The sequence below is a fragment of the Streptomyces sp. SID3212 genome (assembly GCF_009865405.1).
In the GTDB taxonomy this organism is placed as follows: domain Bacteria; phylum Actinomycetota; class Actinomycetes; order Streptomycetales; family Streptomycetaceae; genus Streptomyces.
Map to the genome: position 1 here is coordinate 1 of NZ_WWJY01001238.1, position 56,738 is coordinate 56,738.

Genomic DNA, 56,738 nt, shown 5'->3' on the forward strand with positions numbered 1-56,738 from the left:
ACCGCCGCCAAGGCCCCGCACCTCAAGTCCCTGATGGCGAACGGCACGTACGGCACGTCCCTGCTGTACGCCCCTCCGATGGCGGCCACCTCGTCGGGACCCGGCTGGTCGACCGTCTCCACCGGAGTCTGGCCCGACAAGCACGGCGTCAAGGACAACACCTTCACCGGCAAGAACTACGGCACCTACCCGGGCTTCCTGGCCCGCCTGGCCCAGGTGCGCCCCCAGCTCTCCACGTACGCCGCCGTCGACTGGAAGCCCCTGCACGCCCAGGGCACCGTCACTCCCGGCGCCGACGCCACCCTCGTCCTCGACGGTGACGCCGACGGATACCCGGGCCACGACGCCACCATCGCCGCGGAGACCGAGGCGGTCCTGCGGAACCAGAACCCCGACGTCGTCTTCGTCTACTTCGGCAACACCGACATCGTCGCCCACGGCTCCGGCGCCGGCAGTACGGCCTACCTGAACGCGATCGACGTCCAGGACGGCTACGTCGGCCGGCTGCTCGCGGCGGTGAAGGCCCGCCCGGCGTACGCCTCCGAGCGGTGGACCGTCATCGTCACCACCGACCACGGCCACACGGACCCGGGCGGGCACGGCGGCAGCACCATCGAGGAACGGCGTACGTTCGTCCTCGCCCAGGGCCCCGGGATCGCCGCCGGCGTGCGCCCCGTGGACACCCGCCTGGTGGATGTCGCCGCGACCGTGTTCAAGCAGCTGGGCATCGCGCCCGACCCCGCGTGGGGCCTGGACGGCAAGCCCGTACAGGAACGGTCGGGTGATCCCTTCGACACCCTGTACCCCTCCCTCTCCGGGCGGGTCGACGAGACGGGGATTCCGGCCGGGATCATCGGCTTCACCCACACGGCGCCCGGCGGGTGGTCCGTCATCAACACCGCGATGGGCACCGGCGGCATGACCGAGTGGCGCGGCTGGTCGTTCGCCACCGACGAGTTCTGGAGCCGGTCACAGCGTGACCAGTCCCGCGAACTGAACGTGCGCGCGCGGGGCGTATTCGCGGTCGCCGACTCCGACGAGTGGGCCGACAAGTCCTTCTCCGGTACGTACGACTCCACGCTGGTCACCCCGGCGTACGCGGTCGGCGGCAGCGCGACCGTCCGGCTCGACTTCACCACCTTCTACCGCCAGGAGGGCAGCCAGAGCGCGCAGATCCTCGCCTCCTGGAACGGCGGCACCCCCGTCGCCGCCAGGTCGTACACCACGGACGTCATCTCCCAGCCCCAGTCCCTGACCCTGCCCGTCCCGCCCGGAGCGACCAGTGTCAGCTTCCGGTTCCGCTACACGGGGAGCAACAACTGGTACTGGGTGATCGACGGCGTGCGGGTCACGGCCGGCTGAGCGAACGGGCGGGGCGGCGTCAGCCGCCCCGGATCGTCGGCCGGATCGCCGGTCGGGGCGGCGCCACACGGCGCCGCCCCGACACGGCCCGTCCGTACGAGGCGAAACCGGGGAGCCGGCCCTAGAGTCAGGCGCAAAAGCCTCATCAAACACATCTCCCCCAGAAAGGACGGGCCGGCCGTGCAGACACGCCAGATCGGTGACACCGAGGTCAGTGCCGTAGGGCTCGGCGGCATGAACCTGTCGATCGAGGGCCGGCCCGACGAAGCGCGGGCGATCGCCACCATCCACGCGGCGATCGACGCCGGCATGACCCTCATCGACACCGCGGACTCCTACCACCTCGCGGGGCACGACGAGGTCGGGCACAACGAGAGACTGATCGCCAAGGCGCTGGCCTCCCACAGCGGCGGGTCGGACGTGCTCGTCTCCTCCAAGGGCGGTCACACGCGGCCCGACCTCAACCCCGGCCCGTACATCTGGCCGGTCGACGGGCGCCCCGAGCACATCAAAGCCGCCTGCGAGGGCTCACTCGCCCGGCTGGGCGTCGAGGCGATCGACCTGTACTTCCTGCACCAGACGGACCAGGACGTGCCCTACGAGGACTCCGTCGGCGCCCTCCGCGACCTGCTCGACGCCGGCAAGATCCGGATGGCCGGCGTCTCCAACGCCAACACCGCGGAGATCGAACTCGCCCACAGCGTCCTGGACGGACGCCTCGTCGCCGTACAGAACCAGTTCTCCCCCGCGTTCCGCTCCAGCGAAGCCGAACGGGCACTCTGCCACTCCATGGGCATCGCGTTCCTGCCCTGGGGCCCGATGCGCGGCGTCTCCCGCTCCGACGCCGGCACCCCCACCCACGACCGCTTCAACCGCGTCGCCCAGGCACACGGCGTGAGCCCCCAGCAGGTGGTCCTGGCCTGGATGCTCGCCTCGTCCCCCGTCGTCATCCCCATCCCGGGCTCCACCCGCCCCGAGACCGCACGCGACTCGGCGGCGGCGGTCGACCTCACACTCACCGACGGCGAACGCGCGGAGCTCGACACCGTCTGAGCCGGGGGCGATCACGGCCGTACGGCACCAACTCGCCCCGAGGCGGATAAAGTTGCCGCCTGCGCACATGAACGGGGAGGCATGGTGGCGGTCGAGGGAAGTCCCGTCCGGCTGGTGCTCGACACCGGGGACGGTGATCGGGAGTACGCGGAGGAGCAACTCCAGTACCTGTTGGCGGAGTTGAGCCAACTCGACCTCGCGAGCATCGAGCGGGCCCCTTCGCCCCTCCCACCGCCGCCGGGCACCCGCGGCTCCGGCGCCGTGGAGCTGGGCGCGCTGGTCATCGGCCTGGGCGGCGGCGGCGCGCTGCTCCCGGTGCTCGTCGGTCTCGTACAGGACTGGCTGAACCGGCGCCGGTCGGGCACCATCCGCATCAAGATCGGCGACGACGAGATCGAACTGACCGCCACCACCGACGAGATGCGGAAGCGCGCACTGGAGGATTTCCTCCGCCGCCACGGGAAGTGAGCCGCGGTGGCGAGCCGGGCTCTGATCATCGCCAACAGCCGTTACGACGACGAACACTTCGCCCCGCTCCCGGCGGCGGCCGCTGACGCGGCCGAACTGGCGCGGGTGCTCGGTGACGCGGAGATCGGCGGCTTCTCCGTCGAGACACTGGCCGACGTCGGACAGCGCACGGCGATGCGCGCGCTCGAATCCTTCTTCACCCGGGCGAAACCGGACGACCTGCTGCTCCTGCACCTCTCCCTGCACGGCTGGAAGGACATCCGCAACCGCCTGCACTTCGTCATGCGCGACACCGAGCGCGACTACCCCGGCTCCACCGCCGTCTCCGCGGAAACGGTCGCCGGCTGGATGGGCGAGAGCCGCTCCCGGCGCATCGTCGTCCTGCTCGACTGCTGCTACAGCGGGGCGTTCGCCCTGGGCGCGCTGCGCCGGGAAGCGGGCACTCCCACGGTCGACGTCGCCGAGCCCTTCGCGGGCAACGGCCGGGTCGTCCTCACCGCGTCCACCGCCCTCCAGTACGCCCACGAGAACGAGCGGGACGTCCGCTACAGCCGCACCCCCGCGCAGCCGTCCGTCTTCACGTCGGCCGTGGTCAACGGCCTGCGCGACGGCTCGGCCGACCTGGACGGCGACGGGCTCGTGTCGGTCGACGAGCTGTACGACTACGTGCACGAGCAGGTACGGCGGCGCATCGCGGGCCAGACACCGACACTCAGTGTGGACAGCGCCCAGGGCACTATCTACCTGGCCCGCAGCGCCCGCCACGGCGACGTCGACCGGCTCGCCGAGATGCGCGCCGCGGTGGTCGACGTACAGGCCTGGAAGCGGATCGGCGCCCTGCACCTGGTCGCCCACCTCCTGGGCAGCGTCCGCGAACCGACCCGCGACGCGGCCCGGGCGGCCCTCCTGGGCCTGATCGCGGACGAGGATCGTGAAGTCGCACGCCAGGCAAGGGAGTTGTGGCACGGGCGCGGACTCGGCGAGATTCCCACGGCGCGAGCGCCCCGCCCGCCCCGCCCGGCGGAGCGCCGGCCGAACGCGACCGCCTCGCCGTACGTCGGTATCGACTTCGGTACGACCAACTCGGCGATCGGCGTCTTCGAGGGGGAGGACGTCCGGCTGATCCCCAACCCCGAAGGAGCACTCACCACCCCGAGCCTGGTGGCCGTCACCGCCGAGGGCACGATCCTCGTGGGCACGCCCGCCAAGCGGCAGGCCGTCACCAATCCCGATTACACAGTGCGGTCCGCCAAGCTGAAGCTGGGTACGGACTGGGGCATCACCCGCGGCAGCGTACGGCTGACGGCGGAGAAGGTCGCCCAGCTGATCCTCGCCCGCCTGCGCGAGGACGCCGAGGCCTACCTCGGCGGCCCGCTCGGCGGGGCCGTACTGACCGTCCCGGCGAACTTCGGCCTCGACCAGCGGGCGGCGCTGGTCCGGGCCGGCGAGGAGGCGGGGCTCCACATCGTCCGGATGGTCAACGAACCCACCGCCGCCGCGGTGACGTACGGCCTGAGCAAGGAGGCGGACGCCCGTGTCCTCATCTTCGATCTCGGCGGCGGCACTCTGGACGTCTCGCTCATCGAGGTCGGCGACGGCGTCGTCGAGGTCAAGGCGACCGGAGGCGACAACCACCTCGGCGGGGACGACTGGGACCGGCGTGTCGTCCAGCATCTCGTACGGCGGGTGCGGGACCGGTACGGGACGGAAGTGACGCACGACGTACGGGCGATGCAGCGGCTGCAGGAGGCGGCCGAGGCGGCGAAGGTCGAACTGTCGTCGGCGAGGACCGCCACCGTCGTCCTGCCCTACCTCGCGTCCGGTCCGCACGGTCCGCTGCACCTGGAGGAGACCCTGACCCGCGAGGAGTTCGAGACCCTCACGCGGGACCTCCTGGAACGCTGTCGCAGACCCGTCGAACAGGCCGTCCGCGACGCCGGGGTTCCGCTCCACGACATCGACCTGGTGATCCTGACGGGCGGTGCCACCCGGATGCCGGCGGTAGGAGGACTCGTACGGCGGCTCACCGGCGGACGCGAGCCCTATCGCGGGCTCATCCCGGAGGGGATCGTCACCGGCGCCGCACTTCAGGGCGGCGTCCTCTCCGGCCGGGTCAAGGACGTGTTCCTCCTCGACGTCACTTCCTCCTCGATCGGCGTCGAGGTACGGGGGGAGACCGTGGAGAAGCTGATCAGACGGAACACCACACTCCCCGTGAGGGGCAGCGAAACGTTCACCACGAGCGCGGACGACCAGAGCACGGTGGTGTTGCACTTCGTGGAGGGCGAGGAGGACGACCCGGCGGAGAACAGGACCCTCGCGGTGCTGGAGATGGACCGGATTCCGCACGCTCCCCCGAGCGTGTTCCGTATCGAGGTGAGCGCCGACTTCGACGCCAACGGCGTACTGCACGTCAGGGCCAAGGACTTGGGCACCGGCAGAGAGGTGGCCGACACCGTCAGCCACGCCACCATGAGGAAGGCGGCTGCTCTCGTCAGCTCCCCCGACTGGCCCCGCCTGCGAACCCTCGCTCCCACAACCCTCCCGGCCTTCGCACCCCCCATGACACCAAAGCCCGATCCGGCCCCGCCCTCGGACCACTGAGAGAAGGGATCGGTCGGGCGTTCCGCTCGGGGCGGGGAGGCGGGTACCGCCAAAAAGGCGTCCGAGCACCGACGGCAACCTCGATGCACGGAACCTCCTGTCCGGCGAAGCTGGGAGGCAACACCCGCAGCAGCGTCCGCCAGGCGTCGGATGGACAGTCCCTCGGGCCCTGCCGCGGCTTCATCGGCAGGGCCCGAGGGACTGGCGCGTGTCAGGCGGCGGGCACCTGGGACAGGCGCGGGAAGAGTTCGCGAGCGTTCAAGGAGAACATCTGCTCCTTCTGACTCGCAGTCAGTGCTCCGCCCACCTCCAGTGCAAGGGCCTGCGCCGTGACGACGGGGGCGCTGGTGAAGGGGTAGTCGCTGCCGTACAGCAGATGCTGTGAATCGGTGATCTTCAGGAGCGCCGGCACAGCACGGGTGGCGGAGAAGCCTGCGACGTCGTAGTGCAAACGCCGGAAGGCATCCATCACGTTGACGTCCACCTGCCCCTCCAGGGCGAAGGCGGCAATACGGTCGGCCAGGACAGGCAGCGCCGCTCCGGCGTGAGGGATGACGAACCGGATGCCCGGGTACGTGTCCATCACGCCGCGCAGGACGAGCTCGGTGACGGTTCGGGTGGTGTCGAAGAGGAACTCGACCATCGGGCGCGGGCGTCCGAAGCTGGTCTCCTCGAAGCAGGCGGGCGAGGTGGGGTGCAGCAGCACCACCGCCTGGCGCTCGTGGAGTTCGGCCATCAGCGGGTCGAACTGCTCGTCGCTGAGGTAGACGCCGTGGTAGTTGGTTTCCAGGGTGATGCCGTCAGCCTTCAGCTGGTCCAGAGCGTACCGGGCCTCGGCAACAGCGGCCTCGACGTCGGGCAGGGGCAGTGAGGCGAGCAGGCCGAACCGGGTGGGATGGTCGGCGACGATCTGTGCGCCCTCCTCGTTGACCGATCGCGCCAGTCGCCGGTTCTCCGCCGCGTCGCCCAGGGAGACGCCCGGAGACGAGATCGACAGCATGGCATGAGCCACCCCGGTCGTTGTCATCAGTCGCAGAGCTCCTTCCGGACTCCAGTCAGGGATGGAGGACATGCCGTCGGGCCGGCTGTTGCCGGAGTCGAGGAGCGCCTGGCGGTAGGTGGGTGTGAGGTAGTGGGAGTGGACATCCACCTTGGCACCGACGACGGCCGAGTCGGCGGCCTCCTGTTCCGGCTCCGCGGGGTCAGTGGATTGCGCCGAGGCGGGTGCTGTGACTCCGAACAGTCCGGCCGCCAGGGTGGTGCCGAGTCCCAGGAGGGTCCGCCGCCGGGTGGGAGAGGTCATGACTTTCCTGTCATAGGAGCGGTGGGCGGCCCGGTCTCACTTCCAGCCACCCGGATGATGAAGGGATCGTAACTGATCGTTTCATCAATTCCGTTAGGGGGTGCGCCGGTTGACCTGCACGGGGCGCTCGAGGCGGCGCCCCCGCCCTTGAGTATCGGATGCGTCATGGGCACCGGACGACGGCACGGGCGGGGCGGCGCGCGCAGGGTCGGAACCGGTACACGCTGGGCCCTTCCAGGCCGGGCAGGCTTTCGCGCTCGGGGAGGTGTGGACGAACCCGAGGCAGAGGTGATTCCGACCCCGAACCGGGGACGACAAGGAGGCTCAAGGCGCGGACGCGCGAGGGCCGTACGGCCGACCGGAGACGGCCTTGAAGGGGCGCCCGAGGGAAGAGCGGGCGCTGCGTTCGTCGGCGTCAGGCGCCTTCACCGGAGGGCTGGAAGGCCACGTTCTGTCCGTCGAAGCGGGCCTCAAGGCCTTGCTGCCCGGTGGTCAGCGAGGTCAGGTGGAGTCCCGCCGGAAGGTTGCGCAGCGGGACGGGGTGCTCGAAGGCCCCGGCGAGGGTCTCGCGCATGCCGGCGGGAAGCGAGACGCCCGTGATCTTCACGTTCTCGAATGCGATGGCGTTGCCATGGCCGATCTTGACGGTCGCGGTGACCGTTACCGTCTCACCGAAAGGGAGCAGCAGGCTCCCTTGGACCCGGCCAGGGGCGGTTGCGGGGCCCACATCGAGCCCCAAGGTCCGGGACAGGTCCTTGTAGGAGACGTATGCGGTCGCGGACGCCGCGCGTGCGCGGGCGGCCCGCGCGTCGGCGGAGGCGGTCACCCCGTCCATCGCAACGTCCAGTCGACTGATCGGCAGCGGCCTCCGGGAATCGGCGGGGATGCCCTGGGCGGCGATGTCGACCCGGTCGAATCGACCCCGCGCGACCTGCTTCAGCACCGGGAAGCCGTGGACCGTCACGTCGGGCTCCTGCGGGGTGCCGGTGGCCTCCTGGAAGGCTGTCGCGATCTTGCGCTCAGCGTGGCTGGCGACGGCGCTGTCAATCAGGGGAGACGCAAGGGCACCCCCGATGGCGACGGCTGCCGCGAGCACCACGATGCGGCGTCGTAGCAAGTGGCGGGGCGAGGACATGGAACCTCCTGTGGTGCGGCGCCCGCCGGGCGAGCCGACGGATGTGCCGACAGGCGAGCGGAGAGCCTCGATTGATCAGTTCTGAGAATTTCATCATACTGATGGATTGATGACCTCATCAGTTCTGCCGCCGACCACAATCCACTCATGCGACACCCGACCACCCAGCCCGCGAACCGCTTCGAGCGTCGGCGAGCCATGACCCGCCAGGCCCTCATCGGCGCCGCCCGCCAGGTCATGGCCGAGCAAGGCAACACGGACGTCAGCATTCAGCCGATCGCCGACCGCGCGGACGTCGGCTTCGGGACCTTCTACAACCACTTCGAGACCAAGGACGCTCTCTTCGACGCGGCGGTCGCCGATGCCTTGGAGGAGTACGGACAGTTGCTGGACGCCGCAACGGCGGAGATCGAGGACACGGCCGAGACCTTCGCCGCCGGCGTCCGCCTCACGCTGCAACTCGCAGCCAGCCACCCGGAGATCACCGGGATCCTCCGCTTCCGCGGACTCCAGCACGTCCACAGCGGAACCGGCCTCGGCCCTCAGGCCCTGCGCGACCTGGAGGCCGGAAAGGCGTCCGGGCGCTTCGACATCAAGGACACCCAGGTCACTCTCGGAGCCGTAGGCGGCATCGTACTAGCGCTCGTCCAGCTCGGAGCCACCAACGACCTCGAGGCCACAGCGGGAGAAGGGACAGCCGAGCTGGTCCTGCGCATGCTCGGCCTGCCCGCCGAAGAAGTGACGACTGGTCACGGTGACAGCGCTCTGCCCGCCTCCGATCGTCCCCGCACAGGTCACAGGTGATGTCGATCCCTCGTCGAGGGGACAGCCCTTTCGGCCGAAGCTTCCCGGCCTTGCGCGTCCTTGGCCCGTTACCCGCCAAGACACCTGTGACGGCGCGAACCCGTGGAAGGGCATCGACGGAAGTCTGGTGCGCATCGACGCGGGCCTCGCGAACGGGTGTCCGCGCCGGCCGCGTTTCCTTCGCCGCACTCGGTGGGGCACTTGGGCCAGTCGCGGCAGATGCGGTCGTTGCCGTCGTCGCCGTAGAGGGCGTCGCCGAAGTTCCCGCCGGTCAGGGTGCCCTTGCCCGGCCCCGCCGTGGAAGGTGAGCGCGGACCACGACAGCTTCCCGGGGGCGAGGGTGTCGTCGCCCTCGCCGCCCCAGCCGGGGATGCCGCCCAGGTCAGCCTTGATCGTGTCGTTGCCCGCCGCTCCGTACAGGGACACCTTGACCTTTGCTTTGGGGCCGCCCAAGGCGTAGAGGTCGTCGTTGCCGTCCTCCCCGTGGACGGTGAGGATCTTGCCGATGCCGATGTTGACCGTGTCCTCGCCGTTCCCGCCGTAGACCGTCAGCATGTCGCTGTGGACGCCCTTGAGGATGTCCTTGCCCTCGCCGAGACAGATGGCATCGGTACCCCGCCCTGTGGCGTCCCCGGCCGTGAGCTGGATGGTGTCGTCCCCTCCCAGCGCGGCGATCACGTCGTTGCCGGGCGCCGGGCGCAGGGTCTCCCCGGCCTCGGGGCCCACGATCGTGGCGGTCTTCCCGCCACAGATGACCTCAGGCGCCATCGAGACCTCGGCCGACGTCAAGCCGGCCGCGCGCGGATCGAACACTGATCACGTCAACCACCTCACTTCGGGACGCCGGGAAACGGACGGACCGCGCACCAGGGCCACCGTCTGTCCGGCGGCGTCAGCACGGCCCCGCCCCGGCCGACGACGCACCGCGCGGCAGAAGACGGCGAATAACCCGAAAGGCCGGTCAAGCCCTGGGCATCCGAGCTCGCTGGACGCGACGGCGGACGTTGAACAACAAGCTCAGTGCGGGGTGAGGCAGTTGGGGTCGGCGCAGGCGCCGGTCGGTGCGAGGGTGCGGTCCTCGGGCGGGGCGTCCAGCCACTCCGCGCGCATTACCTGGAGCCGGTCGAGGTCGAAAGACAGCTCCGGCACACTCGTCCGCAGCTCGTCGGCATACTGCCGGGTGAGCGCCCGGCCGTTCACGTACAGCTCGCCGCCACGCTGGGCGGGGATGACCATCGCGCCCACCGGTTCGGTGACGTTGCCCTACCGCACCAGCACCGCGCTGGCTGCCGGACCCCGGCTCAGTTTCCCGCCACCGGGTAGTTGTGCCATGCCCCGTAGGAATTGGTGGACGTATTGGGAACGTCCTCTACCACCCTGAGATTACTCATGGGGCTGTCGAAGTAATACGTGGTGCAGTCCACGCCACTGGTGTCCTCTCCGTACTGGACAGAGGCCGTGTAGTACGTGCTTGAGCCGACAAGGTAGAGCCCGGCCCATACTGAGCGGCCATCGTCTTCGCCGTCGCAGATGGTCAGTTCCGTGCCGTCGGGGCTGTGGAAGGCACGATTTTGGCCGAGCGAGGCGTCTTTGGCGTTGGCGGTTCCGGCCGGCAGCAAAGCTATGCCGGCACCCAGAACGAGGGCGGACAGGGCGGTCAGGCTCTTGTGCTTCACGTCGCTTCTCCGTCTTCTTTCGGCCTCACGCGTGGTGAGTGCAGGTCAGGTCTTGTACTCACCACCTTCTTTGTTGCTCCAGCGTCTCCGACCGACCTTGTTGGAACCTTGGGCGTTTCTTGAGCACCTGGTCAGGGGCGGCTGGACGGTCAGGGAGATGCCGCCGCGCCCGTAGGGCGTTCTGGTCAGCGCCGGTACGGGGCGAGGGGGCCGCTGCCGGCGAACGGGTCCAGCACGATCGCGCCGGCGAGTGCGATGCGTACGAGTGGCGTCGTCGATCGCGCGGGAGAATCGAACCCTGTGCGCTGCCCCACCCGAGCCGGGTTCTCCGCACCTGCCGCCCGGTCGGCATCGCCTGAGACGCGAGATGTCGAGGTGGTCCGGTGGGGCTGAGCCAGGTGTTGAAAGACCAGGACGAGTTCGCCGCCGGGGCACAGGTGGGACCGGGGGCGTGAGCGGCCGTTTCGATCAGGACACCTGCCCTGTTCACGGTCGCTGTTCCTACGTGCTTCCATCCCTGCCGGATGTGGTAAACGAACAGAGTGGGATTATCTGTCCGCACTCTGCCGCACACGACCTCGGCTCCCGACCGGGCGGCACACGAGACCATCCACCGCCGCAGGAGCGCACCTACTCCGCGCCCGGCAAAGGCCCGGCCCACGTTGCTCTTCTGCAGGTATCCGGCCGGCACCGCCAGTTGTGACCACTGCCGGCACCCGTGCTCGGCCGAAAAGGATCTCCTCGTGGAGCCCCCCGGCCGGCTCTGGACCAGATCAGGGTCTACGGTGGGCCGTCGACTTCTACATCTCGAGGCACGGCCGCGATGCCCGCCAGGCGCAGCCGCTGACCAGGACATAGATGACTACGGCGAACAGCGTCTCGTCAGGCGTGTCCTGCGTCCCGGCGCCTTCGACCAACGAGCCAACACCACACAGGGCACGATGCAAGCACGTCAGCCCGTGGGGGCGATGTAGGTTTCGCGTCCACGGGCTGACGTGCGCGGCGGTGGAACACGGAGTTCGGCCTCCTCGTACCACAGCCGGAGCTATACGGCGGGTGTGCCGCGAGCCCTCACAGTCGAATTGTCACGCGACCAAGGCGCGGGCGGCGAGTTCCTTCAGGACGGCCTGTGCCGCGGCGGCGGCCGAGGCGGGATTCTGACCGGTCACGAGGTTGCCGTCGACGACCACGTGAGAGGCCCAGGCCTGGCCGGGCACGAAGTCGGCCCCGGCGGCCTTGAGGCGACTGCCGATGAGCCAGGGGGCGTTGGCCGCAAGGCCGGTCTGTGTCTCCTCCTCGTCGGTGAAGGAGGTCAGGCGGCGTCCCTTGAACAGCCACTGCCCCTCGTCGTCGCCGGCGGGCAGGAAGGCCGCCTGGCCGTGGCAGAGCCCGGCGACAACCTTGGACTGGTCGGGGAGCAGGGTTTGCAGGACCCGGGCGACGTCCTCGTTGACGGCGAGGTCCTGCATCGGACCGTGGCCACCGGGGATGAAGACCCCGTCGAACGCAGAGGGATCGACGTCCTCGAGCCGCCCGGGCGCGGCGAGCAGCTTCTTCACGTCCTCCCGCTCCAGGTAGGCGCGGAGTTCAGCGACCTTTTCCTCGTCCCCGTTGTTGGCCTCCACAGTGAGGCTGAGCTCGTCCACGACAGCCGGCCTGCCGCCGGGCGTGACGATGGTCAACTCGACCCCTGCCTCGGTGAACGCCTTGTGCGGCTCGGCGAACTCCTCACTCCAGAACCCGGTGGGACGCTGCGTGCCGTCCTGCTGTGTCCACCTCGTCGCTCCGCTGAGAATCACGAGCAGTGATGACATGACTACCTCCAGATGAATATGTGAGCCCAACGACCCGCCCATCCGGGCTCCGGCGTCGCTACAGCATGACCGTAACACGTTAGAACATGACGTCTAACAGCCACCGGACTACAACATCGCTACCTAATAGCATTCGCACATGACGCATGGTTGGGCGTATCGTGGCTTGCCAGTCAAGGAGAGAGGTACGTGACTCATGCAGCAGACCGGGGCGGAGCAGTGCCCACCATCCACGTGCGACAGTTCCGCCCTGCTCCTCGGATTCGTCAACACCGCGCCCTTGGCAGGGGCCATGGACCGCCTGGCAGGAGCCGAAGACCTGTCCGCCTGGCTGGCCGGCACCAATCTCGCCGACGCCGACACGCCAGTGACCGGCGCGGACGTGGCCGCCGCCCGTGAACTGCGTGACGCCTTCACGATGATCTTCCGAGCGCACTCGGGCTGCGAGGACGGGGAAGCCGCACTGCCCGCCGCCGAGGACTACCTCCAGCGCATGGCCCCTCGCTACCCCCTCGCACCACGGCTCAGCGCCGCCGGCTGCCAACTGGTGCCGGCACAGGACGGGGTCCTCGGCGCTTTCGGCGCGCTCTTCGCCGCAGCTGCGGACCTGTCCGCACGCGGCGGCTGGCCGCGCCTCAAGATGTGCAAGAACCCCACCTGCTATACCGGCTTCTTCGACAAAACACGCAACTCATCAGGCCTCTACTGCAGCACCGCATGCAGCACCCGGATGGCGGCACGCGCCTATCGCAGCCGCGCCAAGACGGCATGAGTCGACAGCACTCGAAGCGCTTGCCACCCTTCCGCCCACTGCGCCCTCTTCAGCAGCCAGGATCAAGCAAGCAGGCCAGCAGTACACCGACTTGCGGACTCCGGCGTCTCAGGCTTCCACCCGGCCGCCGGAACCGTAGAGCGGCACTTCGAAGCGACCGGACAGGACGTCGAAGGCACCGCGTTCGGCGGCGCGCTGCTCTACGAATTCGGGGGTCGCCGTCGGACCGTAGCCGACTTCCGGGTGGGTGCCGTCCAGCATCGGGAACACGCTGTCGCAGAAGTCGTCCGGGAGCGCACCGTGCGCCTGGCCCGAGCCGGCGAGCTCCGTGGCCACCGCCGGGGGAATGAGCTCCACCACGCGGATACGGGTGGCTTTCAGGGCGTGGCGCAGGTTCACGGTGTAGCTGTGCAGCGCAGCCTTGCCGGCACTGTAGAGCGGCGCGAACGGCTGCGGGAAGAAGGCCCCGCCGGATGTGACGTTGACCAGCACCGCAGGACGGCCGTGGGCCAGCATGTGCGGGACGAGCAGCTGCCCGAGGTGGACCGGGGCCGCGAGGAGGATGTCGATCTCGTTCTGTGCCTCGGCCCAGGGTGATCGGTCCGAGGCGATGCCGACGCGTCGCTGGATACCGGCGTTGTTGATCAGTACGTCCAGCTCCGGCAGCGTCCGCCGGACGTGGTCGGCCAGCTGTTCCCGCCCTGCAGGAGTGGCGACGTCGTTGGTGAAGGTCAGAATGCCGGGGTGGCGGTCAGCCACTGCGGCGAGCCGGGCGGAGCCGCGGCCGGTAATCATGACGCGGTGTCCGGCGGCAAGATACCGTTCGGCCAGGCCGAGACCGATGCCTGAGCCGCCGCCGGTGATAAGAACTGTTCGCTCCGTTTGAGCGGTCACGTAAACCATGATGAATCGCTTCCGTTGGTCCAGGAATTGTCGTCCAGCGTCTCGACGCCGCCGGCGAGGGTCCTCTCCTGGAGCGCGTCCGACCGCGCGGATCATCAGCGCTGCGGCTCCGGGTCAAAGTCCTGCAGCCCTACGACCGAGAGCAATTCAAGCTGTTCCGCGGATTCACTGCCGGGCGACGCGGTGAACCACAGCAGCCGCTGCTGACCGTCCTCGCTCTCCAGCCTCAGGCAATTCAGGTCGAGGACGCCGAGTTGTGCCTGCACGATGCGCTTGCGATCTTGTCGCCGTACAGCGACATCCTGCTGCTGCCACAGGCGTGTGAATTCCTCGCTGTAGTGCAGGAGATTGTCTACGATCTCGGCGACGTCCGTCTCTTTGCCTCGGCGACCGACGACGGCACGCAAGTCCGCGACGAAGGCATCCGAGTGATGGTCGTGCTCGTCCTCGGGATAGACCCTACGACTGTCCGGTTCGGTGAACCACCGGTAGAGAAAGCTTGCCCGCAGCCCGGTGGCCTGCGGCGAAGGGCCGAGCAGTGCTCGCGCGAGGGGATTCTGCACGAGGGTGACGTGCAGATCAGTGATGATCATCGCCGGTGTGTTCCCCAGCCGTTCGAGCAGATCCAGCATTCCGGGCTGCACGTGCGCGGCCGGTCCGCCGCCGGAAGGCCTGAGCCGTCCGGCGACGCGGAAGAGGTAGTCGCGCTCGTCGGTGCTGAGCCGCAGGGCGCGCGCGAGGACGGCAAGCATCTGCTCCGAGGGCTGGGCCGAGCCCCGTTCGAGCTGGGTGTAGTAGTCCGTCGATGCCCCCGCCAGGTAAGCCACCTCATCGCGGCGCAGACCCGGCACCCGGCGTCGGGGCCCCGTTGCCAGACCGACGTCTCCGGGTCGCACTCGGTCACGCCGGGTGCGGAGGAAGGTAGCCATGGCGTTGAGATCCATACATCCCAGTATGGCGACCGACCGGCGATGAAGAAGGGGCTGTCATCCCCTGGGTAAACGCCCCCTCCCTCACGTGGCGGAATGCGACCAGCGTCGCAGTCGAGCGAGGCGCCGTCACCGGCGTTCCATCCACGTGAAGGAGCACATGCCATGTCTACGACCACTCCGCGCATCGCGCTGGTCACCGGTGGAAACCGCGGCCTGGGCCGCGCCACCGTCGAAGCGCTGGCCCATGACGGCGTCGATGTGGTTTTCACCTACAACTCCCACAAGGAGGAGGCCCAGGGGGTGGTCGATGCCGTGACCGCCCTCGGCCGCAAGGCCGAAGCGGTACAGCTCGACTCCACGCGGACCGCGTCCTTCGCATCCTTCGCCGGCACTCTGCGTGCGACGCTGGGCCTCTGGGATCGTCAGACCTTCGACGTCCTGGTGAACAACGCGGGCTTCGCGGGAAGCACCGCCCTCGGCTCGACGAACGAAGAGACGATCGACCAGCTGTACACGGTTCACTTCAAGGGCGTCTATCTCCTCACCCAGGCACTCGCCACCGCGGCAGAGGGTTCCGCTCCTCTGCTCGCCGACGGCGGTCGGGTGGTCAACATCTCCACCGGTTTGGCTCGGTTCGTCGACGCGCCGTACGCCGTCTACGCGTCCATGAAGGGCGCGGTCGAGGTGCTGACCCGTTACTGGGCCGTCGAACTCGGCGAGCGCGGGATCAGTGTCAACACGCTTGCTCCCGGCCCGGTCGCGACCGACTTCGCGGGCGGCTACCTGCGCGCCAGCCAGGAAGTCCAGGAAGCCTCCACCGGGTTGACCGCACTCGGTCGGATCGCCGACACCGCCGACATCGGGTCGGCCGTCGCCGCGATCGTGCGCGACGGCACGGGCTGGATCACCGGGCAGCGCATCGAGGCAAGCGGCGGCTTCCGTTTCTGACACTCCGCCTCCTCCGTGCCCCGCGAGCCAGGCATCTGCCTGGCTCGCGTCGACCGTGTTCCCGGGACGGACGAAGGCCTGGGCACGGAGACGACACCGCGGAACACCAGGTCAGCGCACTCGTCCGCGTGGTTTCAGGGCTACCGGCGGGAGTTCCGGGGCGGGGAGGCGGCTGCCGTCGTACCCCTTCACCTCGCCGAAGCGGGGACCCTCCGTCCAGTCCTTGCGCGCCGCCTCGATTTCGTCGTGTGAACGCCCGATGAAGTTCCAGAACTTGACTTGTTTTGCACCTCACTCCTGACCTGCGGAAACCCTCAACTCCGGGGCCCGTGCTTGCCGACCACCTTCACGGCACGGGTCCTGGGGCACCACTTCAAATCATTACCAATCCGTACATATGGGAGGAAGGGTGTTCGTTCGGGATTTATTGGCCATGAAGCGACAGGGCCTGACGTTGATCGTTGGAGACAACCACCCGCTCAGGGAGATGCGCGGATACGAGGTTCATTACAACTCGCGTCGGCAAGGTGATTGCGCACCGTGGTGGATCGACATGGCCGGAATAGGAATCACTCGCGTTCCTACTCAGTACGTCAGTTGGCGGTAGCTAGCAGTGCTGCCTTAATAGAGGATGCTCAATCCAAAGCCAATGCTTAACAACCGAATAGGGGGAGACTACCGGCAACTCCCTGGGCGCCCAGGGTTGAGGTTCGATTCCTCTAAGTCTCACTAGGGCGCGGCAAAATCCCCCTCACGGACTAGCCGCGCCCTTTCATATGCCCAGACAGAAAGGGTATTGATGTCCCGATGGAATGAAGTAATTTCAAATCCCGATGGCGTGCATGTCGGGATGGGAGCGGCAAAGCGCTTGAAAGCCATCAAGCGCACCGAAGCGGTAGGACGTGCTGCCGCGGTCCGACACTACCGTCAGCGGGCGCACAGGCTCGGGAAGTGCACGTGCCCGGCCCCTGAGGAACCGTCATACGGCATGGATCCGCCGGCATACAGCCGCGGTGGTTGGCTGTCCACGGGCAACGTCTAGTGGAGTTCACGTTCACTCAGCATGCGCTGTCTCGCGCTATCGATATGGCGCTGGACACGGATGAGATCGCGCTGTGTTTGAGGTCTCCGGAGATAACCACTCCAGACGATAAAGGTACGTGCGTCTATTACGTACGTGATCGCATTACCTGCGTTGTGGACTTCAAGACGAAAGAAGTCGTCACGATCGTGTGGCGACGGGACGACATGATTCATAAAGGATTCGGGCCGCGCACAGAGCGGTTCGTTCGACAAGAGGAGAATCACCATGAGTAGCGTTCCCGGTGGCCTCAAGGCCGTTCGCGACTTCTTCGGCTTCAAGCTCGCCGACATGAAGAAGGAGTGGACGAACGGCGGCCTCACCGACAAGGACAAGGAGGAGCTGCTGTCCGGTCTCCTGCCGAACGACAAGGGTGTTGTCACCCTCACCTACTGAGGTGATACGTCCCCCACGTATCACCTTTCGCCCCTGAGCAGCCGGGCGACAGTCCGGTTCTCCAAGCGCGCCTAATCGTCGCGCGTTCAGGGAAAGACGATTGCGGGCGGGTAAGGACTGAGGAGACTTACCCGCCCTCTTGCCGCGTTAGCTCAGTGGTAGAGCGCCGCTCCTACAAAGCGGATGCCGGGGGTTCGAATCCCTCACGCGGTACTTACTCCGTTAGCTCAGTTGGTAGAGCAAAGGACTTTTAATCCTTCGGTCGCTGGTTCGAGTCCAGCACGGAGTACCGGGCGCTGCCGGCCATGCACGATGGGCTGACAACTCCCCTGCTAGTAGGGCATGATGGCCGAACGCACACCACAGAGGGAGTGTCAACTATGGGAGCAGAGGAGCTGATCAGGAGCTTACGGGCTGCTGACCAGCGCGGGACCGGTCGGGTAGAGACCGTAGAGGGTGGCTTGACCAACATCGATCGCTTGTCCGCCCTGGATCAAGCGGCCTTGACTGTGCGTACGTGGGACAGCACGGTCATCCCTGGCAATCTTCAAATCATGCGTTACTCGGAGCGCATCATCAAAGCCGCGCATCCGCGGATGGCGTCGATCGAGCTTCGGCGCCGGGTGCTGCTCAAGGATCGGCGCTCAAAGGAATTCCTCCGTCGTTGCCTGACGGACGAATTTGAAGCCGCATACTTTGTGATAGGCGAACGTGCTATCACGAGTGGACTCAGCGACGGGGCCGACGCACACGTTGTCCAACTGATGCACATCCTCGAATTGTCCAAGCATGACAAGATCTCGATTCAGGTCTTGCCGGACATCGAGGTGGTGCCCCACCTCGCCAGTAGCTTCATGATGTATGGCTTCGGCGGCAAGGATCGTGTAGGGTACGTCGAAACGATCATGGGGAGTTACTACTCCAGTCGTTTGGAGGCAATGGCCGGACTGCATAGCGCTTTCAGCGATATTGTCAGCGTGTCCATGTCTCAGTCCCATACTCGTGACTTCATCAAAGAGGCGCTGACATCGTGGCAGACAGCAAGAAAGCAGTCACTCGAACACACGAGGGGCAGTCGTTCGCGTTCTCCTCATACTCCACTGCGGGAGACAACTGCGTGGGGTTGGCGCGATCGGCCAGAGCTGTAGCCGTTCTGGATTCTAAGGACGAATACGGCCCGCTCATCGAAGTACCGACGTCGGCTTGGACAAAGTTCGTGAGGTCCATCAAGGCGTAGTCTGCGTAAAACAGAGCGCCCCCGTTCATGCATGATGGGGGCGCTCTGTCATGTTTGCCGCTACGATGGATCGCATGACTCCTAGTAGTGGGATGGATGAAGACGGGTTTCGAGAATCGATCGCTGACTTGGTCGCCGGACTGGATTTTCTAAGCGAGATTACCCGTAAGTATCTTGCGGATCCGAACACGCCAGACAACGAGTTAACTGCTAAGCTTCGCGATAGCCTGCAACGGAACAGCGAGACGCGGCAGCTAGCTTTGGATGCCGAAGCGTACCTAACCGAAGAAGCCAATGGGGGCGGACAGTGACGCAGCAGTTGGGTAGCGGAAGAACCACCGGGGCAGAAAGCATCTGGTACCTGCTTGGGTGCATTGCCTTGGGGGCAGCGTACTTCGCGAAGGTGCCGGCGAAGAAAGCCCTCAGTGAGTACGGTCTCGTGACGCTGACCGGGGCGGAGAAGTTCTGGTATCTAGTGATGAACATCGGATTCGGATCCGGCTACCTCGTAAAGGTCATCACAAAGAAGGCGCTGTCCGAAGTCTCGCAGACAAGGCATCCCCTTGGGTAAGACGGCATATACTGCCAACTTGGGTTCGGTTGAACCCGGAGTGAGTCGAGCAACCGGCAACCCAGACACGGTAGTTGTTACGCAGTATGTCAACGAGAGCAAGGATCGCAACCGGCCGATCCTGCTTGAGTTGACCGGTGAAGGCGCATTGAGATTGGCCGAAAGGCTGATCCAAGCGGCCAAAGAACTTCCCCCTGCCTGACGGTAGTTGGCGGGGTGGAGATGATAAACAACTAAATAGATTCCCCTATAGCTCAACGGATAGAGCGGTCTCATACGGTGGGGCGCGTTGCGGGTTCGAATCCCGCTAGGGGAGCAAACCCAGTGATAGGGTGTGAAAAAGAACAAGGGAGAGCACGTGGCTACCAAGGCAACACAGACGACCAAGGAAGACTTCGAGAAGGACCCTGAGAACGTACAGGAGGTGATGGCGAACGTTCCGGGAGTCGGCGAGGTGGCTACCTACTTCCGTACGGAGTACGTCGATGACCTCACTGGCAAGCCGGCTGAGGATATCGAGACGATTCGATTCGCCGCCCCCTCAAAGGCCGAAGACGAGGACTCAGGCGAAACCTACATCGGTCTCGATCACTACGAAATCGATCTCGCGTCGGCGTCGTTTGACAAGCTGGTGAAGGCGCTCACCCCCTACGTCAGCGTGGCGCGCAAGACAGTACCGCGCGCCAACCATCAGCTTGCGATCAAGGGACCCAATCCGGCGCTGACTGAATGGAACCGTCGCGCCAAGGAGTGGGCACGCAAGCACGGTCATGAGGTTGCGGACCGCGGTCGACTCAGTCCGAAGATCGCAGACCTGTACGCGCGCAACAACCCGGACGACCCGCGCCCCGCATAGTTCCGACACACCTAAGCCCCCGTTTGGCGTATCACTGCCAGCGGGGGCTTAGTCATGCCCGAAAGACTTCCCTACCTAAATGGCAGGGGGGCGGTGTTCCGACCACCGTGAATAACTGAATAGCGAGAGAAGGGGGCATGGGTTGACGCCATTTCCGCCCCCTTCTCTGCACTCTGGTATAGCTCAGTTGGTAGAGCAGTCGCGAACTATTGAACGCGCGATGTTGCCGCAGGTTCGATCCCTGCTACCGGAACGGGGAGGCATCGGATTCAGTTGCTTCCCCTCCGATGCCTCCCACTTCACAGCCATCGGAGGGAATACCCAATGATTTACATGGTCACCTGGACCGACCCCATTACCAAAGAAGTGGGGGGCGTATCCGCCGGCACAGAGTTCGAGGCAGAAACCGTCTATCACGCCTTGGTGCGCATCGGTATCCGTGAGGTTGCCCTGTGGACTCCTCGACAGGTTGCGGTCATGGTCAACGATGCGCCAGCGGGTCTCATAAGGAAGACGATTCCCGCGGTGCAGCAGCGCGTCGACAAGGGTTGCACCCACCCGGTTGAGGAACCGTGCCTCGGCAAGCCGCGCCTCGAAGTGCCGGGCGCCGGCCCAGAGTACGACGGGCGCGAGGGTTTGGCGTGACCCAAAAGCGGATCCAAAAGACGCGTCAGCGCCAGCGTACGCGCCGCGATGAAACCCCTCAGGACTCCGACTCGCCAACCGAGTCGAGGCGCGTCAGTCGAGCACGCAAGGCGTCCGCGTCCGCGGCGCGCTTCCTCAAAAGAATGGCGGAGTGATGGTTGATCTTTGGGGCCCGGAGTCGGATGGCAAGTCGACTCCTCCGGACACTCAGACCATGGGTATCCCGGGGATGATCGCGTTCCTTGCGTTCATGGGAACGATCTGCTTTTGCTTTTGGGTAGCGTTCAATTGAGAGATCTTATGCTGCATCCCAAAGTGCTGGAATGCTTCGGCGCCGAAAAGGAACCGGACAACTTCGGCCTTACCGACGTTCGCTTCCCTTCGATGCTCAAGGCCGCCCAGTGGGTCGAACTCTGGGCGCAAGAGTCCGGCAAGGAACCCAACGTCAGTCTCATGTCTTACGGGCCCAGTCTCAGGAGGTCCGTAATCCTCACAGTAAGAGGTACATGAAATGGAACTGGTAGTCATATGCGTAGTTGTATGGCTGTTCGCCTACAGCTCCGGCCGCAGGTCGAAGCAGCGCGAGTTTAACGCTATCGGCGGCATGCTCCGCAAGATGCTTTCGGGGAAGGACTAATCCTCGTGGCGGAAGAGATCAATCGAGAGCTCCTTGCCGAACTCTTCGAACAGAAGCGCAAGGCTGGGGAAAACAAAAATCAGTGGTTGCGTTACGAGAAGCAGACCACAGCAAAGATACTCGGCATGCTCGGTTACGAGCGCGACCCCAAAACTCGCCCCGCTGACACTGTCATTAAGGGTGTGTTGCGCGTAGAGGTCAAGCCCATCACTCGTATGGACCTGGATTACTTGAGGGAGAACTACCCTCAGATTGCCGCCGAGTGTGAGCGCACGAGTTACACGACGTACATTCGTCCGCCTGAGTAGGTGCGAAGTGTGCAGAGGCATCGAAGGGGCGGAGCATCTGTGGAATTCATCCATAGGCGTTCCGCCCCGCGTCATTGTCTGCGATTGGTGCGTAGGTTGCGGGATCGTGCGCCCAGGGTTTATCGACCCGCGGGAAAGGAAGTGGGATGGCGACCCCCCTACCAGGAATGCCAAAGCTGAAAGTCTGCGTCGATTGCCTGCCTGGATCGAAGCGGCCGGCCCCAAATCCGGGGCCACGATGCGCAACCCATTGGCGCGAAGCAAAGAAAGCTCAGAAGCAGCGCGCGCATACCGCGGCGGTGAACAAGACCTATTCGTTCGCCGATGCCGATCACTACGACCGCCTGTACAAACTACAGGATGGCAAGTGCGCCATATGTCGGCGTGCTACTGGCAAGACGAAACGTCTAGCGGTTGACCACGATCACCAAACAGAGGAAGTCCGGGGATTGCTGTGCTCTACGTGCAACCGGATCCTCGGACACTTCCGCGATGACCCTAACGCCTTTGGTCGCGCTATTGCTTACCTAAATGATCCACCTTATCGCACCCTATTGAGAGAGTATGCAAGGGAGCTACTAGACGATGGCTAACGAGGTGGTGAAATATCGCTGCCCTAAATGCTTGGAGTCGGTGTCAGTTACCGCCAATCTGAAATGGCGTCAGCATGGACCTAAGGATAACCGCTGTTTCAATTCTGGTGAGCATGTTCCTATGAAATTGATTATGGAAGGGCCCGACTCTAAGAGCGATGAACCCGTCAAGGGTCGCGACTATGATCAGTGCCCGTTGTGTGAACGCCTCCCGCGGCTTGACGAAAACCGCGCTTTCAAGGAGCACCTTTCCGAGAAAGGAGGCACAGAGATCTGCGCGTTCTCCGGGCGCTTGAAGAATGGCAAGTCTCCCGAGACTCCGGTACTCCTTGGCGCTACGGAATATGCCAAGGAGCTAGCCAAAGCAACCGAACCTCTGACCGCACCCTGCCCCCAAGAGGGATGCGGCCGAAGTCCTCAGGTTATGAACGGAATGTTCGGCCCGCACATGGGAGAGAAGTGGGGCGAGACTGTATGTCCGATGTCAGGCAAGTCTGTTACCGACACCCCGATGCAGATACCGGATCGGGATTCTGTGAGTCCTGCCGTGAATCCGGTTACCGAACCGCTCTTCCCATCGGAAGTCTTGAGCGGGGAGGAAGCTACCGCAAACCCCCTGCCTCCCCCACCGCCGAAGCGGGTAGAGACGCTAAGTCCTTCTGTGGGCGAACAGTCGGGCGTGTCCGCCCCGGCGGCAGGTGGTGTTGTGAACTCCATGGAGCGCGCGCGGCAAGCGTCGGAAAGTCTCCCTGCGGAAAGCCCTCAGGGGTCGACTGTTCAGCCGGCGACTGGTGTTGCGAACTCAGTGGAGATCGCGCGGCAGGCGTCGGAGGTGATGGCGGCGCGACTGGAGTTCGAGGCACTGGCGCGGACGTTCCCGCAGACTGTCCCCACCCGGGACAGCACGCCAACGGGAGCTGCTCTCCCGCCGGTTGCGGGTGCCCTGGATACGCCGGCGACCGTGCCGACCGTAAGCGGGACGACTCTGGGGGATGCCTCCCCGGATGTCCCGAGCGATGCTCCTATCCCGACTGCGCAACGGACTGATGACTACGAATTCAAGTCCTGTTCGTGCGGCAAGCCAAAAGGCGCTGGTCATGGAATCGGGAACTGTCGTCTGACGCTCGATCTCAAGCCGTCTGTCTTTACGGACGTCAGGGGCGACAGCGCATCGGGTGAGTTCTGTCAGTACTGCAACACCGAACTCCGCGGCCGGCACACGTGCTATCCCAGGTTCGTCAATGCAGATCCGCATCCCGACGACGCGCCATCCAAGGTGCGGCAGTTCCTTAACCAGTTCGCCAAGGCCGATGAACAGCCGGCCGCGCTTAAGACGATCGGCATGGATGAGAAGTCGCTAGAGATAGCGGCACAGATGAAAGAGATCTTCTTCGCCTATGTCAATCGTACGGAACGCAGTACTCAGACTACTTTGGGGCCTTCTGAAATCGGAACCCCTTGTGACAGGCGTTTGGCAATGTCGGTCATGCACGTGGCTCCTGTCAATCCAGGCATGGACGGATGGGCAAGTTTTGTGGGTACATGCATCCATGCCGGACTCGCAGAAATGTTCCAATGGGCAGATGCTAATACCGGGCGGTTTGCGGTAGAGGTTCCGCTCACGTTTCCGTCAGAAGTAGTCCCCAAGGGAACGTCTGATCTGCTTGACCGCGTGGTTTGCATGGTCGATGACCACAAGGCTATGGGTCGCTTCTCATTGGACAAGCTGCGGACTCAGGGAATCTCTCCGCTGTATCGGACGCAGCTCAATGTGTACGGATACGGGCAGCGACTCAAAGGCGAGAAGGTTACGCACATTGCTTTGATTGCGTGGCCGCGGGAACAGAACTCCCTTGCCGACCTGTACGTAGTGGTCGAGCCGTACGATCCCGATATAGCGCATACGGCTATCCGGCGCGCTGAGCAGATCGCACAGCAAACCGGGGTTCTCAAGCAGCAGGGACTTACACAGTTGCAGGCAGCTAAGACGTTCGAGGTTGCCGACGATTGCACGTTCTGCCCGTTCTTCGCCAAGCAGGATCCGCATATGGAAAGGGGCTGCAATGGCAGAGCGTAGCTGTACATGTCCACCTGTTCATGCCGACGTCCCGGGCGGGCATATACGGGGCTGTCCGTTGTTCAAGTTCAAGGTAGGGACTCGCGTCTATTACGACGACGCCCCGGGAACCATCCTGCATGCCAATAACTTTCAGGCGGAAGTTCAATGGGGAGAGGATGGAATTACGATCGAAAAACTGTCGGACCTGTTGACTGAGGCAGAATGGCACGCCACCAAGAAAGAAGATGAACCCCCTTACGCTGAACTCATCTCGACACCGAGCCCTATCGTTGAACTCCATGCCGGCGACAAAGTGTTGCTGTGCTTCGGGGTTGACTTCGGTAACGGATCCTACGCCGAAGACATTCGTGAAAACCTTACCGAAAGGATGCCCGGCATTGCCTTCGGCTTGGTCGCCGGCGTAACCGGCGTCCTGATTCAGAGGAAAGAAGAGGGATGAGAAAGAAGCCACCGCTTCTGTCAAAGGTGATGCTCTATATATCCGCCATGGCTGGCGGATGGACTATCGCCCAGGATGATCCCAGTTACCTGGGCGTAGTAGCTGCCTGGGTATGCCCGGTGGCATGGTTCTTTACCGACTATGCGGTAACCATCGGATGGCGTGAACGTCTGGAAAGGGAAGCTAATGCCCAAGCCGCTGAGCGCACTCCGTAGGTTCGCCTGGGAGTACCGCGTCATCAAGGATGACCGGGGCAACGACATTGGGTATGCCATCCCTCCCGAGTCGGATTCCCGTACGCCCAGAAAGCAGCAGTGTGGCCGCGACACCGCAGGTTTTGTGGTTGCGCACACCGGTCGGAACCGTGAGCGTCGGCGTGAGCTTGGCCGGCAGTACGGTATGCGGATCCTCCCCGCAACCAACGTTCCGCACGTCGGGAAGATCCGACTCGGAGAGATCGAGGTTCAGGCCGTTGTCGACTGACCGATCCGGCGTTCCTTTGGTCGTGGATACCGAACCTAGTGGCGATGCCATCTATATCTGGTACGGTCAAGAGGCGAGCGATCTCACCAATGCCGAATGGCGAGATGAGCTAATCGCGCGCTTTGACCAGCAGGAGTACATCAAGAATTGGCTTATCGCCAACGGCATTGAGTCTAACCTGGTGTCGGTCGATGAAGACATCTATATCGACAGCGGCAAGGTCTTCTATACCGAACATAAGATCAACGCGGAGGGTCATAAGTACGTAGACCCCGCTACGGATGAAGTAGCGCAACACAACACATGGCGAGTCGTCACAGTACCTTTCGGAAAGTGAGACATGAGCACTCCTAACCCGTTCGTTCGCGCATCATCGAACGAGATTTTCTCTCCGTCCAAGCATCCCGAATGGCATAACAAACTGTTCATCATTCGGCCGAACTACGTAGAGATGGTGACCTTCAAGCCTGAGGAAGGCCCGAAGAAAATCGTAAACTCCCACGTGGTGATTCTTGACCTTATCGCCCCGGACGGATTGCCTACCGTAATCAGCGGCGCGGCAATCGGCGGTGCCGGTATCGTTCCTCAGATCGAGAACCACCTCGGCGAAGCGGTGTTGGGTCGCCTCGGTATGGGTCAACCTCAGCCGGGAAAGAATCCCGCTTTCAAGCTGGAAACCAACTTCTCCGATGCGGATGCCGAGCTCGCCGGCCGCTATATTCAGCAGTTCCCCTTGCCTCCGGTCCCGACTCCGCCCCCGCCGGCGCCCGTACAGGCTCCGCAGGCGCCCTTTGGCGGGCCCGCCGCACCCGCGGCCGGACAGTGGGGACAGGCCCCGCAGGCGCCCGCTCAGCAGCAGTTCAGCCCGCCCCCGGCGGACGTGTGGGGAGGCGTCAACGCAGCTCCCGCACCGCAGGCCGCGGCGTCGGCATGGGGTCAGGCGCCCGCTCAGCAGCCTCCCGCCGCGGCCCCGGCGCAGTGGCAGGCACCCGCTCCCGCAGCCCCGCCCGCGCCCGCTCAGCAGCAGTGGGGACAGGCTCCGCCGGCGCCCGACCCTATGGCGGGTGCGCAGCAGTGGGGCAATACCAATCAGCCCGCCCCGGCTGTGGCGCAGGACCCGCAGCTTGTCGCTTTCCTCCAGAGCCGACAGATTGACGTGGCGCCCAATGGTGTGCCGATGTCCAATGAGCAGATGCGTATGATCGCGTCCACTATCCCTCAGTAATCCGCACTGAGGATCCGTTGCTATTCCAGAGGAGATATGCCTACTATGGCAGCACGTAGGACCCGCAATACCGCCCCTGCCGAAACGGTAGAGGTACAGGCACCGGAAGTCGTTGAGGCTCCGGAAGTTACTAACGAGGATGTTCCCATGTCGGATGACGTTGTTGAGGTAGAGACCCCTGAGAGCGATGCCCCCCGCTCCAAGCCGGGCCGTAAGGTTGACCCGGTGAACGCCGCGATCGCGCGCGTCAAGGAAGCGAAGACCGATGTCGAGCTGGCGCGCAAGGCCAAGCCCCTCGCTGAGGCCGAAGCTGAGTACGCCGCGGCGAAGGCTGAGCTGACCTCCCTCCTGTAGTTCTTTGATTGACTAACTCAAAGCCGGGCATTCCCGATCATGGGGGGGTGCCCGGCTTTTGCGTGGGAGGAAGACAGATGGAATCAGATAGTGAACTTCTTTGCGTGGGGAAAAAGCAGATGGATTCAGATAGCGAACTTCACAGTGCCAGGCTGAAAGCGGAGATAGAGGCGACCAATGCGCAAGCACTGCTGTGCTGTGCGCAGGCAGTCAATCTCCTGATCAACAACGGACTCAGCCTCACGTACGCGCTCGAACAGTGCGGGTTCCCTCCGCAGACTGAAAGCTGATCCAACCCTCTAAAGGCAGGCATCCCGATACGTGGGGTGCCTGCCTTTTTTGGTACCTACTATCAAAGGTTTCCGATGCGTAAAGTAATCGCAGTTTCCATGCTCGCACTTGGCTTCATGATTGCCGGGACCATTCCGGCTGACGCCGCCACGCCCAAGCAGAACGCCCTTACGTACGCCAGGAAACAAATGGGTGACCGCTACTCGCAGGTCAATCCTCAGGGCCCGAATCACTGGGATTGCTCAGGCTTGATGCAGGCGGCATACAAGTCGGCCGGCAAGTCACTTCCTCGCGTTGCCCAGGCGCAGTACAACGCGACAAAGCACATAGCCCTCTCCGCGGCGCAGCCGGGAGACCTTCTGTTCTTCGGACGCGACTCGAAGCACATCACGCACGTAGGGATCTTTACCGGTTACAAGAACGGTAAGGGCTACATGGTGAACGCGAATACCGGATCGTACCGCGGGCGCAAAGTGGTAGAGGCGCCTACGTCGGAGTATCGCATCGGCGGCAACAAGGAATTCGCAGGAGTGGTGAAGTAGTGGACATGTACCTCAAGCTGCGTAACGCAGTGGTGGCGACGATGAACGACTCGGAGCGAGCGGATTGGGACGTGGTTGCCGATCTGCCGGCAGAGGCTCAACTAGAGCTTCTGATCTCATTCGTTGAGCACATGGGACACGCGGCGCATCCGGCCCAAACGCTCGACTTGATGGCCACCCATCAACACGAAATGAAAGAGGCTTGGGTGCGCGCCGGCTTCACCGAAGAACAGTCGATGCGCCTGCTGGAAATCCAGGTACGCGCCGCCACGCACCACGCGCGCTAGTGGACTGGGACAAACACAACTGCGAACGGAAGCGGCGGTATGCCAAGCAGGGCACCGCCGCTTCCGCACGCAAGAGGATGATTAAAAGGGATCCGCGCGTGACCGCAGCGATCCAGACTTACCAATGCAAGGTATGCAATGGGTTTCACATAGGCAATCCCCCCAAAGGTGGTGGCAGTGAATCTCCTCGGTGATGCCATCCGGGCCGCGCAACGAGGATGGCATATCTTCCCGGTGCAACCCGGAGGGAAGACTCCACACCTAATCCAACCCGATAAGCCTTATCAAATCCGATGGAGTCAGGAAGCTACCACTGATGTGGCGAAGATTCTTTCTTATTGGCAGTGGTCGCCACAGGCGAACATTGGCATCGCGTGTGCGCCATCACGTCTGTTCGTGGTGGACTGCGACCTGCCCAAAACGGAATACCAGCTCAAAGGAACCCTATTCGCCGGTCTACATGAAACGTGGGGACCTCTTGTTGACGGCACCGATGTTTACCGCGCGCTATGCGAGCGACTCGGTATCGGATGGGATACGGCTAACGACACCTACCGTGTCTGCACAGGGTCGATGGGATGCCACTATTATTACCGTTGGCCGGACGGAATCAAGGCTAGTCAAGCTTCGATAATCAAGGGGCTTGTCGACGTCCGCGGAAACGGGGGCGAGCGAGGGGGCTACGTCCTGGGCGCCCAGTCTCTCACCGATAAGGGTCCGTATATCGCAGAGAACGACTTGCCGGTAGCGGACTGTCCTCCCGCTTTGGTCCAGTACCTCACCGACGGAGCGCGAGACATCACGCCGGCATCCCTCAGCGACTTCGTACAGCCTTCCGGCACGGGCACTATCACAGGGCTTGAAGCGTCGGTCCTGAATGCTCCTGAGGGCAACCGAAATAACGTCCTGCTGTGGGCGGCACGCGCCGCGGCCAACGACTCAATGCCCATGCAAGAGGTGATCGATGTGCTAGGCGAGGCGTACCGCATGAACGGTGGTGATGGTGGCTACCGCCAGGCAGAACAGACGATTCGTTCCGCGTACCGCCTACAGTCCGCTAAGGTGAGCAGATGAGCGCTGGAGAGACACGCGTCGTAATTGAGCGTTGCGAACTAGATATCCTTGTTGCTGTGGCGCGGCTCTACCTCAACGCCTTCGGTGATGATGAACCTATGAGCTATACGGATGCATGGGGGTATCAGGACGTGGCGGAGATTGTCAAAAAGTACAGCCAACCTGACAGCAACCCGGTAAGGTGAGCAGATGAGTGCCGGCGACTGTCAAGTTTATTGCAGTGATTGCGGTTGCGGGTGTTCGTGTATCACGTACTGCATGGAGTGCGGCTGTCGATGCAAGGAGCGAAGATCAGCGGTGAGTAGCGAAGAGATCCACATCGTGGATCATGACAATGGGAATCCCGATGCACCGGAGTGTGTTGAGGACTGCCCCACCTGCAATGAGATCCGCGATCTCAGGGAGAACGGCCCATCCCTTACCAAAGAACAAAGGGGTAGGCTCAACTCACTTCTCACTCACACAAAAGGGCGGGGCATGCCTGAGGAGCTGGCTCGGGAGTTTGGATACCTGCTGATTGGCGAGAATGAACTCCACATGGTGGAGCGCTTCGCCGATCTGTCAGAGGTTGTCGAGTGGATCTCGACTTGGCTCGGATACGATCTATCGGCAGAAACCATCGAAGAAGTCCGCCACGTGACAGACGCCGGCGGCGCCTCGAACATTCGGATCACGTCTGGTCTTGCGGTGTGGGAGGTTATCGTCGTCAAGCCCAAGCAGGTGCAGTAGTAAGACCAGCAAGACAAACGCCCCCGGCATTGCGTCGGGGGCGTTTTGCTGTGCGCTTACTTCACTGTGGTGATCGATTGTAGGTTCCTGTACGGCACGAACGCTACGAACGCGATTGGCTCTTGCTGATGCTTGGCCCTTTTGAACATCACGCCAGGCTCATTGAAGTCCAGAACCTTTGCCTCGATCACTTGCTCTGATCCGTCCGTGAACTTCACCAAGTACTTTTCCATGCCTGACAGTGTATCAGTCTGAGCTAGCGGAGGAGTCAAGCTCTTGAGCATTTGGCCAAGCATTGATGGTGTCCGCGCCGGACAAAGGCTATCGAGACGTTAGACAGGAAGTCATGATCACATTCACTTTGAGCATTCCACATCGACTCAAACTAAGGGTGCCGACAGCGCCGGGGGTTATGGATGATCCCGCGCTGCTCAAGGCAACGATACTCAAATCAAAGATCGACTTTCTGAACATGGTTGCACAGAACATAACAATAGAAGCGGAGGACAACGGTGACTGGGTGGACATGGCTGTGGATAGCGTGGATCGGGATGTTTCTCGCGATCGAAATACCAGGACTTTTGAACAAGAGACCGGGTGACACTCTCAGCGAGCACGTGTGGTCATGGTTCGCTATCGACAAGGCCAAGACAAAGAAGAGTCAAGTAGCGGGGCAGGCGCGACGCTTTGTGCTGCTTGCCTTCATGGCGTGGCTCACTGCGCACTTCCTGAGCGGGGGACGGTTCTAGTGAAGCGATGGCTCGTAATCACCTTGGTTATCGAAGTGCTGATAGCAAGCGTATTGATCGGCCTCTATGTAGGATCGCGATTCTGATGAAGTGTCGTTGCGGCAAGTCGCTCGGTGATTTCCATGAAGCATTCCTTCGAGGGTTGTGTACCGAATGCTATGTCAGCACTTCCCTCCCGCTGAATGTATCCAAGTCCAGCATCACGCTCCCGGTCACCGCCGAGCAACTGATAGATGCCGGACATCCCGCGCCGCCCGGCTACGTGCCGCCTCCCGCGATTGTGTTTACGCGGTGGCAGTCAGCGCTTCTGTGGTGGCACTCCTTGGTGTACGACACCCGGCGCCGGCTTGGATTCTGGATCGCGGGAGAGACCCCAGAGGACGACTGATGAAGCGAATCATTCTCGCCGACACACCAGAGATGGGCGACCTATACCGCAAGCACCGGACATGGTGGTCGCGAGACCTGCCGTCCGAGGCGGACTGGAAAGCCGCCGGCGTGTTCGGCCCCAACCAAGCAGACATGGCGCTCAACGGCACACAGGGCACCGACTCCTGCCTATATCGGGTGACCGTGCCCTTCGCCCACTCCAACCGCCTGCAAGCGGTGGTCGACACCGCTATCAAGGAAGGTCTCCCGGTGGTCTTCGATACCTGCGAGCGGTGGGCAGCAAGAACATGGCCGGCTGCGTGATCGAGCCAACAACGGCGGAGGTGTTCGCAAAGATCATGGCTGGCTACTCACCGAAAGGCCCATCGACTCCGGGCATTCCACCTACGGGGCCGGCGGGGGCAAGCCGCCCATTGTGCGCCGATGAGCTTAAAGAACACTACCGACTGAACGCGCACAGAACCACGATGATCCTGCCTCAGGATGCGACGTTCACTCCCATCGGGGATGGGGCGTACACCTTCGACGTCGACATGATCGAGCACGGGGGGCCGTGCAAGCCATGGCGCCGGCCGCTTCGCCGAGACGCGTCGACAGGGCTCCGCTTCCGCTACCGCAAGTGCGGACACGTCTGGGTGTGGGACCGCGGTGAGTGGCGGCGCGTTCTCTCAGCTACCGCGGTGGGGCGGCTTGAGCGTGAGCTTGGGCTTGCCCGTACCCCTGAACTTCCGGTGGGCAAAGACCGTGCCCTCAGCACAGAGGAATGGCTAAAGGGGTTCGAAGGATGGGACTGAGGTACGTACGCAAGGCTGACGGAGTTGTAATGGAAGCGATGACTCACCTTATCCGTACGTGGTCATCGTCAAGCCTATGGGTGACCTGTGAAATAGCGGCGCGCTCATATTTGATAGATGGCAAGGCCGTGCCGGCAGAGGAGTTCGAGGCAGCGTTGCGTAAGGACGGAGCGATAAAGAAATGAAGGATCCCAGCGACGATCATTACGGCATTGATGCCGACCGCTCCTGCCGGTCGGCATGTATCTACGATCACGAAGACTGGCCGTGCAAGACCGTACGCAAGTGGCGGAGGAGTAAGGGTTTCCAGATCGTTGAGCTTCGCAAGATATGCGACGCCTTGATCGTCAGCAATGCCGCTCTCAACGAACGGCTTACCAAGCTTGAGGGAATACTGTGAGCACGCCTATCGAAGAGATCGACACAATGCGCTACCTGGGCGCAATCATCACCCAGGGTGCGAACCACTGGACTGCGTACAACTACGCGGTCGAACAGGCCACCAACGCGGGCGACCAAATACCTGCCGCACAAACGGCGCTGCTGGCGTTTGACTCAGGCATCCGTACCGCGGAAGCCGCGCTACATACCGCACTCGTGGCGGTACCCATGGACCTCCCGACAGTGTTCGCCGCGGCGCAGTCGCTTGATGTGGTGTTCGCCGAAGTGCGGCCGTTCTTCGAGGCGTTCACCGGACTGTCTCTCTACGCCCAGGAACAGAGCACAGAGGCAGCTAACAGGGCGACTGCGATAGCGGACCTGCTGCCTGAGATCCGTCAAGCAATCCGCAACGCTTACGCGGCGCTTCCGCCTGAGGAATAGACGATGCCGCTGCCGGCAAACGTTCAGCACGCGCGTGCTCGTAAGCCTCGCCACTACTGCCCGCGGTGCGGAATGGTGGCGGGTCAGTACGACGGGGCTGCTATCCCCTGTACGTACGACGTTGTTCCGCCGCACCCGATGTTTCAGTTCAGCGGCTTTAACAATCCGGGGATGCCGGACGATCAATGTCCCGGCGGCCTCTTTGATCCAGTGAGAGACAGGGCGCCTTAATGTCCTTCAAGGTAGAGATCGTGATTCATCACATAGATGAGATTGACATCACCACTGTGAATGATCAGGGCAGAGAGATCCTGCCTGCCCAACCGCGGGAGATCGCGCGCCTGACCGTGCACGGACCACGAGCCTTTGTCAAGGATGTAATCAGCGGCGCAAGTATGGCCATGGACGAGATAGAGGCGTTCTGATGCAGCCTGGGACCATGACCACGGAACGCAAGCCTGACTCGATATGCACGGGGTGCGGGGAACGGGTCTTTTGGGCAGTGGCCGGATACTGGGTTCACCTTACCGTCCCGATCATTGCCCATGACCCCGAACTTAACGAGGAGTAATTAGTTGCAAGACATCTGCCTGTACTGCCATGAACCAATAAAGCTCGGCAAGTACTTTCCCGATAGCAGTACCGACAGCTGGTTTCATAGCAAGACAAAGCAATTCACCTGTGACGCTGTTCCCATATGGTATCGCGGGAGGGGTTGGCCTATCGCTCACCCCTATGAGGTGAGGAGACTAAAGCAGAATGCATACCTCCGTATGCCTTAGCAGTAAGAACGGTGTCGAGAACTGGTCCTGCCCTCAGTGCGGGCGAACCTTGGTTATCCAATGGCCATTGGATGGCAAGCGATTCGAAGCAGCTGTCATGGTGCCCGGAGATTCCACTATCACACACCGGAGGGACTAGATATGGAAAGCCTTACCGAGGAACACGCAAGGCGCGCTGAACTGCTCACCAGAATGCAGACCGACGCTCAGAACGTCCGGGGGGTCGCGCTGATGGCCGCGGCATCGTACTGCGGTGGCATCGCAGTCGCGCGCGGCGTGGGCGCCGCAGATGTCATCGAGCTTGCGCGTGAGTGGGAAGGCTACATCCGCAATGGCTGAGCTATGGGAGCACGCCGGCGCGGCGTACGCGTGGATCCGACGCAGCGATCGTGCGCGCCGCGGAGATCAGGCGAGGCCCCACGCGGAACGTCTGGAGTCGATGAGGGCCGATCGACACCTGCGGTTGCTCAAGGTCTCCGAGGAGCTTGGGGAAGCCACCCAGGCTGCTATCGGGGTGGAAGGGCAGAACCCGAGAAAAGGCGTGACGCACTCCAACTCGGATGTCGCGACGGAACTGTGCGACGTCATCCTGTCAACAATGGTTGCGATGCACGACTACACGCATGACCCTGAGGCGTTCATGGATGAGTACTTCGAGGCGCGGTCGGATCGGATCAAGGAATGGTCTGGCGAATAAAGTGCTGGCTTTACGCTGAGGGCTTTCGCTACTACTGCCATCGATGCGACAGGGTCTATTGGTTCGGACAGAAATGCGCACACAAGCCTAGATGGTGGCGCGGATGATATCCGAATGGCTAGCAGTCTATTGGCCGTTCATTAGTTTCTTGGCTTTGTGGGGTGCCGTAATCGGATGGGTTGCGGCACCCCCGCCACGAAAGAGAGGTAAGCATGTCGCTGAGCGGCATTGAGTGGGGATACTGCGGAGCTTGCGGCAAAGAGGTCCCTACCGTCATGGCGAAAGGCGAGCGCCTGCTTGAGGACCACTTCGAGGCGGGCGGCTTCAACGTCCAGAATAGTGAACACGACGCGGTGCGCGTCAGTCACGGTCCGAAGTGCGAAGGGTCGTGGAAATGGCCTTCACTCCCGCCCGAGAATGGTGATGACGAAACTCACCGGTTTCAGGACATCAAAGCCCCTGTTACCTCCGACGATGACGGGCTCATCATTCAGAGGAATGACAATAGCATCACCGACGCTGCTGTCCGGAGCGTACAGCGGGACATCCTCTCGACATACTTCCCGGAGGAGACTGAGCGAAGTCGACGCTGGCGCCGAGCACTCGGCGACGACCCGCATCAGCGGATAGGGAGCATCCGCGGCATCAACGTCCGGACAGACTCCGCGCTTCCCCCGGGATCCGTCACCGTGGACGGAGTCGACGTCTCGCAGCACATCACTGGGATTACTGTCTCGAATGACATGTATGACGACTTGATGCAGGCATCCCTAAGTCGAGGGTCCTGGGGGCGATTTCTAGAGGCTATGCGTGGGCTTGGCGCAGCGTCCGCGCAAGCCAACTTCACGCTCTCCGATGCTGCGGTCGAAGTGCCGCCAAGCAGGGAGAGTGCTGTCAACGACCTGCGCGAAATGTTCGAGAGTTTGGGCAATGCGCCGGCGCCCATACCAGGGGGCGAACGGGTGCGGGGGCTGCGGGCGGATCGCGTGGCCGTTTATGACATGCCGCGCTGGTTCTATTCCTCTACCCGTAATGAAGCGCTTGAGCGAGAGCGGTCAGAGGTGGCAGCGCTCGATGAGCGAAGCGACCCGGACGTCACCTGGGAAGCCACGCCGGCGGAAGGCGGGCGGGAGCTTATCCGTTTGGGATTCGACCCAGATGCGCCGTTCACGTTGGGGTGCCAGCCTCAGTCTCCGGACCGGCCGGAAATGGATTTCTGTGGGGGCGCTTTCCGTAACCGTTACACGCTCGCGCAAGGCGACGCGCTCGAAGACGTCACGGACTGGATGAGTCGCTATCACCCGATCTTCGCACCTGGGGGAATCCTCACTGAGATAGCAGTGCAACGCGCTGGAATGAGTCAAGCAACCCTAACGCGTATCCAGAGAGGAGAGACCGGCAATGAAGATCATTGACAGGCACATCATGGCGCATGCGGTTGCATCTGGATTTGCGCCGACCCTCATCAGGATAGACCTGCGCTACAACGCATCTGACCCGTACGTAGTGGAGATGATAGCTACCGAAGGGGAAGCTGAGAGCGTCTGGGAACTCTCCCGGGACTCTCTTGTTCAGGGGATCGCTCTTGGGCACGCGGGGCAGGGTGACGTTGTGGTGTCCACCAACATGGACTGCACCCGCCTGCAACTCACGTCCGATGAGCCAAGCGAGGGGCGGACTGTGGCAACGGTGGTATTGCCCACTCAATGGGTAAAGGAGTTCCTTCACGACACATGCAAGATGGTTCAACTGGGCGGTGAGTCACGCATTATGCAGCCTGTCATCGATCAAGCGATTGAGGAGATCTTGAGTGGCGCATAACAAGACTCGCGATCTCCTTTACGCGCGAGGCAAGAGGTTGACCGTACCGGTAAGGGTCGCCCAGGGTATTGTTATCGGCCTCAAGATGGACGGCATGACCAATGAGCAAATAGCTCTTGAGGCCGCTATCAGCATGGGCACAGTCTCCGACATTGCGCGAGGATACCGTCTCGCCGCCTCTCAGTCTCCTATGAGAGTGCACGTGAATACGGTGCACCGACTCAGCAAGGTACGGCCACCCAAAGTGCCTGAACGGCCCCGCGGTGGCGCCCTGCCGGCCGTGGGTTCGCTTCGACGGATCGATGCCCTTTGCCTTCAAGGCTATCCCCTCAAGTGGATATTTCATCGGATCACGGGTCACACCGGAGGGTATGACACCTTCATGCATAGGCGGCGCACTGAATACAAAGCGACGCGCGAGGCCACCTTGAGGACATATCAAGAACTGTCCGTCAAGAGCCCCGACGACTTCGGTATTCCCGCGGCATCGCAGTCAAGGGCTATCACCTATGCGCGGAAGCGAGGCGCCGCCGCCGGCCATTGCTGGGATGACGCTACCTGGAACGATGCCGATGCCATCCCAGAATGGACAGGTCGCTGTGGTACGACCGACGGATATCAGATCCACAGGCGAGAGCAGGATCTATTTTGGAAATGGACCACCCGGGATCGCACGAAAGGCACCTGGGTAGTAGGGTGCGAGCCATGCAGGAAGGCCCATAGTGAAGCGAAGCACTCTTGATGGCGAGAGTGGGTATGTATTGATGAGCGTCGCTAAGCCGATCTTGTTCTCATTTGATGAGGACGAGCTACGCCTAGCGGCGCTTACTCATGCGCCCCCTCACGAACGGTCGATGTGGAACAGAACTGGCAAGCTGCTCATAAGGGAAGGATGGAAATGGAAATGGACCGGCATTGAGGTCCTAAGCGTATCTGTGATAGGCGAGTAGCTACATGGAGTTTGTTAGGGCCGATCCCGCCGGCGACGACGAACCGGTGGGAAGTATTGTTACTGAACTGATTGAGGAAGAAAAGCTAACCCGCCTCACTGAGGTGGAGCAGCTTAAAGCCCTAGCGCGCGACAAGGCCAACAAGGCCATTGACAAGATGAATGAAGATACGCGCTCCGTCGTGGCTCAGCGCGCTTCCTCATTCGTCATGAAAAGAACCCACTGGCTGTGGACCGACCGAATCCCCATGGGGGAGGTCACCCTCATAGCCGGCCGCGGTGGTACAGGCAAGAGCACAATGCTCTCAAGGCTAACCGGAGACATCACCACAGGGACGCTCCCAGGGGAGTTCAGGGGGCGCCCTCGTGCCGTCCTGTACGTCGTCAACGAGGACTCGATCGAGAGAACCGTCAACCCCCGCATGGTGGCCGCTGGCGCGGACCTGGAACTCATCTTCTATCTGGCGGTCCCGGACGGGGCGCTTGTGCTCCCTCGCGACTGCCAGAGGATCCAGGAACGGGCGCTTGAGGTAAACGCTGCCTGCATCATGCTCGATCCTCTGAGCGCGAACCTGGGCGCTAAGAAGAATGATCAGGATCAGATGCGGACCGACATGCAAGCCATCAGGCGTATGTGTGAAGCCGTGAACATATCCGCTATCGGCCTCGCTCACACCAAGAAAGCGATGACCAACAACCTCATGGATGCCATCTTGGGATCTACGGAGTTGGGTAACGTCTGTAGATCGGCCATGGGCGTTATGGCTGACGAATCGCAACCAGGGACCTATATCCTTTCTCAGGAAAAGTCGAACCTAGGGCGATTGGATATCGCGTCGTATCGCTACGAAATAAAGGGATTCAACATCCCCTTCGAAGGTGAGGTTATCTCTACATCCAAGATTCAGATCATTGAGGAGTCCGACGTCAAGGTCTCCGACATGCTGGCAGACAACATGGATACCGGGAACTCCGGGAAGCTTGGAGATGCTCAGGAAGCGCTGAGAGAATACCTTGAGCAGAGTGGCGAGTCGATGAAGACCGAAGTCGTCAAGTGGATGCAGAAAGAGAACTACCCGCCCAGGACGGTTGAGCGTGCCGCGGCGAAGCTCAAGGTCGTCTCGAAGACCACAGGATTCGGAAAGGATAGGAAGACGACTTGGTCCCTGCCAGAGCCTCTACCGCCTATTGGACCGCCGGCGATTACCGCGTAATCACTTTCGAGGCTCCTCGAAGGTGATCATGGTCATCGTATGCGTCGACCTGACGATAAGAAAGATCACCTTGCCAGTCAGAGTGACGATAAGTGTTCGCTCAGGGTAAGGACGCTTACCGTGTGTCGATATGGCTTTCTCCATGCTCGCCAAGCATCCGCCCAGGTCAACGCCATTCTCGCCATGCTCGCCAAAAAGAGGGCTTTCATAGCCCGCCAAAGGTAGAACGCTTGGCGAGCTGGCGAGCATGGCGAGCATGGCGAGCATGAGGAGAGAGAGAAGAAGATCTATATATATATAACTGTCTGTCACCTTCCTCGCCATGCTCGCCAATGCCCGCCAAGCTCCCTGTCTGGCGACCATGCGGCGAGCATGCCTGGGCGTACACACAGAGTGACAGGCACTTGGATCACGAAGGAAACCTAAAGGTGATTCCGAATTGAAATCATCAACCCCCAAGCTAGGTCAATGCGCTCGCTGCAAAGCCTATGTATTCACTGCATGGGTCAATGGCCTAATAACCACAGTCGACAGTACCCCCCTGGGCGTAGAAGCCTACAGGGATGCAGTGATACAGAAGCGATTCACATTTGACTTCAAGGTTGACTCTCAAGGCAAGCCGGTTTCTCTGATCCAACGAGGACAGTTCAGTTCGTGGGGCAAGCACCCTGTATTGGCTCAGCATCCGTGCGAGTTGGTGACTGTGAATGTGATCGAAGTTGAGGCCCCAAAAGTACCGGACCCTGCGAGCTTTTCATCAGTAAAGAAGGCTTTTGTTCCAGACTATTCGAGGGCGAGACAGGTACCAGTTGCGGATCGTGTGATCCATGCCCCTATTGACAGATGGCGTCCTGCTCTCTGTTGTGTCTGTCGCACCTTCTTTACCGATGAGGAGAAGGATCAGGGCTTGTGGGCCGGCTACTACGTCAGCAGCTCGCAATGGTGGGCAGTGCACTCCGAAGAGTGTCCAAGACCTCCCGCAGTGCGGGGAGGTATCAAGGTGGGTCGCAAATTCCGATTGGATGGTATGGCATGAGTTCAGGGATCTACTCGTTCGAAGACGTGCACGGCAATGTGTTTACTGTTGAGCGCACGCAGTCCGGTGACGGATTCTGCGTTGAATCTTTCAGTACCAACACCGGTCAGGGAGTGATCGTGACAATGCCTGAGGACGAGATATTCAGCATGCTTAATACTTTGATAGAGGCCGTTGGATGATCGAAGCTATCTATAGGCTCCTAGGTTGGGACATCAAGCGTGAAATGGTACGAGCAAGAAAGGCAGAATCGCAGGATCGCGTTAACCGTCGCCGAGCGTCGAAACGGCAATGAACTCCACGAGCGGGCAATCAAGCTACGCGAAGAGTTCGAGGATATGAGCATCACGCAATCAGTGCACTTGGCTGCAATTCAAATGGGTCTTGTTGATGTGGAGATGGATGATGGTTCACAGGATGATGAAGTTCATGACTGAGCAACTGCATTACGAGAGGCATCCTGCCGTAAGACTTGCTAGGTGTCCGTTTCACGACACGGCGCACTTCCTTGCTACTGCGACCCTGTTTATCCCCCAGGCGGAGCGCGAGGAAGAGAAGGCGCTTAGGGAGATGACCGGTGAATACACCCTATCTATGCGTTCTGCTGTACGAGACATTTTGTCTAACGCCACAACAGATAGTGGACAGAGCAATGATCTGTAAGCCGTGCGCCGAGGCCGCGGATCGTTGGATGGCTCACACAGACGAGACGTGCGCCGGCGGATGCGACTGCCAGCATCGAACCAGAAAGGGCTCCATTGACACTGCCAGTGGTAACGATGCATCGACTGCAAACGCAGTTGGAACAAGGCTGGGAGGAGACAATCACGTGGACCGATCCTGAGGGAACGGTTCATCACGAGAAGATCTTCCAGGCTTCTATCTTGAGTCAGTTGCAGGCAGAGATTGTTGAGCCTCGCGCCATGACGTCCTCTGAAAACAAGAACGCGAACAAAGCTGGTTCCAGGGCGCCCGGCAATGCCGATGCACTGCATCTGCGCGAGGAGTGCGTTGCGGCGCTTAAAGAGGCACGCAGAGTCTTGCAGAACGCAACAGGGCTAGGCACACCCTCCCTGGGCGTACAGATCGGTTATCTTGAGAAGCATGGCTCTAGGCGAGCAGATAATGACGAAGACATCGCCCAACTGATAAAAGGTATCCTGAGCGATCTATCGTCCAAGGTTCGATCCGCTCGTATCATCCTTGGTTACGACATGCCTAAGGTTGCATTGCCCGATACTCCGTGTGATCAATGCGGAGGCATTTTGGTCGTAGCGCAGGACGCATCGTCGGACGTGACATGCGTTGGCGTTGAGGGAATGGCTTCATGCGGAAAGAGGTATAGGCGAAGGGAATGGGTATCTCTGCTAGAGAAGATCACTAGCAGGATCAGCACCGAGGCCGCGTGCGCCTACACAGGGCGTTCGGTCCCCACCCTGTACAGGTGGGCCGCTGAGGGGCGCGTACACAGGCAGGTGGACCCCCGGACAGGTCGCTCGACCTGGGACGCCAGCAAGCTACCTCAGGCCGTACCAGGGCACCCTCCCCCGCCGGCGCCGGCGCTACCTACTGCGCGCACGCCCGCGGATACCGCAGCAGAGGGGTAGCTGTCAAGGTGAACCCTTGACTTCCAATAGAGGGTCGCTGAGAATAGGGCTACCACACGCATGCCCATACAGGGGCTCACCTCTTACAGGTGGGCCCCTTCTCTATGCCCAGGCGCCTTACTTGATGGGGCCACCCGTCAGGGTAGGGATAGGGATACCTCGGATAGGGATACCCCACCTTGGGGCAGTGGGCAATGCATCAGGGATCAGCCATCAGGGATACGGGATGGGGCACGCTGATACTCGCTACTACACACTACACAGGTAGGTATCCCATGGCATTGACTGATGATATGGACTATCGGCGTGGTCGTGGTGGTAGGCCACTCAATCGAGCTAAAGCTTTGCTCAAGACTGAGGGCTCCAACGTATGCTGGATATGTGGCGCACCCATAGACCTAGTGCTATCGGCACGTGATCCTAACCATGCAATGGCATGGACACTGGACCATGCAATACCACTGAGCATCCGACCTGATCTATCCCTTGAACCTAGTAACCATCGCGAAGCGCATCGGAAGTGTAATAGCTCCAAAGGCAATCGCGTGAGGAAGATCGCTCGTAATGCCTCGCGCGCATGGTGAGTGATCTTTGCTATAGGCAATGATCCAACATTAGGGAATGCAAAGAGATCATTCACTATAGGCAACTGATCAGGTCTAGGGGAGACAACTACCGATTGGGTAATACGGCACCATATCGGACATAGGGGGGTGGGGGGTGCGAGTATCAAGATCTTTAGGTTGACCCCGCGCCCATCGGAACCTTTTTTCTCCCTATTGACCTGCGGGTTTCCAGGCGATCATGAAGCTCTATTGGATCACCAATCACTTAATGCGGCCCATTAGTTTGCTCGACTGCAAACTCAATCCGTAATCCGCTTTACTGCAAACACTTTTGAGGAGCAAGCAAATGGCAGAGATGTGGTTGCCAGGCGCGACTAGGTACAACATCGGAAATACCGGGACGATGAATGGCGGGCCGGCGCGAGTGACGCACCACGCCACATCCAATACAACGGATTGGACGTTTAAGAACGAGTCTGCTTACTTCAACGGCGGTGGCCGCGGTGTCGCACCGCACCTTGTTGCCGATCCTTTCACGGGGCAGATCGCACAGTACTTCCCTGCCAACTCGCGGGCTCTTGCATTGCAGAACGCGAACGATGTGCGTACCAATAGGACCGGCAAATACAACATTCAGATTGAATGGGTATTCACCAAGGGTGAAGTAGTCAACGGAAAGAAGTACACCAACCTCGCCGATACTCCGATGAAGGCTTGGCCTACCATTCGCGCATGGCTTAAGTCTCTGGGTATCGCTGAGACTTTCCCGGGCGGCGCCCCTCAGTCCTGGGCACGCGACACGGTGTCCCTGGATATGTGGCTCAAGCAGGGTGGGCACTATACGCACGCGCAGGTTCCCGGTAATTCCCATGTCGATCCGGGTCCGCTGGGCAACCTCTTTGGCGGATCCACGCCGAAACCTCCGGTGACCGTTCCTACGTACGAGCCATTTCCGGGGGCTGGTTGGTTCTCGATGGGCCGGCGTTCTCCAATCGTTGCGGCTATGCATGATCGGCTTGTCGCAGAGGGTTGTGGCAAGTACAAGTCATCGCTTGATAAGGACGTCATTGGTTCCGGCGACAAGGCTTCTTATGAAGCGTGGCAGCGCAAGTGCGGATATACGGGCGCCGCGGCCCAGTGGCCTCCCGGTAAAACTACCTGGGATCGACTTAAGGTCCCGAACGTTTAGGAATTCGCATGGCAACCACAGGCAAAATAACCAAAGCTCAGAGAGAGAAAAAAGAACGAGACGATTTGGTCACTGTAGGCATCCGCGCCCAGGTGGCTCAGACGTTTCCAGGCAAGTGGGCATCCGCAGTTGGCTACGGTCCCGCCTGTTGCTGTGGATTGAGAACCAAGTGGAGAGCGGCCGGGGGAGGAATTCCCTCTGGTATCTGCCATCGCCATCCCTGGGCGCATATGTTTGTTAGGGCTGATCCAGTTGCCTGATATTCCTGACGTGCTTATAGGCGTTCTCAAAGAGAACGATTATCTTGAATCATTGAAAGCCATTCGCAACCGTCTTGCCGAAGAGTTGTCTGCTGGCGGGTGCGATCACTGCGGACGCGAGGGGCCGCGCGACTCCAAAGACGTGGCGGCGATCACGCTTCGACTCGTTGACGTCCTCGGGAAGATCGAGGCGTACGAGAACCCTCAGGGTGGCGCACGCGCCCCGGAGGGTGGCGAGCCTAAGCCGGACAACGTCTTCGACTTGAACCGCGCCCAGGCGCGTGTAGCGGAGCAACAGGGCCGGCGTACGGGGCACGGCACGCAGACCACGTCCGCCCCTCAGTCCGTTGCGAAACGACAGGACGGGTACGGCAGGCGCCCCGGTGCCGGCCGCAAACCGAAAGAGGGTTGATGAGTGGCAACCCTCGAAATGGTGCGACCGCGGATCCTTTGCCGACCCGCTAGCTATATAGACGTCGGCATCGGCAGGGATGCTGTCCAGCTTGCGGAGTTCGCCGGTCTTAAGCTATTCGACTGGGAAGCGTACATCCTTGAACAATCTCTTGGAATCAGGGATGACAATAAGTGGGCAGCATTCGAAATTGGCCTTATAGTTTCTAGGCAGAATGGGAAAGGCAGTATCCTTGAGGCCCGCGAACTTGCGGGCCTTTTTCTTTTGGGTGAACGGCTAATCATTCACAGCGCTCACCAGTTTGATACATCTATTGAAGCCTTCATGCGCGTCAGTCAGTTGATTAAAGACACGCCTGATCTCAACGACCAAGTGGCCCGCATGCCCAACTCGCACGGCTCCGAAGGTGTCGAGTTGAAGAATGGGCAGCGTCTCAAGTTCCGTACGCGAACTAAGGGGGGTGGCCGCGGGTTCACTGCCGACTGTTTGATCCTTGATGAGGGAATGTATCTGGGATCAGCAATGGTGTCCGCTTTGATGCCCACGCTGTCCGCGCGACCCAATTCGCAAATCTGGGTTACAGCATCCGCTGGCGACAAAGAGTCAACGCAGCTCGGCTTGATGCGCCGGCGTGCCATCAAGGGCGATGACCCATCCCTGTTCTTTGCCGAGTATTCCATTGAGGGCTGCACCGACTTTTGCGATCCAGACGTTCGAGACTTCAAGTGTCCTGAACATCTGGCAGTAAATAGTCCGGAAGCTTGGCGGCTTGCCAACCCGAGTATGGGTATCACCATTACCGAGGAAGCGATTGCGCGCGAGTATCGCGCAATGGACTTGGCGTCCTTCAAGCAGGAGCGACTTGGAATTGGTGACTATCCAACAGGGAATGACGCATGGAATCTGATAAGCAAGAACGCATGGTTTGCTCGCACGACAACCACTATGGCGCCACGAACAGGAGTGGTATTCGTGGTGGACGTAAACCCTGAGCGCTCCTATGCATGCATCATGGCAGTTGGCGGCGATGATGATGGGCAGATAGTTGGAGAGATAACCAGTGATAGGTCTGGTGAGCTAGATTATCGCCCTGGAACCAATTGGGTGATGCCGCGTTTGTTGGAGCTGCATAGGAGGCATCGCCCGAATGGGATAGTTATGGACTTGGCGGGTAACGCCGCGGAGTTCAAACCGAAGCTTGAGAACGCCAAGATCAAGGTCATTGCGCCCACCACTCGGGAGTATGCACAAGCTTGCGGGAAAATGTATACATCCATTGTTCCCGGAAGGAACAACAAGCCCAATGTTTGGCATCGCGATCAAGAGGACTTGACTAACGCCGTACGCGGTGCCGGCAAGCGGAACCTTGCAGGACTCTGGGCGCTGACTCGGCAGAATGCCGCAACGGACATTAGTCCGATTGTTTGCCTGACGCTCGGAATTTGGGGACATGAAAAACTCATTCTCGAAAAGAAATCCAGTCTCGATGTCGCTTGGGGGTGAGGCTCTGTGGCATTCCGCGAGAAAGTGGCCGCTTATGTAAAGGAGATGTTTACATTCCGGACTAAGGCGTTCACCGAGCCTCGTTTCTGGGATACCGACCTAATGAACCTCCCATTTGTTGCGGGAGGCATTTCCGATCAAGAGAAAATCGAGAACGATTTCGAGGGTTATGTATCCTCGATGTACAAGGCTAACGGCCCTGTCTTCGCTTGCATAGACGCGAGAATGAAAGTGTTCTCCGAGGGTGAGTTTATTTTTCGCGACAGGAAGAATAAAGGGAACTATTTCGGGGGTACTGGCCTAGGTGTACTTGAAACACCTTGGCCCGGTGGCACCACGGGAGAGCTATTGGCGAGAATGGAGCAGGATGCATCTCTTGCCGGTAACTCTTACTGGGCCATGTGCGATGACTCGGGGCGTATAGGTAAAGCAGCGGCCGGCAAAGGCTTGAGGCTCACGCGTCTTAGGCCTGACTGGATAACTATAGTCATTAGTAGCAGCGATGCGAGTAATAATGATCCTTTCGCTGCGGACTGCAAGGTCATTGGCTATTTGTATTCCACGCAGCTTTCTGGCATGGCGCACAGTAATGGCTTTGGTCAGGCCAACGATATTCTATTGCTGCCTGATGAAGTTTGTCATTACTCGCCAATTCCCGATCCGGTGGCAAGGTTCCGCGGAATGTCATGGCTTACCCCCGTACTGAGGGAAGTGTCGGCAGATAGCAAGTCCACTATTCATAAGGAGTCATTCCTTAAGAACGCAGCAGTCCCTAACATGGCAATTAAGTTCTCGCCGGAAACATCTAAAGATGATTTCGATGAGTTCGTTGCCAAGTTCAAGGGAAGCCATCAAGGTGCGTGGAATGCCTATAAGACGTTGTTCCTCTTGGGTGGCGCTGACGTAACCCCCCTCTCAATGGATTTCCGGCAGCTTGAGTTCTCTCAGACAGTAGGTAAGGGGGAGTCGCGTATCGCAGCGGCGGCCGGCGTTCCTCCGTCCTGGGTCGGTCTCTCAGAGGGGCTCCAAGGCTCGGGGCTTAACCAGTCCATGTATGCGGCGGCACGTCGGCGTTTCGCCGATGGAACGATTCGCCCTCTGTGGCGTATTGCCGCGGCGAGTATGCAGAATATCGTCATTACTCCCAATGATCAATCTCAGCTCTGGTACGACGATTCGCAGGTGGCGTTTCTGCGAGAAGACCAGACAGACCTTGCCGAGATTAATCGCATTCAGGCTAATGCGATTGACTCTTTCATAAAGTCTGGGTTCAAGCCGGACGCTGCCGTTCAAGCAGTTCTTACGCGCGACTTGCGCGTATTGACCGGACAGCATACCGGATTGGTGTCTGTGCAGATGCAGCCACCTGTTGACCCCAACGCGCCTAAGGCCATTGCGCCACCGCCCGCGAATCCTGGTTCCGGACCGAATGGAAACTAACCATGCCCCGTAAGGGTTTTCAGTCGAGCGTGAAAGTAAAGGATGCCGTTAAGGGGGAAGTCTCCGCGGTGTTTTCCACTTTCGACGTTATCGATAAAGACAATGAAGTAACAATGTCTGACGCCATCAAGGATGGCGAAGAGTTTGTTGTCAGCGCCTATGGTCACACATCGTGGGCTGGCGAGCTTCCCGTAGGCAAGGGAAAGATACGCACCACTAAGTCCGAAGCTATTGCCGATATGCAGTTCTTCATGGATACCACCCAGGGACGAGATACCTTTAACGCCGTTGCCGAACTTGCTAAGTCAGGCCTGGGCGAATGGTCGTACGGATTCGATGTCTTGGATGCACAGCCTGGTGTATTTGACGGTAAGGATGTTCGCGTCCTTACTGGCCTCAAAGTTTTTGAGGTATCACCCGTCTTGGTAGGCGCCGGCGTCAACACTCGAACTCTTTCCGTGAAGTCGGCTTCCGGTAAGTCCGATGCGGGGCGAGCGGCGTACAACGCTGCTATCCGTCCCCATACCACTGCAACGGACAACGGGGATTGGAACGCAACTAAGGTCAAGTCCGCAATCCCTGGCAACGCTTCTATTGCGGACCTCAGAAGCGTCTATGCCTGGCATTCTCCAGACGGAGATCCCGAGGCAAAATCGAGTTACAAGTTTGCCCACCATGATGGTGTCGATGGGGCAGCGAATATCCGAGCATGCATTACGGGTATTGCAATCCTTAACGGCGCCATCGGTGGGACTGGCATTCCGGATGCTGACAGACGTGGTGTTTATAACCATCTCGCCAGCCATCTTGAAGATGCCAAGCGCGCGGTTCCTGAACTGCGGGCAGACCTTTCCCCTAGCTCATTGAAATTTGCAGACGAATGTGCCGCTGTCTTGGCGTCGGTTTCTAGTCTGCGTGAGCGCGCAGAGGAAGTACATACCCTCCGCGCTTCTAAGGGTCGCACGATGTCCAGCGCTTCCGTAGAAATGCTGGAATGGCTTGACGGAGAACTCCGCCGGCTTAAGGCCCTTATTGACACTCCGCAGGAAGACATGGCGCGTGAATATATGCGCTTCACTCTTACAAATATGATTGGAAACCGGAATGCCTAGTGACATTGCTTTCCCCGCCCTCAAGGATGTTACGGGGAAGATGGATGAGCTGCGACAGAAGGTCGCAACTGTGTTTGCGGAAGCTGGCACGGAAATGGACTTCTCTAAGGTGAAGTCCATTTCCGGCAACACGTTCGAGAAGTCCGCTACGGTTCGTGCGTGGAACGACGAACTGAATGACCTCGGCAAGAAACACGATGACATGCAGTCGGTCCTTAAGGCCGCTCAGCGCGCGCAGGTTTCGCCGGACGCGCGCGAGGGCGAGAAGGGCAGTCAGCATGAAATGAAGACCCAGGGACGTAAGTCCTTCGGTCAGCACTTTGTCGAGTCGCAGGCCTACAAGGCGAAGAACGGACACATCGGTCCCGAGGCTACGCTTGACGTGGACCTTAAGTCGATCCTGACTAAAGATCTGATGGAGACGACCGATGGTTGGGCGCCTGAGACTACGCGCACCGGTCGGGTAGTGGATTACGTGACACGGCCGATTCAGGTTATCGACCTGATTCCGCAGAACGTTACCAATCAGTCCGCGGTCGTTTACATGGAAGAGACTACGTTCACGAATCCGGCTGCTGAGGTTGCGGAGGGTGGCGCCTATCCCGAGGCTGAGTTGAACCTCACGGAGCAGAACTCTCCGGTGCGGAAGATCTCTGTATTCCTTCCGATCACCGATGAGCAGCTTGAGGATGTCGGTCAGGTCCGCGGTTACATCGACAACCGCCTGCCGTTTATGATTCGGCAGCGGCTCGACCTTCAAATCCTTTCGGGTGACGGCATCGCCCCCAACCTTGAGGGTCTGCTCACCAAGTCTGGTGTTCAGTCGATTGCCAAGGGATTGGACGCGACGCCGGACGCCATTTACAAGGCTATGGTTGCGGTTCGCGTCACCGGGCAGGGTATGCCGAACGCCGCGGTGTTCCACCCGCTTGACTGGCAGGACATCCGGCTTCTCCGCACCGCAGACGGCATCTACATCTGGGGCAACCCGAGTGACGCCGGCGTGTCTCGCATCTGGGGTTTGCAGGTAACCGAGGCCCAGGCGCTCACTCAGAACACCGCGCTCGTTGGCGACTTCGCGAACTACTGCGAGCTTGCTGTCCGCCGCGGGATCAACACTCAGGTTTCCAACTCTCACGATGACTACTTCGTCAAGGGCAAGCAGGCGATGCGTGCGGACATGCGCGCGGCGTTCGTGGTCTACCGGCCCGCTGCTTTCTGCAAGGTAACTGGCGTCTAATTTTTCGCCTATCGATTCGAACTGTTGTGCTATATGGGGAGTAATCGTTCATTCGGTTACTCCCCTTTTTCTTTGGAGAAAGCATGCCTCTCATTGAGGGAACTACAGGCGTAAAGACGCTAGTAGCTGAATACGATTTCGCCGTTGATGGCGGGACCGTCGGATCAAAGACCCTCCGCGGTATTGCCGGTAACGGCAACTCTATTCCCGCCGGATCCACCGTTATCGGCGGTTATCTCGAAGTGCTGACTGCGTTCACTTCCGCCAGCACAAATACAGGCACAGTGGCACTGACTCTTGAGGGTGCTGGAGATCTAGTTGTCGGTACCTCGCAGCCTGTGTCCGGAGCACCCCTATCTACCACGGGCCGTAAGGATATCCTCCCCGATTCCACGGGGGATACGTCGATCCGCACTACAACCGCCCGCTCCGTTGTGGCCACGCTTGCGATTGCTGCTATTACCGCCGGCAAGCTGCGCGTTCACCTGCGCTACGTGTAAGGGGATTGCAATCAATGAAGATTGATACAGACATCCTCCGCAACGCGGAAGGCGAGTTGGTTTGGGCTGACGATAATCCGTCCGGCTATGGCGTTATCGTGTACGGCGCTGGCAAAGAGGTATCGGATAAGTGGCTTGCTGATAACGGTCTCGTATCCGAAGATGAGCCTGAGCCTGAACCCGTAAAGGAAGCCGCCAAGAAAGCACCGGTAAAGAAGGTTGCGCCCAAGCCGACAGACAAGCAGGTTTCGGGCCCGACCAATAACAAGTGAGGCTGCGTCATGACCCTGGGCGCAAACTTCATCACGGCTGTAGAGCTCAAGCGGTATATGGGACTTCAACCAGATACCTACATGGAGCACGTACAAGATGCCGTCGATTCCATTACGGGCGACATTATCCGGTGGTGTCACAGGGACTTCAATGATGCGGGCGCGGTGACTACGCGTGTGTATAAACCAATCCTGCATTCTGATGACGGACCAATGATTATCACCGACGATTTCAGCACTGTTGAAAACTTGATAGTGGAGTCGAACGGAACCACATTCAATAACTCTGACCTTGAACTACTGCCGCTTAACGGCGTCATGCAGGGGTTCACGGGGTGGCCTTATTGGCAAATCCTGGGAAACTTTAGCATTGGTCAGAAAGTGAGTGTGTCAGCGCAGTGGGGATGGGCTCAGGTGCCTAAGCCTGTTAGGCAGGCGGCCTTTCTTCTCGGCTCCGACACATTCCAATTGAAAGATCAGCGATTGGGTATAGCGGGATCGGATCAGTTCGGATCCATCGTCACTGTCAAAGACAGTAGAGCTGCTCAGTCAAAGTTGAAGCCTTTTCGCAGGGACTCAATATTGGTGGCTGGCTAATGGCATCACTTAAAGAGATTCGTCTCGCGATCGGAAAGACCGTGCTTGACGTTCTTTCCGAGATGAACGTATATGCCAATGTCCCCGATGTTGTCAATGTTCCCGCAATGGTAGTTGGTCCTCCTAGGGCCGATTACGCGAAAGCCTTTAATCGCGGATTCGATGAATGGGAATTCGAGATTTACTTGCTTGTGGGGATTCCTGAAATCACGCAGTCGCAAGACAATCTCGATATGTATGTTACCGGGTCCGGACCAAAAAGTATTCGCGAGATCATCGCTAGCAACCCCTCGCTGGGGGATGTCGTTTCCGATTCCATGGTCATGACTATGGATCAGTACGGCGGGAGTTATGCGAATTGCGGACTCCCTCACGTGGGCGCCCGTCTGACACTCAAGGTTTTGACTTAGGGATAAGCCATGGCGACACTTACTACACAGAATATTGTTAATGCTGGAACTAAGCCCACACTGACCGCAGCTGCATCTAGTGATACCGCCGAGATCGGCAGCGGTCACAATACGTTTGTGGTTTACAAGAACACAGACTCTAACGCGAAGACGGTAACCGTAACCGCTCCGGGAAATACGGAGTATGGACAGCCCTATCCGGATCCCGCTATTGCGCTCGCTCTTACAAATGGCGAGATATGGATTCCGCTTCGCAAGGAATATGACGACGGTACGGGGCGCGCGACGCTATCCGTTACCGGAACGGGTGGAGTCACGGGAGTAACCGTAGCGGTTGTGAGGATGTCATGAGCCCCCGCAAGGCGCTACCTCCTTCCCCTGAGTCCTACAGGCAGCGCGCGGAGAATCGCGCCAATCGCCGTAGGGCTGTGCCGGGAGATAAGCCGGCCCGCGGCATTAGCGAAGTGACCAAAACATACAAGGTCGTTGGACGTCGTCGTGTCGCTGGTCACGCACCTGGGGAAACGTTTCAGCTCACGATGACCCAGGGTGAAATCGACGCACTTATTGAGGCGGGTCACATCGAGGAAATCGAGCCATCCGCGCCGGAAAAGGCAAAACCCGTTTCGGGGACGGCAACAGTAAAGAAGGAGTCCGGCAATGGCTAGGCAGATTCTCCGTAATTGCTACATCGAAGTCAACTCGGTTGACTTCTCCGACCACGTCAGTTCCGTTGAGGTCAACGTATCCAAGGATGACATCGACGTAACCAATTTCGGCGGGGACGGACGTGAGCACGCGCACGGTCTCCAAGACAATAACTTTGTGATCAACTTCCAGCAGGATTTCGCCGCTGCGGAAGTCGACGCAACTCTGTTTCCTCTTTGGTTTAATGAAACTGAATTCTCCGTGGTTATCCGTCCTACAAGCTCCGCTGTTGGCACAACCAATCCGGAGTTCTCTGGCGAATGCATCATGTTGGAATACAAGCCGCTCTCTGGTTCGGTTGGGGAGCTTTCGGAGACGTCTGTCACGTTCGTGGTTCAGCGTGACAGTTTCAACCGCGCTACCTCTTAATGGCTAGAAATACAACGTCGATCAATGTGCGCGTATTGCCGGGGTCGGAGATAAAGAAAATCTCTGATCAATTGCGAGAAATCGATCGCACACTGCCGGCAAAGTTTCGTAAGGACCTTAAGGCCGCCGCTAAGCCACTCGTTGTTCAGGCCAAGGCTGCGGCTAAAGAGATCCCTATCACGAGACCTGATAGACGTCGGTTGCGGAAGAAGATTGCAACCGGCATTGCCTTGCAGGTATCTACCGGCAAACGCGCCCGCATTCGCGTAGTAACGCGCATGCCGGATTCTAAGACTGCAATTATACCTCGTGGTCTTGGCAGTCCAGCCGGTTTTCGACATCCCGTGTTCGGCGATGCTAACCAATGGGTTGTTCAGCATGCCGCTAATCCTGCAAACAACTGGTTCATGAATTCGATGCAGAACGGGCATGCCGACGCGGAAGCTCGCATCAAGGAAACCCTTAGAGAGGCTAGGCGCGATATTGTGCGCGCCGGCCGCAGGCATTAACCATTGACCGGAGTGGCGAGACAGGGGTTGCCTGTGCCCTAGCGGATGCCTCGCCACTCCACCTAATCCGCTTAGGAAAACATCATGGCACTGCTCAATAAGGACGCAATCCTCAAGGCTGACGACATGGTATTTGAGGACATCCCTGTTCCCGAATGGGGAGGGGACATTCGACTCAAAACTATGACCGGAACTCAGCGAGACGCTTTCGAAGACAAGTCGATGGATCAGCGCGGCAAGGATCCCAAGATGAATCTCACGAACTTTCGCGCTCGCCTTCTCGCTCTTTGCATCGTCAATGAGGACGGCCGGCGAGTCTTCTCCGATGGAGAGATAACGCTCCTCGGTCAGAAGAGCGCCAACGTTCTTGAGCGTCTTTTCAATAAGGCGCGTGAGATGAATGGCATGGATGACAAGGATGTCGAGGAGCTTACAAAGGGTTTCAGCGACGTCCCGAAAGAGGTCTCTACTTCCGACTAGCTCTCAGACTGGGCATGCCAGTTCGTGACGTTCTCGCTATTCATAGCTCCCGTGAACTTGCGGAATGGATGGCTTACGAGAAGGCATACGGTCCCATTGATAATGAGTGGCGTGATAATACCTTGGCTGAGATACATGAACTTTTGCAAGGAATTCTGCACATAACCGCTAGCGCCAACAGCGAGAACGGGACCAGTCAGGAGACTAAGCCTAAGACTCTCGTAAGGCCGCATCAACTATGGGATGAATACAAAAAGCAAATTGAGAGAGGGGCTATCTAGGTGAGTACCGTCACCTCTCTCGGATTCTCCATCTATAGCCGCTACAACGCATCTGGCACTAGGGATGCACGTCGGGACCTTGATCGCTTTAAGACGTCTGTACTTGGCGCAAGTAAGAAGATAGCAACCCTGGGCGCCATGGCCCCCATGGGGGTTGCTGCGATTGCGAGCCTGGTTGCAGTAGCCGGCGCAGGGGCCGCGGCGTTTTCAGCGGCCGGCGCGGCTGCTATAGCTTTTGGGCTAGCAGTTAAACCACAATTCAAGGCGATAACGGAGGCATCCGCAAAGTATACGGTTGCGCAAGAGGCAGCGGCAAAAGCAGACGTTGCCAATGCTCACGCTAAATCTCTTGCGTCAAAAGGTGGAGACGAATACAAGAAAGCCCTAGCCCAGGCGAAGACTGCCACCGATGCAGCACGCAGGGCGCAGGGTCTTTACTCGCAGGATCTCGCGGCTATGCCGCCGGCCACGCGCGCCACCGCAGATGCGCTACAGAATCTCAAGGACAAACAGAAGGCTTGGAGCGATAGTCTCGCCCCCAAGACGATGCCGCTATTCACGCAAGGATTGAACGTAGCTGCATCCCTTCTCCCTAAGTTGACCCCGCTCGTTCTAGTTGCGGCAGATGCTTTCGGTGGTTTGGCGGATCGAATATCCAAGGGGGTTTCCGGTCCTGGGTTTGAGAAATTTATCGGTGAACTTGTCGCCTCTGCAAAGATAGTCCTACCTTCTTTTATTATCGCAATAGGTAATGTCGCCCAAGGTTTGGGTAATCTCATTCGAGCGTTCCTTCCATATTCCGGGAAGTTCGCTAATGGGCTTGAAGAGATTAGTAAGAAGTTTCTCGACTGGACCACCAACCTTGGTTCGTCTGACTCGTTCCAGAAGTTTATAGATTTCGTTCAGGAGAACGGGCCAGTACTCCTCAAGATTCTTGGGGACATTGTTTCCATGTTGGGTACCAGCACGGAGGCTATTGCGCCGATGGCTGGGGCAAGTGCAATGCTGGCGTCTGCCTTTACGGGAATCCTGTCACACATTCCCACCAAAGCACTTGAGGTTTTCTATCAGGTAGCAGTAGCCGTGTGTGTTGTGATGCAGCTATACGCATTCTGGACCGCGGCTTGCGCCGGCGCTGTAACCACCCTAGGTGTTGCGCAATGGTGGCTGAACGATGCGTGCGTGGGAACACGCATCGGCCTCGCTGCTCTTTGGGTGCAGGAGAAGGCAATAGCCATTTGGGCCGCCATTACCACGGGGGCGACCTACGCATGGGCGACTGCTCAGCGCGCATTGAACTACGCGTTTATCAGCAATCCTATCGTTGGCATTATCGCAGTAATTATCCTACTCGGCATTGCGGTAGTTGTCGCATATAAGAAGTCCGACAAGTTCCGCTCAATTGTACAGGCTGCATGGCGTGGGATAAAGATCGCTGCTGGCGCCACTTGGGATTTCATGAAGATGGTTTTCGCCGGATTCATGACTGGAGTCCATGCCGTTGGCGATGCTGCTGTCTGGTTCTATAAGAGCGCCATAGTCCCCGCCTGGGAAGGGATTAAGACAGCCTCTCAGGCGGTATTTACTTACTTCCTACATCCGATATTTACCGCGTTTATGGCAACGATGCGGGCGGTTGGCGCAACTGCTACGTGGCTTTACAAGAACATCATCGCGCCAATGTGGTCGGCGATTATGTTTGTTATCAAGATCAATTGGTGGGTTATACGCGTAATCTTCGCATTGATCAATGCCGCCCTAATGGGTCTTGGCTGGTGTTTCCAGTGGCTTTACAATAATGCCGTAAAGCCGGTAATGGGCTGGATAGCAACAAAGGTCAAAGAAGCTTTCGCTGTAGTCGAGATCGCGATAGCCGTTGGCATATCAGCTCTCAAGGCTATAGGTAACTGGTTTAAGTGGCTTTGGGAAACAGTAAGTCGCCCGGTAATTAATGCCATCAAGACAGGCATCCGCATACTGGTAAATGAGTTTAAGACTCAGGTTGCCATTTGGACCAGCGCCCTCAAGGCTGCGGGTAATTGGATTAAGTGGCTTTGGAATACAGTAAGTCGCCCGGTATGGAATGCCATGAAGGCCGCTCTACGACTCGTTAGCGATGCCTTTAGTGCGGCTTACAATAAGGGGATAAAGCCGGCTTGGAATGCTATAGGTAGTCTGATTTCTAAGATCTGGAAGTCGACAATTAGTAAGTCGTTTACTTCCATGAAGTCCGGTGCTGGATCCGTGAAGGATGCATTCGTTACTGCGAAGGACGGAATTAAAGCAGCCTGGCAGAAATTGGATGCTGCCTTGAAGGCCCCTGTTAAGTTCTTTGTTGAGACAGTATATAACAATGGACTACGGTCCGCCTGGAATAAAACAGCGGGCAAGATTCCCGGCGTTCCCGACATGGAGAAGGCTAGCCTTCCCCGCGGATTCGCAAAGGGCGGATACCTTGGGACAGGCACTAAAGGCCCAATGGACAAGGTCCCGATCCTGGCGCAAGCCGGCGAGTACGTCATTCGCGCAAAGCGCGTTAGGGAGATCGGGCGTAGTGCGCTCGACTGGTTGAACTCTGGTAGCGGCGCACAGGCTTCACCCAACAAGGGTTCTGCGATGCCTGGATATGCTCTGGGTGGGATTATTGGAGATGCGGTAGGCAAGGTAACCGACATAGCCAAGGGTGGCTTTGACTGGGGCGAGGGCATTCTAAAGTCGGGTGCCGCCAAGGTGCTCAGCACTCTCTTCAAGCCTATCCGCTCTTTGACCAACAGCGTTGTTGATAAGTTCCCGCAAGCAGGAGTAATGGGAACGTTTATCAAGCAGTTCGCTAACCAGGGCTATGACAAGCTGATCTCTTACGTCAAGGGAAAGGCCGTTGACGGGGAGGGTGGTAACGGCAGGGGTGGAACTAAGGCTGCACAGGCACTCGCCTGGGCGCGAACTCAGAATGGCAAGAAATATCAATGGGGAGGAAATGGGAATCCCTCGTGGGATTGCTCAGGCTTCACTTCTGCCATTGAGTCTGTGATTCGAGGACAGAAGCCGCATCGTCGTTGGTCTACTCACGCGTTTAGTGGGAGGACAGCTCCTTCCGGATGGACTCAGGGACTCAGGTCCGCGTATCAGGTCGGCATTACGGCGGCCGGCGTAGGGCACACTGCGGGCACGCTGAGTGGCGTGAATGTGGAGTCCCGCGGTGGACGTGGCGTCATTGTCGGCAAGGGCGCCCGCGGTGCGCATGACAGCCTGTTTACTTCCGTCTATGGATACGACACATTGAAGTATGCGCGCGGCGGAATGATTCCTACTCAGCGAATGGATTCGGGAGGTACCGTTCCTCGCGGCCTATCGCTGATCAATAACACCACCGGTGCCCCCGAGCGTCTTGATCGCGTTCGCGGGGGTGGTGGCGGAGACACTTACGTCATAAACATCGGAGAGAATGGCACCTTCATCGGGGGCGCCGGCGCAAAGAAGGCATTTGAAGATCTAACCGTAGAGGCATTGCGGCGCGCCCAGGATAAGGGACGAGTAAAGAAGGGAACCGTTAATCGATGACAGCTAAGGCCACTTATGAAATCTGGATTGATTGGGATGGCGATGGTGGTCTTTTTGCTGGAAACTTTGAGGGCACGCTAGATGGATGGCAGGCGGAGGGTACTACGGTGCCAGCCCTAGAACTCTCCGCCGCTTTCTCTCACATCAGCGGTCGCTCAATGGAGATCACCTGGACTCCCTACGTGCCGGGCGCGACAGGGGACACGGGAACTGAGGTCAAGTTCGATGCGGTCGGTCGAGGATTCGATCAAGGGCGCTTCGGCGGTGCAACCTCTACTGATGTCCTCCCGCCTATAGTCACCAAGGGATATTCAAATCTGATCCCCGGCAGGCAGTACAGCTTTACGGCTTGGGTGTATGTGCCCACAGGTGGAGAGCATGTACGAATAGGCGTCGACAGCATTTCAATCTCGCCGGCAAGTTCCGTCTTGAATGGATGGCAGCAGCTCACGTGTGTCTTTGTGGCGGTTGCGAGTCAGCATACGCTTCGCATTACAGCCGCTGCGAACACCGCTGGCGGCGAGTTGACTTACATAGATGAAATCATGGTTACGGGACCGGGTGAGAATGTAACTCAGCGCGTGCTTGGTCTTCGCACACCGCTGGACATTTCATACGGAAGAGATCAGTCCCGTTCCCTGAGTTCGGTACAGCCTGGCGAGACTACGCTTGAGATTGACAATAGATCGCGCGACTACTCGCCCGATAATCCTGGATCGGTAATTGCTGGGTTCCTGAGTTCGGGTAAACAGGTTCTTATCAAGGCAACGTATCAAGAGGTCAGCCATGTAATGTTTAGTGGCTATTTGCAAGACTATGGTATTAACCCTGACAAGAACTCACGATCGGTGACTTTCTCTTGTTAT

The 56,738-nt window shown here is 60.1% G+C and carries 65 protein-coding genes, 4 tRNA genes and 2 pseudogenes (1 of these 71 running past the window's edge); 61 read left to right on the forward strand and 10 right to left on the reverse strand.

The features are described from left to right. The 4 genes from GT042_RS36665 to GT042_RS36680 form a co-directional block, all read left to right on the forward strand. Positions 1-1,362 (forward strand): alkaline phosphatase family protein (locus GT042_RS36665; RefSeq protein ID WP_161312985.1); only part of this gene is annotated, 1,362 nt, incomplete at its 5' end. Positions 1,363-1,542: 180 nt separating this feature from the next. Continuing rightward, positions 1,543-2,415 (forward strand): aldo/keto reductase, encoded by an 873-nt coding sequence (locus tag GT042_RS36670; RefSeq protein WP_161312986.1) that lies wholly within the window; start codon positions 1,543-1,545, stop codon positions 2,413-2,415. A gap of 81 nt (positions 2,416-2,496) precedes the next feature. After that, positions 2,497-2,883, forward strand: a complete 387-nt coding sequence (locus GT042_RS36675) for a hypothetical protein (protein WP_161312987.1) — start codon at positions 2,497-2,499, stop codon at positions 2,881-2,883. A gap of 6 nt (positions 2,884-2,889) precedes the next feature. Continuing rightward, positions 2,890-5,487 carry an Hsp70 family protein gene (locus GT042_RS36680; RefSeq protein ID WP_345944057.1) on the forward strand — a complete coding sequence of 866 codons (2,598 nt, stop codon included), beginning with the start codon at positions 2,890-2,892 and terminating at the stop codon, positions 5,485-5,487. Positions 5,488-5,698: 211 nt separating this feature from the next. Here GT042_RS36680 and GT042_RS36685 read toward each other — a convergent pair whose 3' ends face one another. Beyond that, on the reverse strand, positions 5,699-6,790 hold the full coding sequence (locus tag GT042_RS36685; protein WP_161312988.1) for an amidohydrolase family protein: 1,092 nt from the start codon (positions 6,788-6,790) through the stop codon (positions 5,699-5,701). 415 nt (positions 6,791-7,205) lie between these two features. Continuing rightward, a complete protein-coding gene (locus GT042_RS36690) occupies positions 7,206-7,925 on the reverse strand; it encodes a DUF2993 domain-containing protein (RefSeq protein WP_161312989.1) in 720 nt (239 codons plus the stop codon). A gap of 147 nt (positions 7,926-8,072) precedes the next feature. Between GT042_RS36690 and GT042_RS36695 the strand changes: the two genes are divergently transcribed. Further along, complete coding sequence (locus GT042_RS36695; protein WP_161312990.1) at positions 8,073-8,729, forward strand: TetR/AcrR family transcriptional regulator; 657 nt, start codon at positions 8,073-8,075, stop codon at positions 8,727-8,729. A 1,017-nt stretch (positions 8,730-9,746) separates the two neighbouring features. Here GT042_RS36695 and GT042_RS36700 read toward each other — a convergent pair. The 4 genes and pseudogenes from GT042_RS36700 to GT042_RS36710 all read right to left on the reverse strand — a co-directional run bounded on the left by GT042_RS36700 (position 9,747) and on the right by GT042_RS36710 (position 12,219). Next, a complete protein-coding gene (locus tag GT042_RS36700; RefSeq protein WP_237531558.1) occupies positions 9,747-9,965 on the reverse strand; it encodes a hypothetical protein in 219 nt (72 codons plus the stop codon). A gap of 65 nt (positions 9,966-10,030) precedes the next feature. Beyond that, positions 10,031-10,405 (reverse strand): hypothetical protein, encoded by a 375-nt coding sequence (locus GT042_RS36705; RefSeq protein ID WP_161312991.1) that lies wholly within the window; start codon positions 10,403-10,405, stop codon positions 10,031-10,033. Positions 10,406-11,136: 731 nt separating this feature from the next. Then, a pseudogene (locus GT042_RS38525) lies at positions 11,137-11,316 on the reverse strand (IS5/IS1182 family transposase); the annotation flags it as partial. 174 nt (positions 11,317-11,490) lie between these two features. Continuing rightward, positions 11,491-12,219: a type 1 glutamine amidotransferase domain-containing protein gene (locus GT042_RS36710; RefSeq protein ID WP_161312992.1), complete on the reverse strand. Its 729-nt coding sequence runs from the start codon at positions 12,217-12,219 to the stop codon at positions 11,491-11,493. Positions 12,220-12,415: 196 nt separating this feature from the next. On the opposite strand from GT042_RS36710, the gene GT042_RS36715 reads away from it, so the two are divergent. Further along, positions 12,416-12,991 carry a CGNR zinc finger domain-containing protein gene (locus tag GT042_RS36715; protein WP_161312993.1) on the forward strand — a complete coding sequence of 192 codons (576 nt, stop codon included), beginning with the start codon at positions 12,416-12,418 and terminating at the stop codon, positions 12,989-12,991. A 108-nt stretch (positions 12,992-13,099) separates the two neighbouring features. Here GT042_RS36715 and GT042_RS36720 read toward each other — a convergent pair whose 3' ends face one another. Together GT042_RS36720 and GT042_RS36725 are read right to left on the reverse strand one after the other, a co-directional pair. Continuing rightward, positions 13,100-13,894, reverse strand: a complete 795-nt coding sequence (locus GT042_RS36720) for an SDR family NAD(P)-dependent oxidoreductase (RefSeq protein ID WP_161312994.1) — start codon at positions 13,892-13,894, stop codon at positions 13,100-13,102. A gap of 95 nt (positions 13,895-13,989) precedes the next feature. After that, positions 13,990-14,838, reverse strand: a complete 849-nt coding sequence (locus GT042_RS36725; protein ID WP_161312995.1) for a helix-turn-helix domain-containing protein — start codon at positions 14,836-14,838, stop codon at positions 13,990-13,992. 150 nt (positions 14,839-14,988) lie between these two features. On the opposite strand from GT042_RS36725, the gene GT042_RS36730 reads away from it, so the two are divergent. Beyond that, complete coding sequence (locus GT042_RS36730; RefSeq protein WP_161312996.1) at positions 14,989-15,774, forward strand: SDR family oxidoreductase; 786 nt, start codon at positions 14,989-14,991, stop codon at positions 15,772-15,774. A 111-nt stretch (positions 15,775-15,885) separates the two neighbouring features. Here GT042_RS36730 and GT042_RS36735 read toward each other — a convergent pair. Next, positions 15,886-16,059, reverse strand: a pseudogene (locus tag GT042_RS36735) (pirin family protein); the annotation flags it as partial. A 1,024-nt stretch (positions 16,060-17,083) separates the two neighbouring features. Between GT042_RS36735 and GT042_RS36740 the strand changes: the two are divergent. From GT042_RS36740 to GT042_RS36895, 35 genes are all read left to right on the forward strand, one after another. Next, entirely contained in the window at positions 17,084-17,251 is a 168-nt protein-coding gene (locus GT042_RS36740; RefSeq protein WP_161312997.1) for a hypothetical protein, read from the forward strand. A gap of 141 nt (positions 17,252-17,392) precedes the next feature. Then, positions 17,393-17,464, forward strand: a tRNA-Val gene (locus GT042_RS36745). A 3-nt stretch (positions 17,465-17,467) separates the two neighbouring features. Next, positions 17,468-17,540 (forward strand) — tRNA-Lys (locus GT042_RS36750). A 172-nt stretch (positions 17,541-17,712) separates the two neighbouring features. Further along, positions 17,713-18,399, forward strand: a complete 687-nt coding sequence (locus GT042_RS38530) for a DUF5753 domain-containing protein (RefSeq protein ID WP_202534753.1) — start codon at positions 17,713-17,715, stop codon at positions 18,397-18,399. After that, positions 18,369-18,488 carry a DUF397 domain-containing protein gene (locus GT042_RS38535; protein ID WP_345944058.1) on the forward strand — a complete coding sequence of 40 codons (120 nt, stop codon included), beginning with the start codon at positions 18,369-18,371 and terminating at the stop codon, positions 18,486-18,488. Before GT042_RS38530 ends, GT042_RS38535 begins: the two co-directional genes overlap by 31 nt. A gap of 74 nt (positions 18,489-18,562) precedes the next feature. Further along, positions 18,563-18,799 carry a hypothetical protein gene (locus GT042_RS36760; RefSeq protein WP_161312999.1) on the forward strand — a complete coding sequence of 79 codons (237 nt, stop codon included), beginning with the start codon at positions 18,563-18,565 and terminating at the stop codon, positions 18,797-18,799. Beyond that, positions 18,796-19,059, forward strand: coding sequence for a hypothetical protein (locus tag GT042_RS36765; RefSeq protein WP_161313000.1), 264 nt, complete (start codon positions 18,796-18,798; stop codon positions 19,057-19,059). The genes GT042_RS36760 and GT042_RS36765 overlap by 4 nt, the downstream gene beginning before the upstream one ends. 19 nt (positions 19,060-19,078) lie before the next feature. Further along, positions 19,079-19,261 carry a hypothetical protein gene (locus GT042_RS39760; RefSeq protein ID WP_237531559.1) on the forward strand — a complete coding sequence of 61 codons (183 nt, stop codon included), beginning with the start codon at positions 19,079-19,081 and terminating at the stop codon, positions 19,259-19,261. Between the two features lie 41 nt (positions 19,262-19,302). Next, positions 19,303-19,375, forward strand: a tRNA-OTHER gene (locus tag GT042_RS36770). A gap of 42 nt (positions 19,376-19,417) precedes the next feature. Continuing rightward, a complete protein-coding gene (locus GT042_RS36775; RefSeq protein WP_161313001.1) occupies positions 19,418-19,915 on the forward strand; it encodes an Lsr2 family protein in 498 nt (165 codons plus the stop codon). A 172-nt stretch (positions 19,916-20,087) separates the two neighbouring features. Beyond that, positions 20,088-20,168: transfer RNA gene (locus tag GT042_RS36780), tRNA-OTHER, on the forward strand. A 71-nt stretch (positions 20,169-20,239) separates the two neighbouring features. Continuing rightward, a complete protein-coding gene (locus GT042_RS36785) occupies positions 20,240-20,560 on the forward strand; it encodes a hypothetical protein (protein WP_161313002.1) in 321 nt (106 codons plus the stop codon). Between the two features lie 642 nt (positions 20,561-21,202). Continuing rightward, entirely contained in the window at positions 21,203-21,505 is a 303-nt protein-coding gene (locus tag GT042_RS36790) for a hypothetical protein (protein ID WP_161313003.1), read from the forward strand. A gap of 1,299 nt (positions 21,506-22,804) precedes the next feature. Further along, a complete protein-coding gene (locus tag GT042_RS36800; RefSeq protein ID WP_161313004.1) occupies positions 22,805-24,175 on the forward strand; it encodes a hypothetical protein in 1,371 nt (456 codons plus the stop codon). Between the two features lie 58 nt (positions 24,176-24,233). Continuing rightward, the gene (locus GT042_RS36805) at positions 24,234-24,617 is read left to right on the forward strand and encodes a hypothetical protein (RefSeq protein WP_161313005.1); all 384 of its coding nucleotides are present in this window, start codon (positions 24,234-24,236) and stop codon (positions 24,615-24,617) included. Positions 24,618-24,779: 162 nt separating this feature from the next. Beyond that, a complete protein-coding gene (locus GT042_RS36810; protein WP_161313006.1) occupies positions 24,780-25,100 on the forward strand; it encodes a hypothetical protein in 321 nt (106 codons plus the stop codon). Between the two features lie 22 nt (positions 25,101-25,122). Further along, the gene (locus tag GT042_RS36815; RefSeq protein WP_161313007.1) at positions 25,123-25,437 is read left to right on the forward strand and encodes a hypothetical protein; all 315 of its coding nucleotides are present in this window, start codon (positions 25,123-25,125) and stop codon (positions 25,435-25,437) included. A gap of 3 nt (positions 25,438-25,440) precedes the next feature. Next, a complete protein-coding gene (locus tag GT042_RS38540; protein ID WP_202534756.1) occupies positions 25,441-26,325 on the forward strand; it encodes a hypothetical protein in 885 nt (294 codons plus the stop codon). A 225-nt stretch (positions 26,326-26,550) separates the two neighbouring features. Further along, positions 26,551-26,679: a hypothetical protein gene (locus GT042_RS40020; RefSeq protein WP_272925812.1), complete on the forward strand. Its 129-nt coding sequence runs from the start codon at positions 26,551-26,553 to the stop codon at positions 26,677-26,679. Between the two features lie 77 nt (positions 26,680-26,756). Continuing rightward, positions 26,757-26,969 carry a hypothetical protein gene (locus GT042_RS36820; RefSeq protein ID WP_161313008.1) on the forward strand — a complete coding sequence of 71 codons (213 nt, stop codon included), beginning with the start codon at positions 26,757-26,759 and terminating at the stop codon, positions 26,967-26,969. A 99-nt stretch (positions 26,970-27,068) separates the two neighbouring features. Then, positions 27,069-27,512, forward strand: a complete 444-nt coding sequence (locus tag GT042_RS36825; RefSeq protein WP_161313009.1) for an NlpC/P60 family protein — start codon at positions 27,069-27,071, stop codon at positions 27,510-27,512. Positions 27,513-27,517: 5 nt separating this feature from the next. Beyond that, complete coding sequence (locus tag GT042_RS36830; protein ID WP_161313010.1) at positions 27,518-27,799, forward strand: hypothetical protein; 282 nt, start codon at positions 27,518-27,520, stop codon at positions 27,797-27,799. 177 nt (positions 27,800-27,976) lie between these two features. Beyond that, positions 27,977-28,873, forward strand: coding sequence for a bifunctional DNA primase/polymerase (locus GT042_RS36835; RefSeq protein ID WP_161313011.1), 897 nt, complete (start codon positions 27,977-27,979; stop codon positions 28,871-28,873). Beyond that, positions 28,870-29,058, forward strand: coding sequence for a hypothetical protein (locus GT042_RS36840; protein ID WP_161313012.1), 189 nt, complete (start codon positions 28,870-28,872; stop codon positions 29,056-29,058). Before GT042_RS36835 ends, GT042_RS36840 begins: the two co-directional genes overlap by 4 nt. A 112-nt stretch (positions 29,059-29,170) precedes the next feature. Then, positions 29,171-29,602, forward strand: coding sequence for a hypothetical protein (locus GT042_RS36845; RefSeq protein ID WP_161313013.1), 432 nt, complete (start codon positions 29,171-29,173; stop codon positions 29,600-29,602). Positions 29,603-29,948: 346 nt separating this feature from the next. After that, a complete protein-coding gene (locus GT042_RS36850; RefSeq protein ID WP_161313014.1) occupies positions 29,949-30,203 on the forward strand; it encodes a hypothetical protein in 255 nt (84 codons plus the stop codon). A 535-nt stretch (positions 30,204-30,738) separates the two neighbouring features. Then, positions 30,739-31,044, forward strand: coding sequence for a hypothetical protein (locus GT042_RS36855; protein WP_161313015.1), 306 nt, complete (start codon positions 30,739-30,741; stop codon positions 31,042-31,044). A gap of 672 nt (positions 31,045-31,716) precedes the next feature. Further along, positions 31,717-31,935: a hypothetical protein gene (locus tag GT042_RS36860; protein ID WP_161313016.1), complete on the forward strand. Its 219-nt coding sequence runs from the start codon at positions 31,717-31,719 to the stop codon at positions 31,933-31,935. Next, a complete protein-coding gene (locus GT042_RS36865; protein WP_161313017.1) occupies positions 31,932-32,357 on the forward strand; it encodes a hypothetical protein in 426 nt (141 codons plus the stop codon). Before GT042_RS36860 ends, GT042_RS36865 begins: the two co-directional genes overlap by 4 nt. A 230-nt stretch (positions 32,358-32,587) precedes the next feature. Then, positions 32,588-32,782, forward strand: coding sequence for a hypothetical protein (locus tag GT042_RS36870; RefSeq protein WP_161313018.1), 195 nt, complete (start codon positions 32,588-32,590; stop codon positions 32,780-32,782). 498 nt (positions 32,783-33,280) lie between these two features. Further along, complete coding sequence (locus tag GT042_RS36875; protein ID WP_161313019.1) at positions 33,281-33,478, forward strand: hypothetical protein; 198 nt, start codon at positions 33,281-33,283, stop codon at positions 33,476-33,478. Then, positions 33,471-33,836 (forward strand): MazG-like family protein, encoded by a 366-nt coding sequence (locus GT042_RS36880; protein WP_161313020.1) that lies wholly within the window; start codon positions 33,471-33,473, stop codon positions 33,834-33,836. Before GT042_RS36875 ends, GT042_RS36880 begins: the two co-directional genes overlap by 8 nt. Before the next feature lie 212 nt (positions 33,837-34,048). Next, positions 34,049-35,251: a hypothetical protein gene (locus tag GT042_RS36885; RefSeq protein WP_161313021.1), complete on the forward strand. Its 1,203-nt coding sequence runs from the start codon at positions 34,049-34,051 to the stop codon at positions 35,249-35,251. Then, complete coding sequence (locus GT042_RS36890; RefSeq protein WP_161313022.1) at positions 35,238-35,657, forward strand: SsgA family sporulation/cell division regulator; 420 nt, start codon at positions 35,238-35,240, stop codon at positions 35,655-35,657. Before GT042_RS36885 ends, GT042_RS36890 begins: the two co-directional genes overlap by 14 nt. Positions 35,658-36,611: 954 nt before the next feature. After that, positions 36,612-37,820, forward strand: coding sequence for an AAA family ATPase (locus GT042_RS36895; RefSeq protein ID WP_161313023.1), 1,209 nt, complete (start codon positions 36,612-36,614; stop codon positions 37,818-37,820). Here GT042_RS36895 and GT042_RS36900 read toward each other — a convergent pair whose 3' ends face one another. Next, entirely contained in the window at positions 37,821-38,183 is a 363-nt protein-coding gene (locus GT042_RS36900) for a hypothetical protein (RefSeq protein ID WP_161313024.1), read from the reverse strand. It lies immediately after the preceding gene. Positions 38,184-38,783: 600 nt separating this feature from the next. Between GT042_RS36900 and GT042_RS36905 the strand changes: the two genes are divergently transcribed. From GT042_RS36905 to GT042_RS36995, 19 genes are all read left to right on the forward strand, one after another. Then, the gene (locus GT042_RS36905; RefSeq protein ID WP_161313025.1) at positions 38,784-39,038 is read left to right on the forward strand and encodes a hypothetical protein; all 255 of its coding nucleotides are present in this window, start codon (positions 38,784-38,786) and stop codon (positions 39,036-39,038) included. 39 nt (positions 39,039-39,077) lie between these two features. Continuing rightward, complete coding sequence (locus GT042_RS36910; protein ID WP_161313026.1) at positions 39,078-39,293, forward strand: hypothetical protein; 216 nt, start codon at positions 39,078-39,080, stop codon at positions 39,291-39,293. Between the two features lie 1,463 nt (positions 39,294-40,756). After that, positions 40,757-41,047, forward strand: a complete 291-nt coding sequence (locus GT042_RS40025; RefSeq protein ID WP_161313055.1) for an HNH endonuclease — start codon at positions 40,757-40,759, stop codon at positions 41,045-41,047. A 328-nt stretch (positions 41,048-41,375) separates the two neighbouring features. Then, positions 41,376-42,218, forward strand: a complete 843-nt coding sequence (locus GT042_RS38545; protein ID WP_237531560.1) for a peptidoglycan-binding protein — start codon at positions 41,376-41,378, stop codon at positions 42,216-42,218. 234 nt (positions 42,219-42,452) lie between these two features. Further along, complete coding sequence (locus tag GT042_RS36925) at positions 42,453-42,890, forward strand: hypothetical protein (protein ID WP_161313027.1); 438 nt, start codon at positions 42,453-42,455, stop codon at positions 42,888-42,890. A gap of 3 nt (positions 42,891-42,893) precedes the next feature. After that, complete coding sequence (locus tag GT042_RS36930) at positions 42,894-44,393, forward strand: hypothetical protein (RefSeq protein WP_161313028.1); 1,500 nt, start codon at positions 42,894-42,896, stop codon at positions 44,391-44,393. Between the two features lie 6 nt (positions 44,394-44,399). Next, a complete protein-coding gene (locus GT042_RS36935) occupies positions 44,400-45,833 on the forward strand; it encodes a phage portal protein (protein WP_161313029.1) in 1,434 nt (477 codons plus the stop codon). Between the two features lie 29 nt (positions 45,834-45,862). After that, positions 45,863-46,945: an HK97 family phage prohead protease gene (locus GT042_RS36940; protein ID WP_161313030.1), complete on the forward strand. Its 1,083-nt coding sequence runs from the start codon at positions 45,863-45,865 to the stop codon at positions 46,943-46,945. 40 nt (positions 46,946-46,985) lie between these two features. Further along, positions 46,986-48,185, forward strand: a complete 1,200-nt coding sequence (locus tag GT042_RS36945; RefSeq protein WP_202534758.1) for a phage major capsid protein — start codon at positions 46,986-46,988, stop codon at positions 48,183-48,185. An 83-nt stretch (positions 48,186-48,268) separates the two neighbouring features. Further along, a complete protein-coding gene (locus tag GT042_RS36950; protein WP_161313032.1) occupies positions 48,269-48,685 on the forward strand; it encodes a hypothetical protein in 417 nt (138 codons plus the stop codon). A 14-nt stretch (positions 48,686-48,699) separates the two neighbouring features. Beyond that, positions 48,700-48,957 carry a hypothetical protein gene (locus GT042_RS36955; RefSeq protein WP_161313033.1) on the forward strand — a complete coding sequence of 86 codons (258 nt, stop codon included), beginning with the start codon at positions 48,700-48,702 and terminating at the stop codon, positions 48,955-48,957. Positions 48,958-48,966: 9 nt separating this feature from the next. After that, positions 48,967-49,554, forward strand: a complete 588-nt coding sequence (locus GT042_RS36960; protein ID WP_161313034.1) for a hypothetical protein — start codon at positions 48,967-48,969, stop codon at positions 49,552-49,554. After that, positions 49,554-49,964, forward strand: coding sequence for a hypothetical protein (locus GT042_RS36965; RefSeq protein ID WP_161313035.1), 411 nt, complete (start codon positions 49,554-49,556; stop codon positions 49,962-49,964). Before GT042_RS36960 ends, GT042_RS36965 begins: the two co-directional genes overlap by 1 nt. Positions 49,965-50,311: 347 nt before the next feature. Continuing rightward, on the forward strand, positions 50,312-50,632 hold the full coding sequence (locus tag GT042_RS36970; protein ID WP_161313036.1) for a hypothetical protein: 321 nt from the start codon (positions 50,312-50,314) through the stop codon (positions 50,630-50,632). Further along, positions 50,625-51,041, forward strand: coding sequence for a hypothetical protein (locus tag GT042_RS36975; RefSeq protein WP_161313037.1), 417 nt, complete (start codon positions 50,625-50,627; stop codon positions 51,039-51,041). Before GT042_RS36970 ends, GT042_RS36975 begins: the two co-directional genes overlap by 8 nt. Beyond that, the gene (locus GT042_RS36980; protein ID WP_161313038.1) at positions 51,041-51,550 is read left to right on the forward strand and encodes a hypothetical protein; all 510 of its coding nucleotides are present in this window, start codon (positions 51,041-51,043) and stop codon (positions 51,548-51,550) included. Before GT042_RS36975 ends, GT042_RS36980 begins: the two co-directional genes overlap by 1 nt. Before the next feature lie 84 nt (positions 51,551-51,634). After that, a complete protein-coding gene (locus GT042_RS36985) occupies positions 51,635-52,030 on the forward strand; it encodes a hypothetical protein (protein ID WP_161313039.1) in 396 nt (131 codons plus the stop codon). Between the two features lie 281 nt (positions 52,031-52,311). Beyond that, the gene (locus GT042_RS36990) at positions 52,312-55,872 is read left to right on the forward strand and encodes a hypothetical protein (protein ID WP_161313040.1); all 3,561 of its coding nucleotides are present in this window, start codon (positions 52,312-52,314) and stop codon (positions 55,870-55,872) included. Beyond that, a protein-coding gene (locus tag GT042_RS36995) for a hypothetical protein (protein WP_161313041.1) crosses the window boundary here: on the forward strand, positions 55,869-56,738 show its 5' end (the start). The gene runs 1,161 nt beyond the window's last position; 870 of the gene's 2,031 nt are visible here — the first part of the coding sequence; the start codon lies at positions 55,869-55,871; its stop codon lies beyond the right edge, outside the window. Before GT042_RS36990 ends, GT042_RS36995 begins: the two co-directional genes overlap by 4 nt.

Excerpts from the sequence above, each read along its gene's own strand:
- GT042_RS36675 (WP_161312987.1), top strand. The coding sequence starts at position 2,497 with ATGGTGGCGGTCGAGGGAAGTCCCGTCCGGCTGGTGCTCGACACCGGG.
- GT042_RS36685 (WP_161312988.1), bottom strand. The coding sequence starts at position 6,790 with ATGACCTCTCCCACCCGGCGGCGGACCCTCCTGGGACTCGGCACCACC.
- GT042_RS36690 (WP_161312989.1), bottom strand. The coding sequence starts at position 7,925 with ATGTCCTCGCCCCGCCACTTGCTACGACGCCGCATCGTGGTGCTCGCG.
- GT042_RS36695 (WP_161312990.1), top strand. The coding sequence starts at position 8,073 with ATGCGACACCCGACCACCCAGCCCGCGAACCGCTTCGAGCGTCGGCGA.
- GT042_RS36700 (WP_237531558.1), bottom strand. The coding sequence starts at position 9,965 with ATGGTCATCCCCGCCCAGCGTGGCGGCGAGCTGTACGTGAACGGCCGG.
- GT042_RS36710 (WP_161312992.1), bottom strand. The coding sequence starts at position 12,219 with ATGTCATCACTGCTCGTGATTCTCAGCGGAGCGACGAGGTGGACACAG.
- GT042_RS36715 (WP_161312993.1), top strand. The coding sequence starts at position 12,416 with ATGCAGCAGACCGGGGCGGAGCAGTGCCCACCATCCACGTGCGACAGT.
- GT042_RS36720 (WP_161312994.1), bottom strand. The coding sequence starts at position 13,894 with ATGGTTTACGTGACCGCTCAAACGGAGCGAACAGTTCTTATCACCGGC.
- GT042_RS36725 (WP_161312995.1), bottom strand. The coding sequence starts at position 14,838 with ATGGATCTCAACGCCATGGCTACCTTCCTCCGCACCCGGCGTGACCGA.
- GT042_RS36730 (WP_161312996.1), top strand. The coding sequence starts at position 14,989 with ATGTCTACGACCACTCCGCGCATCGCGCTGGTCACCGGTGGAAACCGC.
- GT042_RS36740 (WP_161312997.1), top strand. The coding sequence starts at position 17,084 with ATGAGTAGCGTTCCCGGTGGCCTCAAGGCCGTTCGCGACTTCTTCGGC.
- GT042_RS36760 (WP_161312999.1), top strand. The coding sequence starts at position 18,563 with ATGACTCCTAGTAGTGGGATGGATGAAGACGGGTTTCGAGAATCGATC.
- GT042_RS36785 (WP_161313002.1), top strand. The coding sequence starts at position 20,240 with ATGATTTACATGGTCACCTGGACCGACCCCATTACCAAAGAAGTGGGG.
- GT042_RS38540 (WP_202534756.1), top strand. The coding sequence starts at position 25,441 with ATGAGCACTCCTAACCCGTTCGTTCGCGCATCATCGAACGAGATTTTC.
- GT042_RS36820 (WP_161313008.1), top strand. The coding sequence starts at position 26,757 with ATGGAATCAGATAGTGAACTTCTTTGCGTGGGGAAAAAGCAGATGGAT.
- GT042_RS36825 (WP_161313009.1), top strand. The coding sequence starts at position 27,069 with ATGCTCGCACTTGGCTTCATGATTGCCGGGACCATTCCGGCTGACGCC.
- GT042_RS36830 (WP_161313010.1), top strand. The coding sequence starts at position 27,518 with ATGTACCTCAAGCTGCGTAACGCAGTGGTGGCGACGATGAACGACTCG.
- GT042_RS36840 (WP_161313012.1), top strand. The coding sequence starts at position 28,870 with ATGAGCGCTGGAGAGACACGCGTCGTAATTGAGCGTTGCGAACTAGAT.
- GT042_RS36850 (WP_161313014.1), top strand. The coding sequence starts at position 29,949 with ATGATCACATTCACTTTGAGCATTCCACATCGACTCAAACTAAGGGTG.
- GT042_RS36855 (WP_161313015.1), top strand. The coding sequence starts at position 30,739 with ATGAAGCGAATCATTCTCGCCGACACACCAGAGATGGGCGACCTATAC.
- GT042_RS36860 (WP_161313016.1), top strand. The coding sequence starts at position 31,717 with ATGAAGGATCCCAGCGACGATCATTACGGCATTGATGCCGACCGCTCC.
- GT042_RS36870 (WP_161313018.1), top strand. The coding sequence starts at position 32,588 with ATGTCCTTCAAGGTAGAGATCGTGATTCATCACATAGATGAGATTGAC.
- GT042_RS36875 (WP_161313019.1), top strand. The coding sequence starts at position 33,281 with ATGGAAAGCCTTACCGAGGAACACGCAAGGCGCGCTGAACTGCTCACC.
- GT042_RS36880 (WP_161313020.1), top strand. The coding sequence starts at position 33,471 with ATGGCTGAGCTATGGGAGCACGCCGGCGCGGCGTACGCGTGGATCCGA.
- GT042_RS36885 (WP_161313021.1), top strand. The coding sequence starts at position 34,049 with ATGTCGCTGAGCGGCATTGAGTGGGGATACTGCGGAGCTTGCGGCAAA.
- GT042_RS36890 (WP_161313022.1), top strand. The coding sequence starts at position 35,238 with ATGAAGATCATTGACAGGCACATCATGGCGCATGCGGTTGCATCTGGA.
- GT042_RS36895 (WP_161313023.1), top strand. The coding sequence starts at position 36,612 with ATGGAGTTTGTTAGGGCCGATCCCGCCGGCGACGACGAACCGGTGGGA.
- GT042_RS36900 (WP_161313024.1), bottom strand. The coding sequence starts at position 38,183 with ATGGTCGCCAGACAGGGAGCTTGGCGGGCATTGGCGAGCATGGCGAGG.
- GT042_RS40025 (WP_161313055.1), top strand. The coding sequence starts at position 40,757 with ATGGACTATCGGCGTGGTCGTGGTGGTAGGCCACTCAATCGAGCTAAA.
- GT042_RS38545 (WP_237531560.1), top strand. The coding sequence starts at position 41,376 with ATGGCAGAGATGTGGTTGCCAGGCGCGACTAGGTACAACATCGGAAAT.
- GT042_RS36945 (WP_202534758.1), top strand. The coding sequence starts at position 46,986 with ATGGATGAGCTGCGACAGAAGGTCGCAACTGTGTTTGCGGAAGCTGGC.
- GT042_RS36950 (WP_161313032.1), top strand. The coding sequence starts at position 48,269 with ATGCCTCTCATTGAGGGAACTACAGGCGTAAAGACGCTAGTAGCTGAA.
- GT042_RS36955 (WP_161313033.1), top strand. The coding sequence starts at position 48,700 with ATGAAGATTGATACAGACATCCTCCGCAACGCGGAAGGCGAGTTGGTT.
- GT042_RS36960 (WP_161313034.1), top strand. The coding sequence starts at position 48,967 with ATGACCCTGGGCGCAAACTTCATCACGGCTGTAGAGCTCAAGCGGTAT.
- GT042_RS36965 (WP_161313035.1), top strand. The coding sequence starts at position 49,554 with ATGGCATCACTTAAAGAGATTCGTCTCGCGATCGGAAAGACCGTGCTT.
- GT042_RS36970 (WP_161313036.1), top strand. The coding sequence starts at position 50,312 with ATGAGCCCCCGCAAGGCGCTACCTCCTTCCCCTGAGTCCTACAGGCAG.
- GT042_RS36975 (WP_161313037.1), top strand. The coding sequence starts at position 50,625 with ATGGCTAGGCAGATTCTCCGTAATTGCTACATCGAAGTCAACTCGGTT.
- GT042_RS36980 (WP_161313038.1), top strand. The coding sequence starts at position 51,041 with ATGGCTAGAAATACAACGTCGATCAATGTGCGCGTATTGCCGGGGTCG.
- GT042_RS36985 (WP_161313039.1), top strand. The coding sequence starts at position 51,635 with ATGGCACTGCTCAATAAGGACGCAATCCTCAAGGCTGACGACATGGTA.